The organism is Kushneria avicenniae, assembly GCF_900112585.1.
Classification (GTDB): Bacteria; Pseudomonadota; Gammaproteobacteria; order Pseudomonadales; family Halomonadaceae; genus Kushneria; species Kushneria avicenniae.
In genome coordinates this window covers 1-57,671 of the sequence record NZ_FOLY01000006.1, presented here as the reverse complement: position 1 = coordinate 57,671, position 57,671 = coordinate 1, and the positions used below count along the sequence as shown (strand labels likewise).

Sequence of the window (57,671 nt, the reverse complement as noted above, 5' to 3'; positions counted from 1 at the left end):
TGGATTGCATCACTGTCTGCCGGAGCGCGGTGGGGCTGTGGTACAATCGGCACCAACCAATTGGATCATTCGTGCGCGATCACGTGCGCGTCGTGATTGCATGACGGGTGTTCGCGCCTGAATGCCCATGGCCCCGGCGGCCGGAGTATTCAGGCAGCGGGGCTTCTTGAACAGGACCAGGATTTGACGACCCATGGGTGAGATCGCCAGAGAGATTCTGCCAGTCAATATCGAGGACGAGCTGAAGCAGTCGTACCTTGATTACGCGATGAGCGTCATCATCGGTCGAGCGCTTCCCGACGTCAGGGACGGACTGAAGCCGGTACATCGTCGCGTGCTGTATGCCATGCATGAACTGCGCAACGACTGGAACAAGTCCTATCTGAAATCGGCACGTGTCGTGGGTGATGTCATCGGTAAGTATCACCCGCACGGCGATAGCGCCGTATATGACACCATCGTGCGCATGGCCCAGGACTTCTCCATGCGCTACATGCTGGTGGATGGGCAGGGCAACTTCGGCTCGATCGATGGCGACAGCGCTGCTGCCATGCGTTACACCGAAGTGCGCATGGCGCGCCTGTCGCATGAGCTGCTCTCGGATCTGGAAAAGGATACGGTCGACTGGGTCGATAACTACGACGGCACCGAGCGTATTCCCGAGGTGCTGCCAACGCGCGTTCCCAATCTGCTGGTCAATGGTGCCTCCGGTATTGCGGTCGGCATGGCGACCAACGTGCCGCCGCATAACATGGGCGAGGTCATCGATGGCTGCCTGGCGCTGATCGAGGATCATACACTCAGCGTTGATGAACTGATGGAATACATTCCCGGTCCGGATTTCCCGACTGCCGGGATCATCAACGGTCGCGCCGGCATTCTGGATGCCTACCGCACCGGTCGCGGACGTGTCTACATTCGTGCCCGCCATACCATCGAGCATGACGAGCGCACCGGTCGCGACCATATTGTCGTGACCGAGCTGCCGTATCAGGTCAACAAGGCGCGTCTGATCGAAAAGATTGCCGAGCTGGTCAAGGACAAGCGCATCGAGGGCATTGCGGAGCTGCGTGACGAGTCCGACAAGGATGGCCTGCGTGTGGTCATCGAGACCCGGCGCGGTGAATCCGGCGATGTGGTGGTCAACAATCTCTTCTCCCAGACCCAGCTTGAAACCGTTTTCGGCATCAACGTGGTGGCGCTGGAAAGCGGTCAGCCCAGGACGCTCAATCTCAAGCAACTGCTGGAAGCCTTCATTCGCCATCGCCGCGAAGTGGTCACCCGCCGTACCCTGTTTGAGCTGAAAAAGGCGAAAGAGCGCGGCCATATTCTTGAAGGCCTGACGGTCGCCATCTCCAATATTGATGAGGTGATCGAGCTGATCAAGGCCTCGCCCAATGCGGCCGAGGCGAAGGAGAAGCTGATTGCGCGTGACTGGACCCCGGGTCAGGTCATCGATATGCTGGACCGCGCCGGCGCGACGTCCTGCAAACCTGACGATCTCGAGGAGCACTGTGGGCTTTCGGAAGACCGCGGCCGCTATCAGCTTTCCGCTGCCCAGGCGCAGGCCATTCTGGAGCTGCGCCTGCATCGCCTGACCGGGCTCGAAACCGAAAAGCTGCTGGATGAGTACAAGGGGATTCTTGAGACCATCGCCGAGCTGAATCGCATTCTGGCTTCGGCCGATCGCCTCATGGAAGTGATCCGCGAGGAGCTGGAGGCCGTTCGCGATCAGTATCGCGATGAACGCCGCACCGAGATACAGAACAGCCGTCGTGATCTGACGATGGAGGATCTGATCGCCGCCGAGGACATGGTGGTCACCATCTCCCGCAGTGGCTACGCCAAGACCCAGCCGCTGTCCGATTATCAGGCCCAGAAGCGTGGCGGGCGTGGCAAGTCGGCGACCAGCATGAAGGATGAGGATGTCATCGAGCATCTGCTGGTAGCCTCGACGCATGACACCGTGTTGCTCTTCTCCGATCGCGGCAAGGTCTACTGGCTCAAGGTCTATGAAATACCACAGGCCTCGCGCGGTTCGCGCGGCCGCCCGCTGGTCAATCTGCTGTCGCTGGATGAGAGCGAGTGGATCACGGCGATTCTGCCGGTCAAGGAGTACCGCGACGACAGCTATATCTTCTTTGCCACTGCCAACGGCACGGTCAAGCGCACCACGCTCGATCAGTTCTCGCGTCCGCGCAGCGCCGGTCTGATCGCGCTCGATCTTGACGAGGGCGACCGCCTGGTGGGCGCCGCCATCACGTCCGGCAGCGATCACGCCATTCTACTCTCTTCCAACGGCAAGGCGATTCGCTTTGACGAGAACGACGTGCGTGCCATGGGACGAACGGCCCGCGGGGTACGGGGCATGCGCCTGCAGGGCGATGCCCGGGTCATCAGCCTGATTATCCCCAGCACGACCACCATCGACGACAGTGCCGACGACGAGAGCGAAGTCGAGTCCACCCCGATCAGCGAAGGGCAGTGCTATATCCTGACGGCTTCGATCAACGGCTATGGCAAGCGTACCCGGCTCGAGGAGTTTCCGCTGCGCGGGCGTGGCGGTCAGGGCGTCATTGCCATGCAGACTACGGCGCGTAACGGAGCACTGGTTGCGGCCATTCAGGTCGGTGAAAACGACGAGATGATGATGATTTCCGATCGCGGCACGCTGGTGCGTACCCGGGTCGGTGAGGTGTCCATCAGCTCTCGTAATACACAGGGCGTGACGCTCATTCGTACTGTCAAGGGCGAAAGCCTGGTATCGACGGTGCGCCTTGACGAGCTGGAGCAGGAGGATGACGTGCTCGTCGAGGATGAGGCGGCACTGGGCGCAGAGGCTGCGCCGTCTCCTGATGTTACCGACGCCGATTCGGATCGCGAAGACTAGACCCTTCGGCGCCTTTCAGGGAAAGGCGCCGTTATTTTTCATGCCCGTCGAGACTGACATGACCCGACATTTCAATTTCTGTTCCGGCCCCGCCACGCTGCCCACCGCCGTGCTTGAGCGCGCGCGCGACGAGATGCTCGACTTCGAGGGGCGTGGCCTTTCCGTCATGGAGATGAGCCATCGCAGTGAGGCCTTCATCGCTGTTGCCGAACGCGCCGAGGCCAATCTGCGTGAGCTGATGCAGGTGCCCGACAACTACAGCGTGCTGTTCATGCAGGGTGGTGCCACCCAGCAGTTTGGCTGTGTGCCGTTCAATCTGCTGGGGCAGGGGGGGCGTGGCAACTATCTGGATACCGGCATCTGGTCGCAGAAGGCGCTGAAGGAGGGCCGGCATCTGGGCGAGGCACACCTGGCAGCCTCCTCCGAGGGTAATGGTTATACCGCCGTGCCTAAACAGGAGGCGCTGTCACTTTCCGGTGATGCGGCCTATCTGCACTACTGCGATAACGAAACCATCGGCGGGCTGCAGATGGACTATGTGCCACAGGTCGATGCGCCGCTGGTCTGCGACATGTCTTCCTCGATCCTGTCGCGTTCGGTGGATGTTTCGAAATTCGGGGTGATCTATGCCGGTGCGCAGAAAAACATCGGCCCCGCCGGTATCGTGATCGTCATTGTGCGCAATGATCTACTGGACCGCGCCCGCCGCGAAACGCCCTCCATGCTGAGCTGGAAGGCCTTTGCCGATAACGGCTCGATGCTCAACACGCCAGCGACCTATGCCTGGTATCTTTCGGGGCTGGTCTTTGAATGGCTCAAGGAACAGGGCGGCGTCGAGGCGATCGAGAAGATCAACCGAAGAAAGGCGCAGAAGCTTTATAACGCCATTGATGCCAGCGACTTTTACGCCAACCCGATCGTGTCGGCCAATCGCTCGCTGACCAACGTGCCCTTCGTGCTTCATGACGAGTCGCTCAACAAGGCGTTTCTTGCCGAGTCCGAAGCCGAGGGACTTTTGACCCTCAAGGGGCACCGCAGTGTGGGCGGAATGCGCGCCAGCATCTACAACGCCATGCCGGAAGAGGGCATCGATCGGCTGGTAACCTTCATGCAGGATTTCGAGCGTCGTTACGGATAGAGCCCATGACGGATTACCCTTCATCTCATGACACAAGCCTTCAGGACGTGGATCTTGGCGCCCTGCGTGATCGCATCGATTCGCTGGATCAACAGATTCTCGACCTGATCAGCGAGCGGGCGGCCTGTGCCCAGCAGGTTGCCCACGTCAAGCTGGCCGAGGACCCGCACGCACTGTTTTATCGACCCGAGCGCGAAGCGCAGGTGCTCAAGCGCATCATGGCCCTCAACCAGGGGCCACTGCCCGGCGAGGAGATGGCACGCCTTTTCCGCGAGATCATGTCGGCGTGTCTGGCGCTGGAAAAGCCGGTGCGCGCGGCCTATCTCGGTCCGGAGGGCACCTTTACCCAGCAGGCGGCGCTCAAGCACTTTGGCGACAGCGCCGTCTGCAAGCCGCTGCCGGCCATCGATGAGGTCTTCCGCGAGGTCGAGGCGGGGGCAGCCAACTATGGGGTAGTGCCGGTCGAGAATTCAACCGAAGGGGTGGTCAATCACACGCTGGACTCCTTCATGGATACGTCTCTGCGAATCTGTGGCGAGGTGGTACTGCGTATCCATCACCACCTGCTGGTAGGCAGCAACACACGCCGGGACAAGGTATCGCGCATCTATTCCCATTCGCAGTCGCTGGCTCAGTGTCGCAAGTGGCTGGATGCCCACTATCCGCACGCCGAGCGGGTGGCCGTCTCTTCCAACGCCGAAGCGGCGAAGCGCGTCAAGAGCGAGTGGCACACTGCCGCCATTGCCGGAGATATGGCCGCACGACTCTACGATCTCGAGCGCCTCGAGGAAAAGATCGAGGACATGCCGGACAACTCGACGCGCTTTTTGATCATCGGCAATCACGATGTGCCGTCCAGCGGTGAGGACAAGACCTCGCTGGTCGCCTCCATGCGTAATCAGCCGGGGGCCCTGCACGATCTGCTCGAGCCCTTTCATCGTCATCACGTCGACATGACGCGTCTCGAGAGCCGGCCGTCACGCCATGGCCTCTGGAACTACGTTTTCTTTATCGATTTCAAGGGGCATCAGGACGAGCCGCGGGTACAGGCCGCCCTTAAGGAGGTGCGTCAGCGGGCTGCCGATGTGCGGGTGCTGGGGTCCTATCCGGTGGGTGTGCTTTGAGCGAGCAGGGCATTTCGAAGCGGCAGGCCGTCCTGCCGGAAGAGTCCGGCATTCTGGTCATCGGTCTGGGTCTGATCGGTGGCTCACTGCTGGCGGCCCTGCGGGAAGCCGGCTACAAAGGGCGCTGCTATGGTGTCGACCTCAACCCCAATGAGGTTGCGCTGGGGCGGCGCATGGGGCTGATCGATGACGGTGGTGCAGATCCGGCGGCCTTTCTGTCACGGGTGTCGCTGATCGTTCTGGCGATACCGGTCATGGCCATTGCGCCGGTCATGGCACAGTTGAGTCGGCTGCGTCGTCATGGACAAATCGTGACCGATGTGGGCAGTACCAAATCGGCCATTCGCGATCAGATTCGAGCAGGGATCGGGCAGGTGCCGAGCTGGCTGGTACTGGGACATCCTATCGCCGGGGCTGAAAAAAGCGGGGTCGAGGCTGCCAACCCGATGCTTTACCAGCACCATCGTGTGATTCTCACTCCCGAAGCCGATACCGACCCCGGCGCGCTGCGCCGGATCGAGCACCTGTGGCGTGTCTGTGGCGCCCACGTCGAGCAGTTGACGGTCGAGCGTCACGATGAGGTGCTGGCACGCACCAGTCACCTGCCGCACCTGCTGGCCTTTTCGCTGGTCGATACGCTGGCGCGTCAGGATGACCGGCTCGATATCTTTCGCTACGCTGCCGGCGGCTTTCGTGATTTTACCCGCATCGCAGGCAGCGACCCGGTCATGTGGCGAGACATCTATCTGGCCAACAGGGAAGCCGTTCTCGAGGCGCTGGCCGAATTTGAAACCGGCGTCAGTGAGCTTCGTACTGCCGTGGCCGGTAGCGACGGGGACGCCATGCTCGGCATCTTCTCCCGCGCCAGCCATGCGCGACACTATTTTGACAGATTACTCAGCCAGAAGAGCTATCAGGCCATGGAAACCAGAAACGTTGTGTATCGTGCCGGCGCCGGCGGTCAGGTCAGGGGCAACATTCGAGTGCCCGGCGACAAGTCGATGTCGCATCGCTCCATCATGCTGGGCGCCCTGGCCGAGGGTGTTACCACCGTGGAAGGGTTTCTCGAGGGTGAAGACAGTCTGGCCACGCTGCAGGCCTTTCGTGAAATGGGTGTGGCGATCGAGGGGCCGCAGGCCGGGCGTGTGGTCATCCACGGCGTTGGCCTGCACGGACTGAAACAGCCGAAGGGAGCGCTGTATCTGGGCAATTCGGGCACCAGCATGCGGTTGTTTGCCGGACTCATGGCCGGCCAGACCTTTGATGTCACACTGACCGGCGATGAATCGCTCAACCGTCGGCCGATGGGGCGCGTAGCAGATCCGCTGCGCCTGATGGGCGCCGTGATCGACACCGGTGAAGGCGGGCGCCCGCCACTGACCATTCGCGGCGAGCAGCGACTTGCCGGTATCGATTACGACCTTCCCATGGCCAGCGCACAGGTCAAGTCGTGTCTGCTGCTGGCGGGCATGTATGCCACCGGCGATACCCGTGTGCGCGAGCCGGCGCCGACCCGGGACCATACCGAGCGTATGCTGACGGCGTTTGGGTACCCGGTGGCCCGTCACAATGACGTGGCGCATATTGCCGGCGGCGGCAGTCTGCGCGGTGGATTTATCGACGTGCCGGCAGACATCTCTTCGGCAGCCTTTTTCCTGGTGGCAGCCTCCATTACGCCCGGTGCGGATCTCACGCTGGAGCACGTCGGCATCAACCCGACCCGTGTCGGGGTCATCAATATCCTGCGCGAGATGGGCGCCAGTATCGAGCTGCTCAACGAACGTGAAGTCAGCGGCGAGCCGGTGGCCGACCTGCGCGTGCGTCATGCCGAGCTGCACGGTATTGATATTCCGGTGGATCAGGTGCCGCTGGCCATCGATGAATTCCCGGTGCTCTTTATCGCGGCCGCCAATGCACGTGGCACCACACGTCTTCGGGATGCCATGGAGCTTCGCGTCAAGGAGTCCGATCGCATCAAGGCGATGGCGGATGGTCTGGACGTGCTCGGCGTGGTCAATACCGTTGTGGAAGATGGTATCGATATCGTGGGAGGCCGCTATCAGGGTGGTGAGGTGGAAAGCCTTGGGGATCACCGCATTGCCATGGCCTTCGCCGTGGCCGCCCTGCGCGCGGAAGGGGACATCACCATTCGTGATTGCGCCAACGTCGCTACCTCCTTTCCCAATTTCCCTGCATTGGCTCACGAGGTCGGTATGCAGGTCGAGGCCGTTGCGGAGGGCGCATGAGTCAGCAGACAGGTAGTGCGGTCGTTGCCATCGATGGCCCGGGCGGCGCCGGCAAGGGCACCATCAGCCGGCTCATTGCTGAAAGGCTTGACTGGCATCTGCTCGACTCCGGCGCCCTGTATCGTCTGACGGCGCTGGCGGCCGAGCGTCGTGGCATTGACATGACAGACGCCGCCGCACTTGAAACCATTGCCCGCGAGCTGGATGTCGTGTTTGTCAGCGAAGGCGAGCACACTTGCATCATGCTGGAAGGCGAGGATGTCAGTAGTGACATCCGCAACGAGCATGTCGGCGGGCTGGCCTCGCAGGTCGCGGCCCTTCAGGTCGTGCGCGAAGCGCTGCTGGCGCGTCAGCGTGATTTTGCAACCTCTCCCGGACTGGTAGCCGACGGCCGCGACATGGGGACGGTGGTCTTTCCCGAAGCGCCGCTCAAGATCTTTCTGACGGCCAGCGCCGAGGAGCGCGCGCGTCGACGTTTTGATCAGTTGCGCCAGGCTGGACAACATGCTAGCCTTTCGAGCCTTTTAAAGGAGATAGAGGCTCGGGACGCGCGTGATACGCAGCGTGCGGTGGCGCCATTGAGGCCCGCCGAGGATGCGATCACGATCGACACGACCGAGCTTTCGATCCCGGATGTCGTGGCACGCATTGAAGCGCTTCTCTCCCTGCGTGGTTTGATAGTCCCGCAATGAGCGCCTGAATTTCCGGAGGCCCCGGCCAGACGTCATGGGGTGGCAGCGGTCAACATCTGTAAACCCTGCCACGTCTAACCAGCGTTAACGTCCCCGGGGAGTTTGTCATTGGCCCGCGCTTGCTGGTGGCGTGGAGAATGCGGCCGTCTTGGTCGCTTTTCGTTGATCACTATAGGAATACCATGAGCGAAAGCTTTGCAGAACTGTTTGAACAGTCGCTTCAGGACATCAACATGGAACCCGGTGCCATTGTCATGGCGACCGTGGTGGACATTGAAGGTGACTGGATCACTGTTAACGCCGGGCTGAAGTCCGAAGGGCAGATCCCTGCGGCACAGTTTCGTAGCGATAACGGTGAACTGACCATCGGTGTCGGCGATGAAGTCAAGGTTGCGCTGGAAGCCGTTGAAGATGGCTTTGGCGAGACGCGTCTGTCTCGTGAAAAGGCCAAGCGTGCCGAAGCCTGGAAGGAACTGGAAGCAGCCTTCGAGGAAAACGAAGTCGTCAAGGGCGTGATCAACGGAAAGGTCAAGGGCGGTTTCACCGTCGATGTCAATTCCATCCGTGCCTTCCTCCCGGGCTCGCTGGTCGATGTCCGTCCGGTTCGCGACACCGCGCACCTGGAGAACAAGGAACTCGACTTCAAGGTCATCAAGCTCGATCCGAAGCGCAACAACGTTGTCGTTTCCCGTCGTGCCGTGCTTGAAGCCGAAAACAGCGCCGAGCGTGAAGCACTGCTCGCCACGCTGCAGGAAGGTCAGCAGATCAATGGTATCGTCAAGAACCTGACCGACTACGGCGCCTTCGTCGACCTCGGCGGTGTTGACGGTCTGCTCCATATCACCGACATGGCCTGGAAGCGCATCAAGCATCCGAGCGAAATCGTGGCCGTCGGTGACGAAATCAATGTCAAGGTGCTGAAGTTCGACCGCGAGCGCAACCGCGTATCGCTGGGTCTGAAGCAGCTGGGCGAAGATCCGTGGGTCAACATCAAGAACCGTTATCCGGAAGGCACCAAGGTCAACGCACGCGTGACCAATCTGACCGACTACGGCTGCTTTGCCGAGCTGGAAGAGGGTGTTGAAGGTCTGGTTCACGTCTCCGAAATGGACTGGACCAACAAGAACATCCATCCCTCCAAGGTGGTTCAGGTCGGTGACGATGTTCAGGTCATGGTGCTCGACATTGACGAAGAGCGTCGTCGTATCTCGCTGGGCATCAAGCAGTGCACCTCCAATCCGTGGGAAGACTTCAGCTCGCGCTTTGCCAAGGGTGATCGTGTCTCGGGTACCATCAAGTCGATCACCGACTTTGGTATCTTCATCGGTCTGGAAGGCAGCATTGACGGTCTGGTACACCTCTCCGATATCTCCTGGAACGAGACCGGTGAAGAAGCTGTTCGCCGCTATCGCAAGGGTGAAGAGGCAGAAGCCGTCATCCTGTCGATCGATCCGGAGCGTGAACGCATCTCGCTGGGTATCAAGCAGCTGGAAAGCGATCCGATGTCCGAGTACCTGGCGGTCAATGACAAGGGTGCACTGGTTTCCGGCCGTGTCACTGAAGTCGATGCCCGTGAAGCCTACGTGGAGCTGGCAACCGACGTCATCGCAGTGCTCAAGGCCTCCGAGATCAGCGCTGACCGCGTTGAAGACGCCCGTACCGTCATCAACGAAGGCGACAGCGTTGAAGCACGCATCGTCGGCGTTGATCGCAAGAACCGCGTCATCAACCTGTCGATCCGCGCCAAGGATCAGGACGAGACGCGTCAGAACATGCGCAACATGCGTGAGCAGGAGACCGAAACTGCCGGTCCGACCACTATCGGTGACCTGATCAAGCAGCAGATGAATCAGGACTGATAGCACGCTCCCGGCCATCGCTGGATGGCCGTTGATGTGTGTTCAGTTATATCAATGATGCTGTCGCCAGCAAGTAATGATTCGCTGGTGACATCATCAAAATTACGGATTTAATCGCCCCTGATGACTCAGGGAGACGGAGGTAGCATGCAGGTCGTCAGCTCACTCAAGTCAGCCAAGACTCGCCACAAGGATTGCCAGGTCGTCAAGCGCCGTGGTCGCGTTTACGTTATCTGCAAATCCAACCCGCGCTTCAAGGCCGTTCAGGGCCGCCCGAAGCCCAAGCGTTAATGTTTCAGGCATGATCGAATACCTGCGGGTATCGATACAGAGGGACGCCAATCACGGATTGGCGTCCTTTTTTTATGCCATGTGCCCAGAACCGCGATCAACGAAGGGGCCCATCCGCTGGATGAGCCTATTGTTTATCATAACCCTGTCTATCATGAGCTTTTGAAAATCGTTATCAGCGCTGGTCGCTGCGGTTCTCGATGGTCTTGCGATAATTGTCGATGAAAGGTTTTTCCGCCTTGTCGATGCGGTCCATGTCGGCCACTACACGGTGCCAGTACGGGTACTGCGGTGCCGGGCGAGTCGCTTCCTCGATACGATCGATATCTTCCTGATCAAGCGTCATCTCGGCGGCAGCCAGATCATCCCTGAGATGCGCCTCATTGCGGGCACCAATGATCAGTGAAGTCACGCCGGGGCGGTCCTTGAGCCAGGCCAGGCAGGTACGGGGAATCGAGGCGTCGTGCTTTTCGCCAATCTCGGCCAGAAGTTCGATGATGTCATAGGCGCGCGCCATGTCATGGATATAGGGCTCCGGCCAGCCATTGCCCTGACGAGTGCCTTCCGGTGCCTTTTGGCCGCGACGCACCTTGCCGTTGAAGATACCTTCTCCCAGTGGCCCCCAGATCAGCGTGCCCACGTTCTGATCGATGGCCAGCGGCATCAGCTCATACTCGGCTTCGCGTGCCTCGGGCGTGTAATAGATCTGCTGGCTGATCGGCTGGGCCAGATTGTGCAGCTCGGCCTTGCCGATGGTTTTCATCATCTGCCAGCCGGTGAAATTGGACGTGCCGTAGTATCGAATCTTGCCGCTTTGTACCAGGTGATCGAGGGCGTACAGCATCTCCTCGACAGGTGTAACGCCGTCCCAGTTATGCATCTGATACAGGTCGATATGATCGGTTCCCAGGCGTTTGAGGCTCGCCTCGCAGGCATTGATCAGATGATAGCGCGAGAATCCACTGTGGTTGGGATTGTTGTTTATCGGGCTGCGTGCCTTGGAGGCGAGAATGATGTCGTTGCGCTTGTCTCCCAGTGCGCGGCCGACCAGCTCCTCGGCTTCGCCCATGGAGTAGAGATCGGCAGTATCGATCAGGTTGACGCCGGCATCAAAGGCTATATCGAACTGGCGTCGTGCACCTTCGACGTCGACACTGGCAGCCTTTTCGAACCCGCCGCCGCCCCCGAAGGGGACGGTGCCCAGTACCATTTCAGAGACCAGCAGGCCGGAGTTGCCGAGCGGGCGATATTTCATGTTGGAAGCCTCCCTGTTGTCCGAACAAGACCATCGGATAATTGACCTGGTCACAAGTCTGGCAGAACAGATGGGAGCCACAAGTGGAAATCAGTGATTTAACAGACTGGGCAAAACAGGGGTGGCGGGCAGGTATCGAACGATCATGATGGAGGCAGGAATAAAGGATAAACGTCGGTGGTCTGGCCACCGACGTTTGCAAATCAAGGCTCATGATGGCATTCAGTGATCGCTGCGTCGCTCGCGCAGCTCTTCCAGCACGAGCGCAAAAAAGCTTCGGATCTCCTGAAATTTGGGGCGTGCCTCATGAATCAGCGTATCCATCGATTCAAGCTCGCGCTTTTGTGACTCGCGCGAGGCAAGCTCGGTCTTGATGGCCTCGATCAGCTCGGCTGAATCATTGAGCATGGCCTCGAGTTCCGCAGTGGAGGTGGTTTCGATGCGATATTCGATACTCATGGCACTATCCCGTTACCGCGGTAATGGCAATGAGCGCTGCAGGCAGCGCAATGAAAGCCCCCACCACCCAGGCGGCGGCCATTGTCTTTCGTTCGGCGGCCAGACTTGCCAGTCGCTCTGCGCCCTTTATGGGCAGCGTGCGTAAAAAGGGCAGACCGCCAATGATGAGCATGGCAAAAAGATTGAAGAAAAGATGTACCAGCGCGATTTCCAGCGCCAGAGTGGCATTTGAGCCGCTGATGGCGGTAGCGGCCAGCAGCGCCGTAAAGGTGGTACCTATGTTGCTGCCAATCGTGAAGGGGTAGATCTGTTTGAGGCTGAAGGTTCCCGAGCCTGCAAGCGGCACCATCAGGCTGGTGGTAGTGGAAGAGGACTGCACCAGCGTGGTAATGAGTGCACCGGAAGTCACACCGGTCACAGGGCCACGACCAATGGCACTGTTCATGATGCGCTTGGCTCGACCCACCATCAGATTTTTCAAAAGCTTGCCGATGTAGCGAATGCTCATTAAAATGGCCGTCACACCCACCGCGATCATGACGAGGCCGCCCAGAATGTCCGGCAGCCCCGAGACGACCCGCTCGATCGAACCGGTGATCGGATCAGTAGCAAACCCTATCAGGTTGGCGTTGTCGATGGACAGGTTGGCATCGCCATAGAAAATTATCGCCACCTGCTCGGCCAGATGTTCAAGCGGACTGAACAGGATCTCAAACGGCAACAGGATAGAAACGGCCAGGAAATTGAAAAAGTCGTGGACGGTGGCCGCGGCAAAAGCACGACGAAATTCATCCTTGTCGCGTACGTGGCCGAGGCTGACCAGGGTGTTGGTCATGGTGGTACCGATATTGGCGCCCATGACCATGGGAACCGCAATCGCTACCGGCAGGCCGCCGGCGACCATGGCGACGATAATGGAAGTTACCGTCGACGAGGACTGGATCAGCGAGGTGGCGACAATGCCCACCATCAGCCCGACAAAGGGGTTGGTAGCAAAATTGAAAATCTGCTCGGCGTGATCTCCGGTGGCCGTACCAAAGCCATCACCGATGACCGATACTGCGCAGACAAGGCAATAAATCAATAAAAAGAGCGTCAGCCACTGCCTGACCCGCCCGCTCCGCGATTGGCTTTCTTCTCGGTAGTCGGCGGACTGATCCACCGTTTTGCCCGTTGCTTCGGCCATTGTCCTGTCCTCGTTAGGCAGTCAGGCATGCTCACTGTGCGCCCTTGTCCTGTTCAGGATGAGGGCGCACTGATGACAAAGATGTGACGAGGCGCGTTCTGGGACGAAACTGTTGCCTGAAGCGAGAGAGGGCACCAGGCGAATGTAATGGGGGTGACGCCATTGAAGGATCGCCAGCATTGGCAGGCATGGTGCTGGCGATCGTCAGGCAGGAAAGAAGACCTTTAAAGGTCCTCTTCGGTCACATCGTCGGCGGCGAGTCGAAGTCCACCTGCCGGTAGCGGATGGCTATCCAGCCGGAGGCCGTCCTGGGTCAGATTGAGACGACCCTGCAGGAACCAGCGTACTGTCATCGGATAAATCACGTGCTCACGCGTCAGCACACGCTCTGCCAGCGTCGCTTCGTCATCATCCGGGTTCACATGGACCGCTGCCTGGACCACGACAGGACCGCCGTCCAGCTCATCGGAGACAAAGTGAACGCTGGCACCGTGTTCCGATACGCCGTCGGCCAGCGCGCGCGCATGGGTGTTCAGGCCGCGATAGGCCGGCAGCAGGGAAGGGTGAATATTGAGCATGCGGCCGTGATAGCGACGGACAAATCCGGGCGTCAGAATGCGCATGAATCCGGCCAGCACGATCAGATCCGGTGCATGACGGTCGATGACCTTGACCAGTGCGGCATCGAAGGCCTCGCGGGAGTCGTACTCGTGATGTGGCAGCACCACTGCCGGAATGCCCGCTTCACGCGCGCGGACCAGACCATAGGCATCGCCGCGGTTGGAGATAACGGCTGCAATTTCGCCACCCAGTTCATCATGGGCCTCGGCATCGATCAGCGCCTGCAGGTTGCTGCCGCTGCCGGAGATCAGGACCACCAGCCGCTGACGATCGGGCTGTTCGAACTGCTGGTCCTGCTCAGTGGTGTCGGTATCGGACATGAGATTTCCTGTCTGGTTACTGACGTGCGTTTTCAAGCACAACGCCCGGCTGCGTCTCGTCAGAGCGTGTGACATGCCCCAACCGATAAACGGTTTCACCCGTGCTTTCCAGAAAGGTCTCGGCCTGTTCGGCCTGCGCCGCAGGGACGACCACAACCATGCCGATGCCACAGTTGAGCACTCGGTGCATCTCGGTCTCGTCGATGTTGCCTTCGTGCTGCAGCCAGTCAAAGACTGCCGGGCGTGGCCAGGCCTGAGCATCGATGTGAACGCTGGTATTGTCCGGAAGTACGCGGGGAATGTTTTCGAGCAGCCCGCCACCGGTAATATGAGAAAGCGCATGCACGGTGATGTCGCTGTCGTGCAACATGGCCAGAAGCGACTTGACGTAGATGCGCGTCGGTGCCATCAATGCATCGCGCAGTGCCTGACCGTCATCCAGCCGGGTATCGGGTGCTGCACCGCTGCGTTCGAGCACACGTCGGATCAGAGAATAGCCATTGGAGTGGGGGCCGCTGGAGGCCAGGCCCAGCACTACGTCGCCTTCACCAACCTTCGTGCCATCCAGAATTTTTGACTTTTCCACGATGCCGACACAAAAGCCGGCCAGGTCGTAATCATCACCTTCATACATGCCCGGCATTTCTGCCGTTTCGCCGCCGACCAGAGCACACCCTGCCTGACGACATCCCTCACCGATGCCAGTGACCACATCGGCGGCCATCTCGACATTCAGCTTGCCGGTGGCGTAGTAATCGAGAAAGAACAGGGGTTCAGCACCGGCAACGACCAGATCGTTGACACACATGGCCACCAGATCGATACCAATGGTGTCATGGCGGCCCAGCTCCATTGCCAGCTTCAGTTTGGTACCGACGCCATCGGTGCCCGATACCAGTACCGGTTCGCGATAGCCGCTGGGCAGTTCGCAGAGCGCACCGAAACCGCCGAGCCCGCCCATCACTTCCGGGCGCATGGTGCTTTTGGCGACATGCTTGATACGCTCGACCAGCGCATTACCAGCGTCGATATCAACACCGGCATCCTTGTAGGAAAGGGGGTCACGAGACGAAGGCTCGGTCATGTTGGGGTCCTGTCACTGAAAATGAGACGGGGTTCCGGCCGGGGCCAGAGCGAGAATCAAGAAGGCCGGCATTGTACCATCGGCCATGGTCGATCGCATCGCAACGCCTGCGCATAATACAGGCGTGTTGACAGGCTGCCCCGAGTCGGCGGGTTCATGATAATGTGGCACCTGTTCCCCTTGTTTTGAGCATGGACGCCGTAATGAGTCCGGATACCCTACAGCTTCCGCTAGGTGTTGGTGCGCGTGATGACGTCACGTTTGCCAGCTTCTGGCCCGGTGCCAATGCCGGTCTTGTCTCCCACCTGCACCATCAGCTCGATGACGGCGGCGAGCAGTTCATCTACCTCTGGGGCGCTTCGGGAAGCGGTCGTACCCATCTGCTGCAGGCCGCCTGCCTGGAAGCGAGCAATCGAGGCGCCAGAGCGCTGTATCTGCCGCTGGACGATCTGGGCCACTTTCCGCCACACATGCTCGAAGACCTTGAAGCGCTGGATCTGATCGCCATCGATGATCTCGAGCGCGTCATCGGCCGCAAGCGCTGGGAGGAGGCCCTCTTTCACTGCTTCAATCGCCTCAGGGATGCCAACTGCCGGCTGATCATTGCCGCAGAAGCTTCTCCCCGGGCACTACCGGTGGTGCTGCCGGATCTGGCCTCACGACTCGGGTGGGGAATGACCTTTCATCTGCAGCCGCTGAACGATCAGGATCGACTGGAAGTCTTGCGACTGCGGGCCCATCAGCGTGGCATGCAGCTGCCTGACGAAGTTGCCCGTTATCTGCTGCATCGCGGCCCGCGCCGACTGGGCGACATGCTGGCACTACTGACGCGGCTTGATAGTGCCTCGCTGTCGGCGCAGCGCCGGTTGACCATTCCATTCGTCAAGCAGGCGCTTGACTGGTAAGTGATGACGTTCGAAATAACAGGAAACCTGGCAGTTCTGACAAGAGCACCTATACTCTTGTGTAACACTTCTGGTTTCCTGTTCACCGCCCACTTCCCCGGGCGGTTTTTTATTGCCTGAAAGATGGTCTGTTAGTCACAAACACGTGGCGGATTCCCTAAATCCGGGCACAAAAAAACCGGCCTCAATGGGCCGGTTTTTCATGGCAACGAGTGTTGGATACTGATCAACGACGCGTGATCAGTGCACCCAGTACAAAGCCGACGGTTGCAGCTACGGCCAGTGCCCCTACCGGCTGCCTGACCGTGAATTCGCGAGCACTGTCGACGACTTCACCATACTGCGACTGTACCTGACCAGCAGCACTACGCAGCTTGCCTTCGACACGATGTTCATTGTCATCGGTAAAATCACCATAGGCTTCCTGCGCCTTGCCTACTGCGTTTTTGGTGTCGCCTTCAATCTGATTCTTGAACATGGTGTCCTGACTCCGATGGGTGGATAAACCGACTACTTTCTTAAATCTATCTCATGTTTGACGTTACGCTAGGATTATCTGTGTTCTGGCACAACAAAATTGTCACATGAAGAAAGCATGACAGCGCCATCGGTACAGTGGCATTGCCAGATGGCGAACAGCGCTCAGGGGGCCAGCAAATAGCCGCTGCGGCGGCTTTCATGACTGGTGCCGGAACCCTGAAAGTAGATTCCTCGCTCTCGCCACCGATTCAGAGACGCTGATATCATGGATACATGAACAGTATTTCCGCCTGCACCATGGTCGACGATCTTCCGCGTTTGGGCGTTGCGGATTCGCTCAACGACCCGCGCTATTACCTGGTCAACTTCGAGAATGTCGTGACCTGGGTCGGCGAGCGTTATGACGATCTGCTCGATGACGATGAGCGCGACTTCATCACTCGCTTTCAGTCGCTGCCCGTGCCTTCGAAGGCGCTGCTGGTGCGCATGGTGATGCGAAAGGGTGAGCATTTTCGAGTTGATCGCCTTGCCTATGACGAAATCGGTGAGCCCCGGGCAGCGCTGTCCCCATTGATCGAGCTTGGGCTGGTGGATGACGCCCCCCGTCTGACACTGGATCAGCTTTTCGATCTTTTCACCCGCGACGAGCTGGTGAGCATGCTGGGGAATCATCTGGTACGGCCCCGCGATCGCAAGGCGTTGCTGAAGGAAGCCCTGCGGCCGGTCTTTGAAACGCCATTAACGTTTGATGAGTGGCAGACAGCGGCCGGCCGGCTCATGGTGTCCGAGGTGGTGCGCCTGACCATCATGGCTGTATGTGAACGCCTTCGGCTGATGTTTTTCGGCAATCTACGCCAGCAGTTTTCTGAATTTGTGCTGGCGGATCAGGGCATCTATCACTTTGAGGTGGTCCCCTTTACGAAGGATTCCCGGGCATTTCAGTCCCGGGTAGATATCGAGCGCTACTGGCAGATTCATGAGTGTCGCGAGCGTTTTGAGGCGGGCCATGATCTGGATGAGGTGCTGGCAGCGCTGCCGCCACGGATTGATAACAGCCTCTGGCTGGAAGCGCGCCGGGGGCGTGTGCTCCATGCCATCGCCCGTGACTGTGAGCGTCAGGGCGAACTGTCGCGCGCCGCCGAACTTTACGCCGGCAGTCGCCACGCCGAGGCCCGTATTCGCCATATCCGGGTGCTGGAGCGGCTGGGCGAGCATGGCCGAGCGCTGGCCCTGTGTCTTGAGGCCCGTGAGACGCCGACCAGTGAGGCCGAGCGCCAACAGGCAGGGCGTATTCAGCCGCGGCTGCATCGTGCCCTGGGAATGGCAAAACCTTCAGATGCGTTGGAAGCGCCCGTCAACCGGTATGACCTGGTTCTGCCGCGCAGTCCCTCGGTAGAGCGCGCCGTTCGCGAGTTTCTGGAGACGCCGGAGGCACCGGTCTTTTACGTCGAGAATACGCTGATCAATGCACTTTTTGGTCTGCTGTGCTGGGAGGCCATCTTTGCACCGCTGCCCGGCGCCTTCTTTCATCCCTTCCAGAGTGGTCCGGCCGACCTGATGCGTCCGGAGTTTTACTCGCAGCGAGCGTCGTATTTCGAACGCTGTCTGGCGCGACTGGAGGAAGGCAGTTGGCGTGACGTTATCCTGCAGCACTATCGGGACAAACAGGGCATACAGTCACCTTTCGTGCACTGGGGCGCACTCAGTGAAGCGCTGCTGACGCTGGCGCTGGAGTGTCTGCCGCCGGCGCATCTGCGCGGCTGGTTCGAGCGACTTCTGACCGACATCCGTGCCAATCGTGCCGGTATGCCGGATCTCATCCGTTTCTATCCGAACGCGCCCGAAGGCTCGACACGCTATGAAATGATCGAGGTGAAAGGGCCGGGAGACCGGTTGCAGGATAACCAGCGACGCTGGATCGCCTTTTGCGCTCGTCATGACATGCCGGTCACGGTGTGTCATGTGCGCTGGCATGACCCTGAGTCCGGGCCGTGACGACAGAGGCCATGATCGCGCCAACTGGTGATACCGAGACACCGCGCTATCGCGTGGCGGTGCGCGCACTATGCGAGTTCACTGCGCGATCAGGTGATCTGGATCTGCGTTTCACGCCTGCGCCCACGGCGCAGCAGGGCATCGCCGGCCATCAGGTCGTCGCTGCGCGTCGAGGGGAGCACTACGAGCATGAAGTCGCGCTCGAGGGGCGCTACGGTGCGCTGATTGTACGCGGCCGGGCCGATGGTTATGACCCGACCCTCGGGCGGCTGGAAGAGATCAAGACCCACCGTGGTGATGTCGACGCCATGCCGGCCAATCAGCGCGCGCTGCACTGGGCGCAGGCGAAGGTCTACGCTGCACTGCTGTGCCGCGAGCGCGGGCTTGAGCGCGTGGAGGTGGCGCTGGTCTATTTTGACATCGAGCAACAGCGCGAAACCGTGCTGGCGGAAACAATGGATCGCCCCGCGCTGGACGTCTTTTTTACCGAGCAGTGCGAGCGCTTCATCGATTGGGCCGAGCAGGAAATGACGCATGTCGCGACCCGCTCGCAGCGGCTTGAACAGCTGTCCTTTCCGCATGCCGATTTTCGACCCGGTCAGCGCTCGCTGGCCGAAAGTGTCTACAAGGCCATCAGTACCCGGCGCGATCTGATGCTGCAGGCGCCGACCGGTATTGGCAAGACGCTTGGCACACTGTTTCCTGCGCTCAAGGCAATGCCGGCTCAGCAGCTTGATCGGGTGTTCTTTCTGACCGCTCGTACTACCGGGCGTCGGTTGGCGCTCGAGGCGCTGACCACCCTGGGGCTGGCGGATTCCGGCAAGGAAAACGACTCGGGCGTTCGCACGCTGGAGCTGATCGCGCGTGAGCGTGCCTGCGAGCATCCGGAGCTGGCCTGCCATGGCGACAGTTGCCCGCTGGCCAGCGGCTTCTATGATCGGCTGTTTGATGCCCGTCAGGCCGCGGTGCAGCAGGGCTTTCTGGATCACGACAGTCTGCGCCGTGTCGCGCGGGCCCATCGCGTCTGCCCCTATTATCTGGGGCAGGAGATGGCGCACTGGTGCGACGTCGTGATCGGCGATGTCAATTACTGGTTCGATACCAGCGCCATGCTGTATGCCCTGGCGCAGCAGCATCAGTGGCGAGTGAGTCTTTTGATCGATGAGGCGCACAATCTCGTCGAGCGCGGGCGGGGCATGTATGGCGCCGAGTTTGATCAGGGCCGTTTTGCAGCGGCCCGGCGTGATGCCCCCGCTGCGCTCAAGCGTCCGATGGATCGAGTCTGGCGCCAGTGGAAGGCACTGCTGCGTGAGCACGACGGCGACTACGTGTGTCTTGAAGCGCCGCCGCGCAAGCTTTTCAATGCGCTGTCGCAGTTTGTCACTGCACTCGGGGACTGGATGGTCGACTCGCCTGTCGCCCTTGAAAGTGCGCTGCTTGAGGCGTGGTTTGATGCCATGCAGATCGCGCGCATTGCCGAGCTTGCCGCCGAGATCGATGACAGCCACTACCTGTTTGATATCGAACGCCGCGGGCGCAATGCGACCCTGTCTCTGCGCAATGTGGTGCCGGCGCCGCTGCTGGCGCCGCGTTTCAGGGCGGCTCATGCCGCCATTGTGTTTTCCGCCACGCTCTCGCCCGGGCACTACTACCGTGATCAGCTCGGGCTTGGATCAGCAACGCCTTGGCTCGAGATGACCTCGCCCTTTACGGCCTGCCAGCTCGAGGTGCATCTGGATGATCATGTGTCGACGCGCTATCGCGATCGCGGTGCTTCCCTGTCTCCTGTTGCCAAGCTGATGGCGGATCAGTTTCGCCAGCGCCCCGGTAACTATCTGGCCTTTTTCAGCAGCTTTGATTATCTCGAGCAGGTCAGCAACGCGCTGGCCGGGCACGCGCCAGATGTCCCGCAGTGGTCGCAGGCGCGTCGCATGTCAGAGTCGGAACGGGACGCCTTTCTGGCGCGTTTCACGCAGGGGGGAAAGGGCATCGGCTTTGCGGTGCTGGGCGGGATCTTTGGAGAGGGCATCGATCTGCCCGGCGAGCGATTGATCGGTGCCTTTATCGCAACGCTTGGGCTGTCGCAGTTCAATCCGGTCAACGAGCAGATGAAGGCGCGTATGGAGACCCTGTTCGGCGATGGCTATCGCTACGCCTATCTATACCCGGGGGTCACTCGGGTGGTGCAGGCCGCCGGTCGTGTCATCCGCTCGCCGGAGGATCGCGGCGTTGTCCATCTCATTGATGATCGCTTCCGGCGTCGTGATATTCAGGCGCTGCTGCCGGGCTGGTGGGCGCTGCCACCGCGTGGTTGAGCAGTGGGCATGCACGAGCGGTGGCGTCATCGGATGGTAGTGCGTCATTGAAAAGGGGCACGCAAGGGCCCACTTGAGAACACACTGTTTTGTCGATCGGACATCTGGTCCGTGCGCCCGACGGAGAGGGTACGGGCTCTGTCGGGTCGACTGCGCTACGCTCAACAGCATGGCTTCATGAGGAGATGCATCGCGGGCCGCTCGGCCAGCGATGTGTCCGGCACACCGGGATACTGACATGACACGGTTAAATCATTACAGCAAGGCGGATCACGCCATCGACTGGCAGCTCGATAGCGTCGTACATGCGCTCCGGGACGCCCGCGAACAGTGGCGTGCCGATCATGGTCGCACCAACGAATCCGGCGGGCGCAGCCTGCCGTCGCGTGAAATCATCAACGAGGTGGTCGAGACCGTAATCGGGGCAGTGTTCCCCATGCGTCTGGGGCCTTCCAATCTGCGTCATCACAGCGAAGACTACTTTATCGGCTACACGCTGGATGCCGCGCTCAATGCGCTGCTCGATCAGGTGGTCCTCGAGCTGGATCACACCGCCATGCGTCGCGGCGAAGCGCCGCAGGATCACTCCGGGCAGGCCATTGCCATCGTGCGTGATTTCGGCGCCATGCTGCCGACCATTCGCCAGTGGCTGGATATCGACATCATGGCGGCCTATCGCGGTGACCCGGCCGCGCGCAGCGTGGATGAAGTGCTTCTGTGCTACCCGGGCATCACTGCCATTATCTATCACCGGCTGGCTCATCAGCTCTATTCCACCGGCGCGCCGCTTCTGGCCCGAATGGTCTCCGAGGCGGCCCATTCGGCCACGGGCATCGATATCCATCCCGGTGCCAGCATCGGTTCGGGCTTTTTCATCGATCATGGTACCGGCGTGGTCATCGGCGAGACCGCCATCATCGGCGATCGGGTGCGGATCTATCAGGCGGTCACGCTGGGAGCCAAGCGCTTCCCGGCCGATGACAGCGGTCAACTCGAGAAGGGGCATGCGCGCCACCCGATCGTTGAAAATGATGTGGTCATCTATGCCGGGGCGACCATTCTGGGACGCATCACCATCGGCCACGATTCGATCATCGGCGGCAACGTATGGCTGACCCGCAGCGTTGAGCCACACAGCAATGTCTCTCAGGCCAGCCTGCAGAAATCACCCTGCCAGGCCGGAATCGAAGTCTGACGGGGATATTCTTTCAGGCTCAGGGAGGCAGCATGAAACGTTTTGAAGACAGGGTAGTGATGATTACCGGCGCTGGTTCCGGTATCGGTGAGGCCGCAGCGCGTCGTTTTGCAGCTGAAGGTGCGAAGGTGGTTCTGATCGGACGCACGCAGGAGAAGCTGGCGCGAGTGGCAGAAAGCATCGATGGCGAGACACTGGTGCGGGTCGCGGATGTTTCCGATGGTGATGCCATGAACCGGCTGGTCGAAGAGGTGATTGATCACTATGGGCAGCTGGACGTGCTGGTCAACAATGCGGGTGTGGCTCAGTTTGGCAGGGTTCACGAGGCGGATGTCGATGACTGGAAGAAGGTCATGAGCATCAATGTTGATGGTGTCTTTTATGCCAGTCGCGCGGCGCTACCGGAACTCCTGAAAACGAAGGGTTCTATCGTCAATGTGTCTTCCGTGTCGGGGCTGGGAGGCAACTGGGGAATGAGCATGTACAACGCCTCCAAGGGGGCCGTCTCCAACCTGACGCGTGCCATGGCGCTCGATTATGGTGAGGCGGGCGTGCGAGTCAATGCGGTATGCCCCGGGCTGACCCGTAGTGAATTGACGACCGGTGTCATGGAGAATGAAACCTTGATGAAGGGCTTTGCCGATCGCACGCCGCAGGGGCGAGCAGCCGAGTCCGAAGAAGTGGGCGATGTCATTGTTTTTCTGGCAAGTCACGATGCGCGGTTCGTCAACGGTGTCAATCTCCCGGTGGATGGCGGCCTCATGGCATCCAACGGGCAACCCCGAATGGGCTGATCGCGCAGTGATCATGGGTGGCGACACTGATTGTCCTCGGCCAGTCGCAGGCGCTTCTTCATGACAGCTGATCTTTTGTATCATGAAGCCTGCCGGGGGCCTTGGCTTTGAAGCCTTGAGCCCCCATATCGGTAATTACCACGGCAGCAGGGCGCAGCGCTGTTGGCACACAGGGTGACCGGTTTTCTCGTCACCGTAAGAACACTTTCTGGAAATGAAGTGAGGATTGGATATGGATATCATCAGGATCATTTTTGCCATCTTGCTGCCACCGGTAGGCGTTTTCCTTCAGGTCGGCCTTGGTTTGCAGTTCTGGGTCAACATCCTGCTGACACTGCTGGGCTACATTCCCGGCATCATTCATGCCGTCTGGATCATCGCACGTCGTTAAGGCCCGCCGCCTTTAAAGGATGTGGATCGTTAAAAGGGGAAGGCCATCAAGGTCTTCCCCTTTTTAGATAGTAACGACTGGTTAGATGGTAACAGCTGGATGGTAGCGCTAACATCGCACAACAGATTACCTCTCGGAGTCAATATGTATGTCCTACATACATGGTTCAATGACACATCGTATAGTGGTGAGATAGATATGATGTATGACAAATTATTGCCAGCCATGCCGTTCCCAACAAATCAAACATCTTCCAGTCGGCAGGCGGCAAACCTCGGGTGAGTCGCTCAATTCTCATTTGACATGGCTACTTTATGCCCAGCGTACCGGGAACAGCGCTGTTCGGCGAAACGCCTGGATTTCTCACCGCAAGGGGAGCATGTCATGTCGATCAGATCTTTCCTGAAACCTGTTTTTTGTCTTCAGGCCGCTGCTGTGGTTGGTGTAATGGCCGGCATGACGCTGCCTGCGCATGCCGATAACTGGCGTGGCTGGAACGTGCACCCGCCGGGTTACCCCAACAGCGAAGCGCTCGACAGCTTCGTCAAGGAAGTGACCGAGAAAACGGATGGGCGCATCAATGCCAAGATTTATCACAATGGCGTACTTGGCGATCAGCCGGATGCCATCGAGCAGACCCGTAGTGGGGCACTGAACTTCGCCAACTTCAACATGGGCCCGATGGGTCCGATCGTGCCTGAAACCGATGTGCTCTCGCTGCCGTTTCTGTTCAAGGACGTTGACGCCATGCACAAGGTCATGGATGGCGAGATCGGCAAGCGTTTCGCTGATGCACTGGAAAAGAAAAACCTGATCGCCCTGTCCTGGTTCGATTCGGGGGCACGCAGTGTCTATAACACCAAGCGTCCCATTCATGAGCCCGAAGATATGCAGGGGCTCAAGGTTCGCGTCATGAACAACGAACTCTACGTGGACATGATCAATGCACTCGGCGGCAACGCCACGCCCATGGCCTACGGCGAGGTCTATCAGTCGCTCAAGACCGGCGTGCTTGACGGCGCCGAGAACAACTTCCCCTCCTATGAATCCAGCGGTCACGATGAAATCGCCAAGTATTACTCCGAAACCCAGCACCTGATCCTGCCCGAGTGCCTGTGTATTGCCAAGCGAAGCTGGGACAAGCTGTCCGAACAGGATCAGGGGATTGTACGTCAGGCCGCGCTCGATGCCGCCACTCTGCAGCGAAAGCTCTGGGCAGAAGGCTCTGAAAAAAGTCGCAAGGACGTCATCGCTGCCGGTGCCGAAATCAACGAAGTGGACAAGCCGGCCTTCCAGGCAAAAATGGAGCCGATCTACGCCGCCTTCATCAAGGAACATCCCGATCTTGAGCCGCTGCTCAACGATATTCGCAACGCTCAGTAAAACCATCACCGCGAAAGGCCTGCCCTGCTGTCTGTAGCAGAGCGGGCCCGGGAGTGTACACACCATGGATAGTTCTACCGATCAGATCCGCGACATCCCCGAAGATCATCCTCAATCAGGCATTGCAGGGCGCATTCTCGATGGGCTGGCCCATCTGTGCATCATGGTGTCAGGGGCGCTTCTGGTCTTTCTGATCGCTTCGTTTGGCTGGCTGGTTTTTGGCCGTTACGTGCTCAACGATACGCCCACCTGGGTCGAGCAGTCCTCGCTGCTGATCGTGGTCTATATCACCTGTCTGGGGGCCGCCGCTGGCGTGCGCCACAACACGCATCTGAGTATCGACATGGTGCGCGAGGCCATGCCGGCCATTCCAAGAGTGGTCATGTGTCATCTCGCCGATCTTTTTGTGCTCGTCTTCGGGGCGTTCATGACCTGGCAGGGGAGCATTCTGGTGCTGGACAACACCAGCCGGGCGATTCCCATGATCGGACTGACGGAGAGCTGGCGGGCAGCGCCGCTGGCCATATGCGGCGTTCTGATGGTGCTGTTCGCCGCTGCCAATATCGCCGAACGTCTTACCCATACAACACTTACCCATACCACAAGGGTGTAATCACATGGGCCTGATGATTCTTTTCGGAGTGTTCTTTGTCGGCCTGGTGATCGGGGCGCCGGTGGCCTTCGCCGTCGGTCTGGCCGCAGTGGTGACCTTTCTTTATGAAGGGCTGCCGCTGTTTGTCGGCTTTCAACGCATTCTCTCGGGGATCTCGGTATTTTCACTGCTGGCAATCCCATTTTTTATCTTCGCCGGGGAGTTGATGCTTCACGGCGGTATTTCCGATCGGCTGGTGCGGCTGGCCTCGGCGGCCGTGGGGCGCGTGCGCGGAGGTCTGGGGCTGGTCAACGTCAGCTCCTCGATGCTTTTTGGTGGCATTTCCGGTTCGGCAGTGGCCGATACTTCTGCGCTGGGTTCGATTCTGGTACCGGTGATGAAGGAGAAGGGCTATGACGCCGATTACGCCGTCAACGTGACGGTGACCTCCTCGATTGCCGGAGTGGTCATTCCCCCCAGCCACAACATGATTCTCTACGCCGTCGCGGCCGGAGGCGGTATCTCGGTGACGCAGCTCTTTATGGCCGGTGTTGTCCCGGGCATTCTGATGTGCGTGGCTCTGGCCGTGGCGGCCTATGTGGTCGCGGTCAAGCGCGGCTATCCGGCCGAAACCTTCCCGGGCTGGCGCGCGCTGTTCATCAGTCTGGTCGCTGCCATCCCCGGGCTCATGACGGCCATTATCATCGTTGGCGGTGTACTCTCGGGCATTCTGACCGTCACCGAGTCCGGGGCTTTTGGCGCCATTTATGCCATCGTGATCACGGGGCTGGTCTATCGCGAACTGCGCTGGGACAACTTCAAAAAGGCGGTCTATCAGTCGGTACGCACCACCTCACTGGTCATGATTCTGGTGGGCTGCGCCTCAGCGTTCTCTTATCTGCTGGCGCTTTATAGCGTGCCCGAGCTTCTGACCGATCTGCTGCTGGATATTTCGGACAATCCCATCGTGATCCTTTTAATGCTTAACGTGCTGCTGCTGGCACTGGGCATGATCATGGACATGGCAGCACTGATTCTGATCTGTACGCCAATCTTTTTGCCGATCGCGACACAGTTCGGCATGGACCCCATCCAGTTTGGCGTGGTCATGATGATCAACCTGGGCATCGGCCTTTGTACGCCACCGGTCGGAGGGTGTCTGTTCGTGGGCAGCGTGATCGGCAAGATCAAGATGGAACAGGCCGTTCGTACCATCTGGCCGTTTTATCTGGCGCTGTTCGTCGTACTGATGCTGGTGACCTATGTGCCGTTGATCTCGATGTGGCTGCCCGGATTGATCGAATAACGCAGCCTTGTATATACACGCTCAAAGGAGAATACCGTGCTGAATCGTCTTCTGGTCACCGGCGCAGGTGGCGGGCTGGGCAGGGCCCTGCGGCCGTATCTGTCACGTCTGGCGCGTCATGTACGCCTGTCCGACATTGTCGAGCTGGAAAAGGGCGGCGATCACGAGGAAATCGTGCGCTGCGAGCTCTCCGATGCCGATGCCGTCAGTGAGCTGGTACGCGACTGCGATGGCATTGTGCACCTGGGCGGCATTTCGGTGGAAAGCCCTTGGCAGAGTATCCTGCAGGCCAACATCGTCGGTACCTACAACCTCTATGAAGCGGCGCGACACCACGGCCGCCCGCGGATTGTATTTGCCAGCTCCAACCACACCATCGGCTACTATCCGCGCACGACCCATATCGATACCGAGTCCCCGCGCCGGCCTGATTCGCTCTACGGCGTCTCCAAGTGCTTTGGCGAGGATCTCGCCAGTCTCTACTACCACAAGTTCAATATCGAAACCCTGAACGTGCGAATCGGCTCCTGCTTTCCCAAACCGGCCGACACTCGAATGCTGGCGACCTGGATGAGCGTCGAGGATTTCGTGGCGCTGCTGGAGCGGGCGTTTGTGGCGCCGAAGCTGGGCTGCACGGTGATCTATGGGGTTTCCAACAACAGCGAGTGCTGGTGGGACAATCGCAAATCCTCTTTTCTGGGCTGGGTACCAAAGGACAGCTCGGAACCCTGGCGGGCTGAAACCGAGGCCGTCGCCGGAGAGATCGATCCGGATGACCCGGCGGTCGTCTATCAGGGCGGCAAGTTTGCCGGCGCCGGTCATCCTGACGACTGAGATCGTGGTGTTTGCCAGGCGCGGGTGCGCTGGTGTCGCGATCGGCCCGCTTGAGAGAGCGGGCTTTTTTATTGAGGTTAAATCATCAAGGGACTGCCATGGCACCTCGTAGCGAAACACCTACCATTGTGTCGATGTGGGTCATTCCCGTGGCCGGACGCGACAGCATGCTGCTCAACGTGGGCGGCGCACATTCTCCGTTCTTTACCCGCAATATCCTGATTCTTGAAGACAGTGCCGGGCGGGTCGGCGTCGGGGAGGCGCCCGGCGGCGAGACCATCCAGCGCTCGCTTGAGCAGGCGCGCCAGGTGGTAGAAGGCCAGTCGCTGGGCCGGCTGCGCTCGATGGTGTCAAAGCTGTCGGCGAGCGGTCAGCGCGCCGATTTCAACGATTCCGGCAGGGGCGCCTGGACGTTCGAGCTGCGCGTCAATGCGGTCGCCGCCCTTGAAGCCGCACTGCTGGATCTGATGGGACAGCATCTGGGCGTGCCGGTGGCCGAGCTGCTGGGCGAGGGCAAGCGCCGCGACAGCGTCGAGGTGCTGGGCTATCTCTTTTTCGTCGGCGACGGCGAGCAGACGCCGCTGGACTATCGCCGATCAACGCCCGAGCAGTCGCACGAGTGGTATCAACAGCGTGACAGGGCGGCGATGACGCCGGCGCGTGTCGTGGAACTGGCACAGGCTGCCCAGGACCGTTACGGCTTTCATGACTTCAAGCTCAAGGGCGGCGTGCTGCCCGGCGAGCAGGAAATCGAGGCGGTTACGGCGCTGTCAAAGGCCTTTCCCGAGGCACGTACCACCCTCGACCCCAACGGTGCCTGGTCCCTGCAGGAAGCGATCAGCCTGTGCAGGGACCTGCGCGGCGTGCTGGCCTATGCTGAAGACCCCTGCGGCGCCGAAGAAGGGTTCTCGGGTCGCGAGATTCTCGCCGAGTTTCGCCACGCTACCGGCCTTCCGGTCGCGACCAACATGGTGGCCACCAACTGGCGTGAAATGGCCCACGCCCTGATGCTGCGCAGCGTGGACATTCCACTGGCTGACCCGCACTTCTGGACGCTCTCCGGCGCCGTGCGTGTCTCGCAGCTGTGCGCCGATCACGGCATGACCTGGGGATCGCACTCCAACAATCACTTCGATATTTCGCTGGCCATGTTTGCCCAGGTCGGCGCGGCGGCTGTCGGTTCGATGACGGCGCTGGATACCCACTGGATCTGGCAGGAAGGCGATGCCCGTTTGACCCGCGAGTCTCCCGAAATCATTGACGGTCATGTCGCGGTCACCGATGCGCCGGGTCTGGGCATCGAGCTCGACATGGATGCCATCGACAGGGCGCATGCACTCTACAAATCCCTGCCGGCCGGGGGGCGCAACGATGCCATGGCCATGCAGTATCTGATCGATGGCTGGGCATTCGACCCCAAACGCCCGGCCCTGGTGCGTTGATCCGGGAGAACGCCGCCGATGAGGGCGGCGCGCAACACAGGGTTATTGAGCGTTGTTCTCGGCCACCTTGCGTGAGGCAGGAATCATGACGTCGGCCATGTCGCTTACATAGGTATCGAGCTCATCGCCAAACAGCGGTTTGACCTCGACACCGGTGCTTTCGGCAAAACGCTTGAACTCCGGCGCCTCAATGGCCTTTTTGACTGCCTCGACCCACGCCGTTTCCACTTCATCACTGACGCCGGCAGGCGTGGCGATGCCGCGCCACTGGCTGACCGCCAGATCATACCCCTGTTCCTTCATGGTCTTGACGTCCGGCAGCAGTTCACTGCGCTCGCTGCCGGTAGACAGCACTGCCTGCAGGCGATCCCCGCGGATCTGGGACAGCACTTCGGAAGGGTTGACCACCACGGCGTCGACATGACCGCCCATCAGTGCAGAGATGGCCGGCGAGCCACCGTCAAAGGGCACGACCTGAACCGGAATCCCCAGCTGGCTGCCCAGCGTGGAGGCGACCACGTAGGTCGAAGACCCGACGCCCGAGGTGCCGACCTGCAGCGGTTTGCCGCTTTTCTTAAGATCCGCCACCAGCGCTTCGGCGTCCTGCCACTGATCGTTTTTATTGCTGACCAGCAGATAGGGCTCTTCGGTGATACGTGCCAGATAGTCAAAATCCTGATACTTGAAACCGACGTTGCCCAGACCTTCCAGCGTGAAGTTCTGATTGTTGGCCAGCGTCAGCGTGTAGCCATCAGGTTTGGCGGTCGCCGTGCGGGTCAGTGCCAGGGCACCACCGCCGGCACCCATGTTGCGTACCACGATAGTGCGACCCAGTGATGATTCGAGTCCGGGCTGAATGGCCCGCATCAGGGTATCGGCGGCGCCACCGGGAGAGGAGGGCACAATCATGTCGAGGTTTTTGGACGGATAGTCGGCCGCAAGAGCGGTTGCCGGCATTGCAGCGGCCATGACGAGTGCGGATAAAGTCTTGTTCATGTTTGGCAACTCCCTGCAGGACTAAAGACATGACGACCGCAAGGCAGTATCACGTTCACCCACGGCTGCCTTCGGACAACGAAGGTCATCTTACGCAGGTTCTGTTAGCGCTATCATTTCGACCATCGTTGCACAAAAAGCCCCGCGACAGAAAAGACAGGGCGGGGTGGCGCCCGAGATGCACGCCATGGGATTACCTGCAGCGGCAGCCTCGCTGTAACATGGCATGCTCGATGTTTTGAGGTTCTGCCGGAGACAAGCATGGGACGTTCCCCTGATTCCCGCCCTGACAGGTCTGATGAGTCCGGTCGCGACAGGCCGCGCGCCACCGGCGCCGTGCGTTTGAGTGACGTGGCCGCCGCCGCAGGTGTGGCGTCCATGACCGTCTCGCGGGCGCTCAACCAGCCCGAGCTGGTCAGTGAGCGCACCCGCGAGCGCGTCCAGCGCGCCGTGATCGAAACCGGCTATGTGCCCAACCGCGTCGCCGGGGCGCTGGCTTCAAGCCGCAGCAGGATGGTCGCCGTGCTGGTGCCGACCGTGGCGCACTCGCTGTTTGCCGACGTGGTGCAGTCGATTACCGATGCGCTGTCTGTCAACGGCTATCAGGTGCTGCTGGGGCTGACCGGCTATCAAACACAGGACGAGGCCACGGTCGTGGAGACCGTGCTGAGCCGGCGACCGGATGCAGTGGTTGTGGCCGGTACCCGCCACTCGCAGGCCACGCGAGCACGTCTCAAGGCAGCAAGAGTTCCGGTGGTCGAAATCTGGGACATGAGCGATGACCCGCTGGACATGCTGATCGGGTTTTCTCATCACGCGGTGGGAAGAGCGGTCGCCGATTATCTGCTGGGGTGCGGCTATCGACGCTTCGGGCAGGCCATGGCCGATGACCCGCGCTCGCATGAGCGCGCTGAAGGCTTCAATGATCGGATCATGGAGGCGCAGCAGGCTCGTCCACATGACGGTATCGACGTCATCACGCGCTGGGCAGAAATACCGGCAACGCTTGTCGGCGGGCGCACGGCCGCGGCCGCTGTGCTGCTTGACATGCCTGACTGCGAGGCGATCGTGTGCAGTTCGGATACGCTGGCCATGGGGGTAATTGCCGAGGCGCAGAGTCGTGCGATGGTCGTTCCACAAACGCTGGCGGTGATGGGGTTCGGGGACATGAGTTTTGCCGCCGCGACCTGGCCGGCGTTGAGTACGGTCAGGATTGACGGCGCCGAGATCGGGCGCTTGACGGCGACGCATCTTTTGAACCGTTTTGACGGCGGTGAACCCGATTCCGACAGCGATATTATCGATATCGGCTTTGAGATCGTGCCACGTCAGACCACGCTTTCCGGCGCGTCATGACGGGCAGGGTAGTGTGTTGAACGGATCGAGGTCGTGCGCGCATTAGACCTTGGTCCCGATTGACATGTAAAAGCGTCTGTCGCGCAATGATAGCGCTAACATCATTTTGACCGCCGCCCTGTTCATGTCGGTCCATGCGCCTCTGGAGCCTCTCATGTCTGATGCCATTGCCTCGATTACCTTCTCCCACGTGCTGCTGCCGCTGGCCACGCCCATCAGCGATGCCAAGGTGCTGACCGGCCGGCAAAAACCGATGACCGAAGTCTCCTTCCTGTTTGCCGAGATCACCACGCGGGACGGACACACCGGTATCGGGTTCAGCTATTCCAAACGCGCCGGCGGCTACGCCCAGTACGCCCATGCCTGCGAGATTGCCCCGGCCATCATCGGTGAAGACCCCAGTGATATCGACAAGCTGTGGCAAAAGCTGGTCTGGGCCGGGGCATCGGTCGGGCGGGGCGGTGTTTCGACCCAGGCAATTGCTGCCGTCGACATTGGTCTATGGGATCTGAAGGCCAAACGCGCCGGTCTGCCACTGGCCAAGCTGATCGGGGCGCATCGCGACTCGGTACAGTGCTACAACACTTCCGGTGGCTTTTTGCATACCCCGATCGATGAGGTGCTCAAAAATGCCACGCACTCGCTGGAAAGCGGCATTGCCGGCATCAAGATCAAGGTCGGCCAGCCCGACATGCGTATCGATCTGGAGCGGGTCGCCGCGGTGCGCGCTCACATCGGTGATCAGGTGCCCCTGATGGTGGATGCCAACCAGCAGTGGGATCGCGCCAGCGCCCTGCGCTTTGGCCGTGCGATGGAAAAATACGAGCTGGTCTGGATCGAGGAGCCGCTGGATGCTCACGATGCCGAAGGTCATGCCGCACTGGCCGCTCAACTCGATACCCCGATCGCGACCGGTGAGATGCTTTCAAGCGTTGCCGAGCACATGAAGCTCATCGAGCACCGCAGTGCCGACATTATTCAGCCCGATGCACCGCGCATCGGCGGTATTACCCAGTTCCTGAAGCTGGCCACCATGGCCTCGCAGGCCGGACTGCAGCTGGCGCCGCACTTCGCCATGGAAATTCACCTGCATCTGGCAGCGGCTTATCCCACCGAGCCGTGGGTCGAGCATTTCGATTGGTTGGCACCGCTGTTCAACGAATCGCTTGAAACCCGCGATGGTCGGATGATCGTCCCGGACCGCCCGGGCCTTGGTATCACCCTGACCGAGCAGGCGCGAAAGTGGACCATTGCCCATCAGACCTTTAACGCCTGATCGACGACTCGAGGGGCAGCCTATGCCCTTCGTATAATGGCTTTAAAAGTATGATGTATGACAAATTAGATCCAGCGCTCCACCGCGCGGCGGGGCAGGCCAATCCAGAGGACCCATTATGACGTTTTCACGAGCTGACGTTACGCGTGCCGCAGGCGATGGCCTGCTTTCCTTCCCGGTCACGGATTTTGACAGCGATGGCAGGTTTGATGCTGAAAGCTATCGCAAGCGCATTGCCTGGCTGCTGGAGTATGAAATCTCCACGCTGTTTGTCGCCGGGGGGACAGGCGAGTTTTTCAATCTGGGCCTTGAAGAGTTCAGTGACATCGTTCGTGTGGCGGTGGAAGAGACCGCAGGTCGTGTCCCTGTCATCGCCAGTGCCGGTCAGAGCATGACCATGGCAAAGGCACACGCCGCCGCGGCCGAAGCCGCCGGTGCTGATGGCATCCTGCTGATGCCGCCTTACCTGACCGAGTGCTCGCAGGAAGGCATCGTCGAATACGCCGCCGAAATCTGTAATTCCACCAGCATCAATGTCATCTACTACAACCGTGCCAACGGTGCGCTGGAAGCCCCGGCCGTCAAGGCGCTGGCCGATCGCTGCCCCAATCTGATCGGTCTCAAGGATGGTCGCGGTGATATTCAGTCACTCAACACCATCATCAAGACCGTTGGCGATCGCCTGATCTACATCGGTGGGGTACCAACAGCCGAAATCTTCGCCGAAGCCTATCTCTCCATCGGTGTGAACACCTACTCCTCAGCGGTATTCAACTTCGTTCCCGAGATGGCGGTGCATTTCTACAAGTCGCTGCGTGCCGGCGATCACGAGACCGTGGCTCGCCTGACCAATGACTTTTTCATTCCGTTTATTGCCATGCGTGACAAGTGCCGTGGCTATGCGGTCAGCCTGGTGAAGGCCGGCGCCGCGCAGGTGGGCCATCCGGCGGGTAACGTCCGCGCCCCGCTGACCATGCCCAGCGTTGAAGAGGTCGAGCAGCTCAAGGTGCTTATCGAGCGCGTTCGCTGATTGTTCATGATGCACTGCCCATGAAGACCGGCGTCTTAGTGGGCGATCAAGGAGATCGATGACATGAAAAAGCTACTGAGTGTATTCGGGGCTGCCACGATGCTGGCCAGCAGCATGACCATGGCGGCTGATTATCCCTCCAAAAACATCGAGTTCATCGTGCCCTGGTCGGCCGGCGGTGGCGCTGACAACGTGGTGCGTGCATTGCAGCCATCGCTTGAAAAGGCACTGGGGACCACGATCGTGGTGCGTAACCTCTCCGGCGGTGGTGGTGCGGTCGGCTTTTCGCGGGCGATCGCCTCAAAGCCTGACGGTTATACCGTTACCATTCCAACCAATGCCACCTTTACGCTGGAAGGTCTGGGCAACGTCGCCTTTACCAGGGACGATTTTGACTATATCGCGCGCGTGCTGGTCGAGCCCTATGTGATGGCCGTGCGTAAAAACGATGCCTGGCAGGATCTGGACAGCCTGAGCAGCGACCTCAAGTCCAGCGGCAAGCCGCTGCGTATCGGTGCCTCCGGTGTGGGGTCTTCCACCCATATCGTGTCGTTGATGCTGGGCGAAGCACTGGGCCTCGATATCGAGGTTATTCCATTCGACAGCGGTTCTGCCGCCGTCTCCGCGGCGATGGGGGGGCACATCGACGGCGTGGTGCTCAATCCCTCGGAGGTTATCTCGGCCATCAATGGTGATCGTCTGACGCCGATCGTGACCACCGGCGAGGAGCGCAGCAGCGCACTGCCGGATACGCCGACCATGGAAGAGTCCGGTTACGACTTCGAGCTTTCCCAGTGGCGTGGCATTGCGGCACCCAAGGGGCTTGATCCGGCCATCGAGGCGAAGTGGGTCGAGGCGGTCAAGCAGGCGGTCGAGGATCCGCAGTTCCAGAAGGCGGCCCGGAGCATGGGCTCGGATATCAGCCCGCTGTATGGCGAGGAGCTTGATCAATTCGTTGAAAAAACCTCCAAACCCTTGATCGAAGAAGCCCGAGCCATTCGTCAGTAAGGAACCAGGAGGCTCCATGGTCAAAACACGCAGCGACGCGCTTTTTCATCTGGTGCTGCTGGCGCTGGCAGGCTGGTTCCTTCAGCAGGCCTGGCATCTGCCGGCCAATGCCGCGGGGGGGAGTCTCTCCCCCGCTTTCTTCCCTCGGGCCATATCGCTGTCCATCGTCATACTGCTGCTGGTATCGATGGTGCGCGGTCTGATCGCAGGCACGCTGCTCTCGCGTGACACTTCTGACAGCGAGAATGCAACGCCGGTCTGGGTACCGGTACTGGCCTGGTGTGCCATTGCCCTGTTGCTGGTGCTTTATGCCCTGTTTCTGGAACCGCTTGGATATGTCGTCTCCACGGCGCTGTTTCTCTTTTTATGCGTGGCCATTGTCAGCGTGCTGTCACATCAGCGCGGTGACGCCATCAAGCCGGTTCGCGTACTGATGCTGGCCCTGTTTTCTGCGGCCGTATCCGTTGCCATCTTTTTAATCTTCTCGGTGGGGTTCGAAATCGTGTTGCCCACCATCGGCGTGATGGGGGTATGACATGGGAGATTATGTAGAAGCGCTTGGCCTGGTCTTTCAGTGGCACGTGCTGCTGGTCATCGGCGGCGGGACGCTGCTGGGCCTGATCATGGGGGCACTGCCGGGTCTGACGGCGGCGATGGCCATTGCGCTGCTGCTGCCGCTGACCTTTGGCATGCCGCCGGTCATGGGCATGGGCATGCTGCTGGGCACCCTGTGCGGCGCCATCGCTGGTGGGTCGGTGTCGGCAACGCTTTTGAACATTCCCGGTACGCCATCCTCGGTGGCCACGACGCTGGATGCCTTTCCCATGGCACGCCGTGGCGAGGCGGGCAGAGCGCTTGGCATCTGTATCGTGTCCTCTTTTATCGGCGGCGTGTTCAGTGCCATTGTTCTGAGCCTGCTGGCACCGCCCATCGCCGATTTCGCGCTGCGCTTTGGTCCTGCCGAATATTTCGCGCTGAGCGTCTTCGGGCTGGTCATCATCGCTTCGGTCTCCAGCAAGTCGCTGCTCAAGGGCCTGGTCGCCGGCCTGATCGGTCTGCTGATTGCCACGGTCGGTACCGACCCGGTCGCCGGCGTACAGCGCTACACCTTCAATAACCTGTCACTGCTGACCGGCGTCAATCTGCTGCCGGCGTTGATCGGGCTGTTTGCCGTTTCCCAGGTGCTCAAGGACGTGGTCGATTATTTCGGCGGCGGCCCGGTCGAGCACAGTAAAAGCAAAATGGATCACGCTCGGCCACGCTGGGTGGAAACCCTGCGCTATTGGAGGGTGCTGGCCTCGAGCTCGGTAATCGGCACGATCGTGGGGGCCATTCCGGGGGCAGGCGGCAGTATCGGATCGTTTCTGTCCTATGACCAGGCCAAGAAGATGTCGAAGACGCCGGAGAAATTCGGCACCGGTCATCCCGAAGGGATTGTGGCGTCTGAATCTTCCAACAACGCCCTGGTCGGCGGCGCGCTGATTCCGATGCTGACACTGGGCATTCCAGGTGAAGCGGCGACCGCGGTGTTGATGGGCGGTCTGATGATTCAGGGCATCAGCCCGGGGCCGACGCTTTTTACCGACAACGGCTCGATCATCTACGGCATCTTCATTGCCTTCTTTGTCGCCAACATCTTCATGCTACTGATTCAGTGGTTCGGCATTCAGCTGTTCGTCAAGGTACTGCAGGTACCGCGCAAGCTGCTGATGGCATTGATTCTGATGTTCTGTTTCATCGGTGTGTATGCCGTGGATGCCGACATCTTCAACGTCTATCTGATGCTGGGCTTCGGAGTGCTGGGCTATTTCCTCAATCGCTATGACTTCGGGACGGCGCCGGTCATCCTGGGGCTGATTCTGGGGCCGATTGCCGAATCCAACATTCGCCGGGCGCTGCTGCTTTCCAGCGGAGACTGGAGCGTGCTGGTCACGCGTCCGATCAGCCTGACCTTTTTGCTGGTATCCGCGGCCTTTTTGTTTTTCACCCTGTGGCAGAACCGTCGCCAGACGACGCCCCATTCATAGGAGAAGCCCTGTATGTCACTGCCTACCATTACACGCATGACCATTGTGCCGGTCGCGGGTCATGACAGCTTCCTGCTGAATCTCAGCGGCGGTCATGCGCCCTGGTTTGTGCGCTGCGTGCTGATTCTGGAAGACAATGCCGGTAACCGCGGCGTAGGCGAAATTCCCTCAAGCGAGGGGATCCTGAAGGGGCTCGAAAAGTGCCGTTCGCTGGTGGAAGGCACCCGACTCAATGCCTGGAAGGGCACGCTCAACAACGCCCGGCAGCTACTGGCCCGCGGTGGACCGGAAGAGCGCGGTCGCCAGACCTTTGACCTGCGTGTGGCGGTGCATGTGCTGACCGCCATCGAATCGGCGCTGCTGGACCTTTACGGTCAGGCCGTCGAAATGCCGGTCGCCGATCTGCTGGGTCGCATGGGGCGCCAGCGTGATGAGGTCGAGGCGCTCGGGTATCTGTTTTTGCTGGGCGATCCCAAAAAGACCGATCTTCCCTATCCGATTGCCGAGAATCCGCGCGATGACTGGGAGCGACTACGCTGTCAGGAGGCGCTGACGCCGGAAGCTGTCGCCGAGCTGGCTCGTGCCGCGCACGAACGCTACGGCTTTCGCGACTTCAAGCTGAAAGGCGGCGTGCTGGCGGGCGAGCAGGAAGCCGACTGTATCCGCGCCATGCACGAGATTTTCCCCGAGGCGCGTCTGACGCTGGACCCCAACGGGGCCTGGTCGCTGGAAGAGGCCATTCGGGTACTGGAGCCGATTCGTCACATTCTAAGCTATGCCGAGGACCCCTGCGGTCAGGAAGGCAGCTGGTCGGGTCGCGAAACCATGACGGAGTTCAAGCGCCGCACCGGTCTTCGCACGGCCACCAACATGATCGCGACCGACTTCAAGCAGCTGCAGTACGCGGCCATCATGAACTCGGTCGATATTCCGCTGGCGGACTGTCATTTCTGGACCATGCAGGGCGCGGTCATGGTTGGCGAGCTCTGTGACGAGTGGGGCATGACCTGGGGCTCACACTCCAACAACCACTTCGATATCTCGCTGGCCATGATGACGCACGTGGCAGCGGCCTGCCCGGGCGAGATCACGGCGATCGATACCCACTGGATCTGGCAGGACGGTCAGCGCCTGACCGAGCAGCCCTTTGAAATTCGTGACGGCAAGCTGAACGTGCCGACCACTCCCGGGCTCGGCGTGACGCTGGACCAGGGCAAGCTGGATGAGGCACACGCGCTTTATCGCTCGCTCGACGTTCGCGCCCGCAACGATGCCACCGCCATGCAGTATCTGATCGACGGCTGGACCTTCGATCCCAAGCGCCCCGCGCTGGTGCGCTGAACCTGGCAAGACGCAATGCAACCATCAGGAGACAAAGATGCAACTGACAGGCGAACTTCTTATCGGACAGCACGCCATCAAGGGCACGCGCGATCCGGTTCAGGCCATCAATCCCGCTACGGGCGAGAAGCTGGAGCCGGTTTATAACGGCGGGAGCAGCAACGAGGTCGAGCAGGCCTGCGCACTGGCCTGGCAGGCCTTTGATCAGTACCGCGAGACATCGCTTGAAGACCGCGCTGTCTTTCTGGAGACCGTCGCTGAAGAGATCGAAGCCATTGGCGATGCGCTGGTCGAGCGCGCCGTCGCTGAAACCGGTCTGGCCGAAGGGCGCATTCAGGGCGAGCGTGGGCGTACCTGCGGTCAGCTGAGGCTTTTTGCGCGCGTCGTGCGTGACGGTGGGTGGCTGGACGTCCGCGTTGACCCCGCCATGCCGGATCGTCAGCCGATGCCGCGTGGTGATCTGCGCCAGCGCCATATCGGGCTGGGCCCGGTCGTGGTGTTCGGCGCCAGCAACTTCCCGCTGGCCTTCTCGGTCGCCGGTGGTGATACGGCCTCTGCACTGGCGGCCGGCTGTCCGGTCATCGTCAAGGCGCATGGTGCCCACCCGGGAACTTCCGAGCTGGTCGGTCGTGCCATCCAAAAGGCTGTGTCGCGCTGTGGACTGCCGGAAGGCGTCTTCTCCCTGCTCTACGGCTCGGGTCGTGATGTGGGTACGGCGCTGGTCAGCGACAAGCGCATCAAGGCGGCCGGCTTTACCGGTTCACGCAACGGCGGCATGGCGCTCTGGAAAGTAGCGCAGTCGCGTGACGAGCCGATTCCCTTCTACGCCGAGATGAGCAGCATCAATCCGGTCTTCCCGCTGCCGGAAGCGCTCAGGGCGCGTGGTCGCGACATGGGCAAGGCCTTTGTAGGTTCCCTGAACATGGGCGCCGGTCAATTCTGCACCAACCCGGGTCTGGTCATCGCCATCAAGGGCGAGGCGCTCGAGACCTTCAAGCAGGCTGCTATTGATGCGCTGGCCGATGCCAACGCCCAGACCATGCTCACGCCCGGCATCAGCGACGCCTACCGCGAAGGTGTCGAGCGTCTTTCCGGCCACAACGGCGTGACCGAGCTGGGCCGCGGGCCGGTCGGCGAGGGCATGAACGCCTGCCAGGCCGGGCTGTACACCGCCTCGGCGCAGACTTTTCTGGCCGATACCGCGCTGCAGGATGAAGTCTTCGGCGCGACCTCGCTGATCGTCGAATGCGTTGACAGCGACGAACTGGCCGCGGTCGCCGAGCATCTGGAAGGGCAGCTGACCGCCACCCTGCAGATGGACGACGCTGATCTGGAAAGCGCTCGCGCCCTGGTGCCGATCCTTGAGCGCAAGGCGGGCCGTATCCTGGTCAATGGCTGGCCGACCGGTGTCGAAGTCTGTGACGCCATGGTCCATGGTGGCCCGTTCCCGGCCACGTCTGACGGCCGCACCACCTCGGTGGGTACGGCGGCCATCAAGCGCTTCCTGCGCCCGGTCTGCTATCAGAGCCTGCCGGATGCCCTGCTTCCGGAAGCGCTGCGTGAGGCCAACCCGTACCAGCTCAACCGTCTGGTAGATGGCAAACGCGAAGACTGATCATGCAGGCGTATAAGTGTCTGGATTGAATCGAGGGGGTCTGCCGAGTGGCAGGCCCCTTTATATGCAGGGTGACAATCCATGACGGTATAAGAAGGGAGAGGGCAGCTCCTGGTAAAGGAAGTCATGTTTTTTGTACGATATATGATCTCAGTGCCAAACGCGCAACGCCTGTTGGCGCCCTGTCAGGGGACAATGCCGACATATGTCGGCATGCTTTTGCCTGAACAGTTTTTGGAACGCCTGAACAGTTTTTGGAACGCCTGAACAGTTTTTGGAACAGTCTGGAAACCCTTTCAGGGGTTACCGGCACGCGTCACGACAGGTATCAAACGTCAAAATGAAGATGCTCAAACTCGAACGCATTACCCAGCAGGGCAGTCTGTCGGCACAGATTGCCCGGCAGCTGGAAACCTCGATTGCCAACGGGCATATTGCGGTCGGTGACAAGCTGCCCACCGAGAGCGAGCTGTGCGACATGTTTGGCGTCAGCCGCACGGCGGTGCGCGAAGCCATTGCCCATCTGCGCTCATCGGGGCTGATCGAAACCCGGCGTGGGATCGGCACGCGCGTCATCCAGACGCCCCGGTCGGAACCGTCGCCGGCCCGGCGCATCAGCGCCAACACCGTGGAGGACATTCTTCATGTGCTGGAACTGCGCCTGACCTTGGAACCGCGTGCCGCGGCGCTTGCCGCCGAGCGCCATGACGATGATGATGCCCGCCGACTTGAAAGCGCTCACGGCGCCTTTCAGGAGGCCATGAAGCAGGGCCGGCAGGCGCGTCACGAGGACTACCAGTTTCATCGTGCGCTCATCGAGGCCACGCATAATCCCTTCTTTCTCTCCTTTTACGAACCGCTCAGCCAGGAGGCCATCCCGCGCGCCAGGCTGCTAAGCAACGAGCTGAACGTCGAGGCGGCACGGCGCTATCTCGAGATGGTGGCCGGCGAGCACCAGGCCATTCTGGACGCCGTGCTGGCGCGCGATCCTGAGCGCGCTGAGGACGCTGTCAGACGGCATTTCGCCCGTGCCAGACAGACCTATTGCGCGTATCGCGAAAAGGAGTGACGCCGGTACCCTGTCAGCGGTGTCAGGCTCTGGTCTGGCCCAGATGCTGCATCGAGGCGACCAGATCATTGAAGCGCTCGCCCTGAAGCAGCACGTGATCCTTGAGTTCGCGCTGGGCGGTGTCGGCATCGCCGGTCGTCAGCGCCGTCACGATGCGTTCATGTTCACACCAGGAGCTTTCCAGCCGGTGACGGGCGTGCAGCTGCAGGCGCCGATAGGGCTTTAGCATGGCGTGCAGGCGTCTGGCTTCCTGCGCCAGAAAGGTATTCTGGCTGGCCTCATAGATCAGGCGATGAAACTCGCCGTTTTTGTAGTAATAGCCGTTCACATCCTCTTCAAGCATGCACTGACGACAGTCGGCCTGCGCCCCCTGCAGCGCCGTCAGGGTCTTATCGGTGATGCGTCGTGCGGCCAGACGACCGCACATGCCCTCAAGCTCGGCCATCACTTCAAAGCGTTCCACCAGTTCGGTGACGCCCAGTCGCGCCACGAAGGTGCCGCGTTTGGGGGCGACCTTCACCATGCCGGAAGCCGCCAGCTGGGTCAGAGCCTCCCGGATGGGGGTACGTGAGCACTGGTACTGACGCGCCAGCGCTTCGGGGTCGAGGCGATCGCCCGGCGCATAATGGCCTTCCACGATGGCGTCTTCCAGCAGATCACGAAGTCGCTGCGCCTGCGGAATACGCCCTCCTGGACTTTCATTCAATAGACTTTCTCCCATGTTGACACCCTCGGTCGGTGCGCGGATGTTGTATACCAGCTGTTATATATAACAGGGCGATGACATGTATATGAAATGTATCTTTCCTGTTGATGACAAGCAAAATTCGTCTTCGGGTGTCGGGATGCCCGTTCAAGTGACCGGTGAGGGCTGCCATGAACGTCAACATGAATTTCCTGCAGGAGCTGCTGTCGAGCATCGAACGCCGCACCCGCGAACGATTTCGCAGCACCGGCGGTGACAGCAATGACAAAAAGGCGAGCCTGGCGCAGCTGGCCTCGAGCTGCGAAACGCTCATGCAGCGCGGTGGGGAAGCGTCCCAGATCCTGATCGCCCAGCAGGCGCTGTTGCGCTATCAAAGCCTTGATGATGCCGACAGGCTGGCCTTTTTCGAGATGCTTGCCGAACACTATGCCGCCGACAGTGACAGCATTCACAAGGCCTACCGGGACTGGAGCGAGCAGGAAGACAACGCCACGCTCCAGAAGCTCTTTGCCGCCTGCGAGCCGCGCCGCCAGCATCTGCTGCGCCGGCTCAACCTGTGCCCGGGTGGTACCTATGAGCTGGTCACCATGCGCGCTGATCTGCTGCGCTTTTTAAAGACCCGTCCAGAGCTGGCGCCGCTGGATGACGACTTCGCCCACCTGTTTGCCTCCTGGTTCAATCGCGGCTTTTTGATGCTTGAAAACATCAACTGGAACACGCCGGCGGCGGTGCTGGAGAAGATCATTCGCTATGAGGCGGTTCATGCCATTCAGGACTGGTCGGACCTGCGCCGGCGACTCGACCCCGGTGATCGACGTTGCTACGCCTTCTTTCACCCGGCGACCGGTGATGAACCGCTGATCTTTGTGGAAGTGGCACTGTGCAAGGGCATTCCCGACAACATCCAGACCATTCTGGCCGGCGGTGAGGAGGTCGCGCCGGGCGAGGCCGACACGGCCGCGTTTTACAGCATCAGTAACTGTCAGAGCGGTCTCAAGGGCATCTCGTTCGGCAACTTCCTGATCAAGCAGGTGGTCCAGGAGCTCAAGAAGGATCTGCCGGGGCTGGTCAACTTCGTCACGCTCTCGCCGGTCCCGGGGTTTGCCCGCTGGCTCGAGACGCAGCGTGAGGAGGGCGAGCTTTCCGAGGATGATGAGGTCTGTACCGCGCTGGACCGCGGCAGCTGGTCGCTGGATCAGGCCGAGCGTCAGAAGCTGGCACCGGAGCTGCGCGGGCTGGCCGCGCACTATCTGCTTGAAGCGCGCAACGCGCGAGGGCAGCCGCTGGACCCGGTGGCCCGTTTTCACCTGGGCAACGGCGCCAGCCTGCATCGGATCAACTGGCCGGGGGATACCTCCGAGAAGGGGTGTCAGCAGGCGCACGGCCTGATGGTCAACTACCTCTACGAGCTGGATCGTATCGAGCAGAACCATGAAGCCTTCAGCCGTGAGGGCACGGTGGTCTGTGCCAGCGATATTCGCCGTCAGGCCAGAAACGGTCGCAAGCGCCTGGCATCGCGGGACAACGCCTGACGCGGGCAGGGGTGATCGGCCCCCCGGGGCTGCAAAAGCACAAGGATTCACGGGCAGGAGTTTTCATGAACCACAACCTTTATCTGCAGTTTTATCCCCATTTCGAACGCCATCCTGACAAGGTGCTGATCGACACGCCCGAGGGCGAGCAATATCGCTACGCCGACGTGCTGATGCAGTCACGACGTTTTGCCGGCGTATTGCTGTCGCTGGGCGTCACGCCGGGTGATCGCGTGGTGGTCCAGGTCGACAAGAGTGCGCAGGCGCTGATGCTCTATCTGGCGGCGCTGCAGGTGGGCGCGGCATGGCTGCCGCTCAACACCGCCTATACCGAGGCCGAGATCGAATACTTTCTGACGGATGCCGAGCCGCGGCTTTATATTTGCCGGCCCGATGATCTCGCAAAAGCCCGGGGGCTGGCCAGCCGCTGCGGTGTGGCGCACGTCGAGAGTCTGGGCGTGCACGGTGACGGCAGCCTGATGCAAAAGGCCGCAGACGCCGCCGAGGAGACCGGGATTGCCGAAGTGGACCGCGACGACCTGGCCTCGATTCTGTACACCTCCGGCACCACCGGGCGCTCCAAGGGCGCCATGCTGACCCATGGCAACCTGGCCGCCAACAGCCAGGCACTGGTCGAGACCTGGCAGTTCAGCGAGCGTGATCACCTGCTGCATGCGCTGCCGATCTTCCATACCCACGGCCTTTTCGTGGCCTGCAACGTCACGCTCACGGTGGGTGGGTCGATGACGCTGCTGCCAAAACTGGATATCGAGCAGCTGCTGGATCTGATGCCGCGCGCCACGGTGCTGATGGGTGTGCCGACCTTTTATACCCGCCTTCTGGCCAGCCCCCGGCTGGATCGCGAACGCACGGCCAGCATGCGGCTTTTCATCTCCGGCTCGGCGCCGCTGCTGGCCGAAACCCATCGCGAGTTCTCCGAGCGCACCGGTCACGCCATTCTGGAACGTTACGGCATGACCGAAACCAACATGAACACTTCCAACCCCTATGACGGTGAGCGTCGGCCCGGTACGGTCGGCATGGCGCTGCCCGGCAGTGAGGTGCGCATTACCGACCGTGACAGCGGCCAGCTGCTGGCGGACGGTGAAACGGGGCTGGTCGAGGTGCGTGGGCCCAACGTGTTCAAGGGCTACTGGCGCATGCCGGAAAAGACCCGCGAAGAGTTCCGCGATGACGGTTTCTTTATCACGGGTGATCTGGGGCTGATCGATGACAAGGGCTATCTCAGCATTGTCGGGCGTGACAAGGATCTGGTGATCTCCGGGGGCTACAACGTCTACCCGAAGGAGATCGAACAGTGGATCGACGAGTTGCCGGAGGTGCTCGAGTCGGCGGTCATCGGTGTATCGCATCCGGATCTGGGCGAAGGCGTCACGGCGGCGGTGGTTCTGCGTGACAACGCTCGCCTCGAGGAGGTGCAGGTGCTGGCCGCCCTCAAGGACAAGCTGGCCCGCTACAAGCAGCCCGGGCGGGTGTTTTTCATCGACGCGCTGCCGCGCAACGTGATGGGCAAGGTGCAAAAGAACGTGCTGCGCGAGCGCTACGCCGACACCTACAAGGAGGCACCCGCTCATCACTGAGCCCGCCCGGTGGCACCAAGCGCATGGTAGGCCACCAGAAGGCAACTGACAGGCAACTGACAGGCAACAAGAACAACGACGATCCATGACGTCATTGTCGGCCGCAGCCATCGCGGTACTTCCACGATGGGCGGTCCGAACCGACAACCACAAGGAGATGAATCATGGTGATTTATGGCGTGGCACTGCTGGCCGGCTGCATGCTGGTCGGCCTGATCATTGGCGATGTGCTGGGGCAGCTGCTCGGCATTGATGCCAATCTTGGCGGCGTGGGGATCGCCATGCTGCTTTTGATTTTCGTGACCGGCTATCTCAAGACGCATGATCACCTGCCGGAAAGTACCGAAAGCGGCATCAACTTCTGGAACGCGATGTATATCCCGATCGTGGTGGCCATGGCCGCCAGTCAGAACGTGGCGGCGGCGTTCAGTGGTGGCATGGTCGCCATTCTGGCCGGCGCGCTGGCCGTGGCCCTGGGGCTTGCCATGGTGCCGCTTCTGACCGGCAAGCGCGTCGAGGACGCCGCGCCGCTGGATACCCGCCCGGCACCACCGGTCCAGGGCCGTGCACAACACTGATCCTGTTCTGCCATCCTACCGCTGAGGGCCGTCACCGGGCATTGCGCGACGGCTCACGGAGAGCTTCATGAACGATTCCATCATGTCACTGCTGGACAAGTATCATCTGATTGCGGCCTTTGCCGTCATCGGCCTGACCATGTTCGTTTCGCACTGGATGAGTAAACACCTGACCGCCAATCGACTGCACGGCTCGGCGATCGCCATTCTGATCGGGCTGGCGCTGGCCTATTTCGGCGGCATTTACACCGGTGGCGACCACGGGCTGGCGGATGTGTCGCTGTTTACGGGGCTGGGGCTGATGGGCGGCGGGATGCTGCGTGATCTGGCGATCATCGCCACCGCCTATGGGGTCCGCTTCACCGAAATCAAAAAGGCCGGAATGCGCGGGCTGGTGGCGCTCTTTGCCGGTGTACTGGTCTCCTTTCTGGCCGGCGCCGTGGTCGCCGTGGGCTTTGGCTATACCAGCGCCGTGGACATCACCACCATCGCCGCCGGTGCGGTGACCTACATCGTGGGGCCGGTGACCGGGGCCACGCTGGGCGCCAGCTCCGAGGTCGTGGCGCTTTCCATTGCCGCGGGACTGGTGAAATCGATTCTGACCATGATTGCCACACCCATGGTGGCGCGCATGATCGGGCTGGATAACCCGCGTTCGGCGATGATCTTTGGTGGGCTGATCGGCACCACCAGCGGCGTGGCGGCAGGTCTTGCCGCGACCGATGCGCGACTGGTGCCCTATGGAGCGATGACCGCCACCTTCTATACCGGGCTGGGCATCCTGCTGGCGCCCACGGTGCTGTTTCTGGGCGTGCGCCTGTTTTTCTAGGTGTTTGGTCCCGGGAAGTAGTGGTCTGGGTTCTGATGGAACCTGCCTAATTCACCCTGCTATATTTCCAGAATAAATCCGATGGATGTCCTGCCCTTCAGTGAGCGTAACGGCCGGGCACCGTTATAGGCCCAAAGATAATCCTTCAGATGCGTAGCCAGCTCTTCCAGCGTGGCGTAATGAAAGCTGCGGGTCGTGGCGTCCTTCAGGGTTCGGTTCATCCGTTTGACCTGACCATTGGTTATTGTTCCATGGGTGGAAGGGGCGGGTCAGGCGGTGCTCGATGCCGTGTTCACGGCAGATCACATCAAAGCGGTGCGGCTTGCAGGTCTCTGTGCCGCGGCGTTTGGCGAGCTGCGCACCGTTATCGGTCAGCACCATATGCACTTGGTAAGGCACCTGTTGCACGACGTCTTCCAGAAACGCGGTAGACTGATCGCGATTGGCCTTCTGATAAAGCCGGGCATGGACAAATTTCGAGGTGCGATCGACCGCCACGAATAGATATGCCCGCCCTTCGCCGGTGTGAACGTCACAGATATCGAGATGCAGATAGCCGATCGGAGTTGCCCTGAAGGTTTGTCCCTTTGCTTTTGGTCCGGTTTCACGTGGCAACCGGCTAATGTCATGGCGCTGATAGAGACGATGGCAGTAGTGTCTCAGCGCATCGCTATCGTAGCTCTTGTCCGGCACGATATAGCGGCTACGTTTGCGGGGACGGTCCGAACGACCCGGCAATCCCTGAGCAGAGAACCCAGAAAATACAATTGAGCATCTGCCGGTCATCCCGGCGCAGGCGCCCCATGGTCTGCGGGGGAGAAACGATGTCTTCGATCATGTGCCAACGCTAATCGGAAAGCTCGTAGCGGCCTGCCATGCCAGTCTCCTGTTCGGTGAACAGGGGCAGCGTAGCAGCCATGACTTTTCAGACAGAACATAAAGGACGTTTGGTTCGCAGCAGATGTCATCGCCGCCGAACCGAAAGGTCGGCGGCGATGGCGTTTCACGCACGCTCTGGCTCTTGCGTATGACCACAAGGGTGAAACGCCACTCTTCCAGCGCGTCATTCTGCCAGCGATAGGTTACTCCACCGGCAGCCCGTCACTCCTCCAGAAAATAGTCGCTGTCCAGTCGCTTGATCTCGAAGCGGTCGACGGTGGAGACGCCAACGTTGTGATCGATCATCAGCCGCGCCAGCTGCGGCCCGTCGATCAGGATGATGCGGGTTTCAAGGCCGGTCACGTACTCCTGCGCTTCGCGGGTGAAATGCGAGGTCGTGATGAATACGCCCTTGCGCGCCCGCTTGCCGGAAAGCGCCCCGGAAAACTTCTGAATGTCCGGTCGACCGACCGGATTCACCCAGCGCTTGGCCTGCAGATAAATGGTCTCAAGGCCCAGCGGGTCCTCGTTGATGATGCCATCGATACCGCCATCGCCACTCTGGCCGACGTTCTGACCGGCCGATTCGCCGCAGCCATAGCCCATGGTCATCAACACGTCGATCACCAGCTGCTCAAAGCGCGCCGGGTGGATCTGCTGCATCCGCTCGATCAGGTCGAACTCCAGATCGGCGCGAATGGCGCGCCATGACACTTCCATGCTCTCCAGCGGGGTCAGGCAGTCCGGCACGTCCTCGACGCTTGCGGCATCTTCCGGGCCCCCTGGGCGGGGCGCGTGGCTGCCGGTACGGCGGCGAAACTCGCGAAACGATTCAAAGCCCATCAGATAGGCCATGTCGATATGGCGTACTTCCCGCAGGGTGATGACGCCCTGCGGCGTGATCGCGACCAGTCCGCGACCGCAGGATTCGAGCAGGCCCGCCTTGCGCAGATAGCTGGCCGCCCAGGTCACGCGGTTATTAAAAAGATACTGCTGACCACTGGGGCTGAGCTGATGGCGCTCCTGCGGGGTCAGCTCGAAGGCATCGGCCAGCGGCGCGTAGCTGTCGCGCAGGCGCAGCGCCTCCACCCCGGCGGCAAGCTGCAAAAGGGGATACATCAGGGCGTGAAAATCGGGAATCGGCATACGGTGACGCGCACGGCTCCGGTAAAGGATCATCCGACCGGGCAATGCCCCGGCCGGTGATCGTATTGTCCTACACCTCCACCTGACTGCCCAGCTCCACGACACGGTTGGGCGGCAGATGGAAAAACTGCATGTTGCTGTGAGCGCTTTTGAGCATGAAGGAGAACAGCCGCTCGCGCCAGCGCGCCATGCCCACGTGCGGCGAGCTGACCAGCGTCTCCCGGCTCAGAAACCAGGTGGTTTTCATCGGCTCGAAGGGGAAGGGCGTGGCCGTGCTTTCCCGGGACCGGCTGAAGGCGCACAGCGCCTGCGGCACATCGTTGGTTTCCATGTAGCCAAAGTGGATGATGGCACGATAAAAGCCGTCCTCGAACGTTTCCATCTGCACACGCGCTTCACCGGCAAGCCAGGGGCGGTCATCGTTTTCGACCGTGACGATAATGATGCGCTCGTGCAGCACCTGATTGTGCATCAGATTATGCAGCAGCGCCCGCGGCAGTACTTCGCGCCGGCCGGAGAGAAACACCGCCGTACCGCTGACCCGGTGCGGCGGTTGACGGCGCAGGCTGTTGATCAGCCCTTCCAGCGGCAGGTCAGTGCCCACGCGTTTTTCCAGCAGCGCCCGGCCGCGCCACCAGGTGCTCATCAGGGTAAAGAGCACGATGCCGGCCAGCACCGGGAAGGCGCCGCCGTGAAAGAGCTTGGCGATATTGGCGCTGAAATAGAGCGCATCGACCAGCACAAAACCGGTCAGCAGTGGCAGGGCGGCCCACAGCGGCCAGCGCCACAGCTTGATCATGACCACCGACAGCAAAAGCGAGGTGATCAGCATGGTGCCGGTGACCGCAATGCCATACGCCGCCGCCAGACTGGTCGAGCTTTCAAAGCCCAGTACCAGCGCCACCACCCCGGCCATCAGGAGCCAGTTGACCGTGGGAATGTAGATCTGACCGCGCTCGGCGCTTGAGGTATGAAAGACACGCATGCGCGGAATGAAGCCGAACTGGATAGCCTGATAGGTCATCGAGTAGGCACCGGTGATCACCGCCTGAGACGCGATGATGGTCGCCACGGTGGCCAGAATCACCATCGGCCACAGCGCCCAGTCCGGGGCCAGCAGGTAAAACGGATTGCTGATCGCCTCCGGCCTCTGGAGCAGCAGCGCCCCCTGGCCGAAGTAGTTCAGCACCAGCGCCGGCAGCACGATCCAGAGCCAGGCGCGGGCGATGGGGCGGCGGCCGAAGTGGCCCATGTCGGCGTAGAGTGCCTCGGCACCGGTAATCGCCAGCACCACCGAGGAGAAGATGATGATGCCGATCCCCGGATTAGTGCGAAACAGCTCGAGGGCATGCAGCGGATTGACCGCGGCCAGTACCTGCGGCGCCTGACTGATGCCGTAAACGCCAAGCGCGGCCAGCGAGGCGAACCACAGCAGCGTGATCGGGCCGAACAGTTTGCCGACTGTCGCCGTGCCGCGCTGCTGGATCACAAACAGCGCAATCAGAATGCCCAGTGCCACCGGCACCACCCAGTGGGCGATGGGCGGATAGGCGACCTCGATCCCCTCGACGGCGGACAGCACCGAGATGGCTGGCGTGATCATGCTGTCGCCGTATAAAAGCGCCGCCCCCGCCAGCCCCAGCATCACCAGCGTCAACTGCAGATGGCGATGCGTCACACCGCGCCGCGCCAGCGCCGTCAGGGCCATGATGCCGCCTTCGCCCTGATTGTCGGCGCGCAGCACCACCAGCACGTACTTGAGCGTGACCACCCACACCAGCGACCAGAAGATCAGCGACAGGATGCCCAGCACGCCGCTGTCGTCAGGGCGCAGGCCGTAGCCTCCGGTGAAGACCTCCTTGAGGGTATACAGCGGACTGGTGCCGATATCGCCATACACCACGCCGACGGCGGCGATGGTCAGCGTCGTCATCGACGCATTGTGTGGCGATCCTGCAGCGTGGCCGGTTGTGGCGGTGGTCATTGACGATATCCATGTCGCGCCGTAGCGCGTGTTGGCGGGAAAAGGGCCCGAGCACCGACAGGATTATCGGCTCGGCTATCGGCATATTGAGATCGGCCGGCGCCTGCCACAACGCCGCCGGTGCGGTTTTTACGAAACTTTTACGCCGGGTGTATTGGGCGCTTGCGCGCCGGCGTGCACACTCAAGAGGTGGGCTTTCCGGGCGAGGGCGAGCGTGATGGATCAGGCGCAGGGGCGGGGTGATGTACACATGCTGGTGGCGGTGCCGGGTCGGATGGAAGCCGCGTCACTGATACGAACGGCGGCACAGATGGCGCGTCGGCGTGGGGATCGCTGGCGGGCGGTACATGTGGAGACCGCTCGTCGGCCCACACCACCGGCAGTACTGGAGAGCCTGTCGCACCAGGTGGCCCATCTGGGCGGTGAGTGGTGCCTGTTGAGTGGTGAGCGCGTTATCGATGAGCTGGCCGATCATGCCAGGCGCAGCCATGCCGACACGCTGGTCATCGGGCGCGCCGCACCGTCGTTCCGGTTATGGCCTCGAGCGGATATCGGCCATCGCCTGATGAGCGCGCTGGAGACGCTCGACATCGTGGTGGTCGCCGGCAGGCCCGCGCCTCGCCGCGGGCGGTGGCCGCACTGGCCCCGGCTGACCCGGCGTGAAGGATACTGGCCATTGGCCAGTGTGGGGCTGGCGCTGGTCGTGGCCTGGCTGGTGGCGCAGAAGATGGATCTGGCCAACCTCTCGCTGATCTTTCTGGGCGCGGTGCTGGTCACGGCGCTGGCCGCCGGCGCCCGGGCGGCCATGCTGGCCGCCGCTCTCTCCGCGCTGGCCTATAACTTCTTCTTTACCAGCCCGCGCTTTAGCCTCGAGATGATCGAGCACGGTGAGCTCTCCACGGTCGGGCTGTTTCTTCTGGTGGCCCTGATCGGCGGTCAACTGGGCGGGGCGCTGAGACGACGCATGATGGCGCTGCGTGAAAGCCGCCATCAGATTCGACAGTTGCTCATCACTGCCCGGGCGCTGTCGGCCGCACCGGATCGTGCCGGTATTCGCGACATTATTGTCAGCACCGTCTCGCGTGACCGCTCGTTGCCGTGTGCCTTTCTGGAATGTAAAGGAGCCGATGTCATCCCGACCCTCAGCGCCGCGCACCCGGGCGAGCTCGTGCTGGAAGGACTGGTCATGGAAGCGGCCACCTGGAGTTATCACCATGGCGAACCCAGCGGGGCAGGGAGCGCCATGTTCAGCGACCTGCGCTGGCGCATGGTGCCGCTGACCGATGCCTCCGGCGTTCTGGGCGTGATCGCCATGGCCATCGATGAGCGTCGCGAAGGGCGTGCGCGGGAGGAACCCGTGCTGCTCGACACGCTTTTTCGCCTCTTTGCCGCAGCGCTGACCCGGGTGACGCTGGTCGAGGCGCTGAACGATGCCCGGCTGGCCGAAGGCAACGAACGCCTGCGGGCTGCTCTGTTGTCCTCAGTATCGCACGACCTGCGCACGCCGCTGGCCTCGATCATTGGCTCTGCCAGTAGCCTGCGTGATCTCGATGACAGTCTGAACCGCGAGGATCGCCAGGAGCTTCTGGAGGCGGTGCTGGGTGAAAGCGAACGCCTTGATCGCTACATTCAGAACCTGCTGGACATGACACGGCTGGGGCATGGGTTGTCGATCAAGCGTGACTGGGTGGCCGCCGGTGATCTGTTCGAAGGCGCGCTGACGCGGCTGGGCCGGGCGCTGAATCGGGTTCATGTCGTGCGCTCGTGGGACGATGATCTGCCGCTTTTGCATGTGCATGCCGCCCTGATCGAGCAGGCACTGGTCAATATTCTCGAAAACGCCATTCGCCTCTCGCCGGAGCACGGGCAGATTACCCTGGCCGGCCACACCGACGGTGATCAGGTGTGTCTGTGCGTTCACGATGAAGGGCCGGGCGTCCCCGAGGCGCTGCGCGAGCGTATCTTCGAGCGCTTCTTTACCGGTGAACAGGCGGATTCCGGCCCGCATGGCAGCGGGCTGGGCCTCACGATCTGTCGCAGCATGGTGCGCGCACACGGCGGCGACGTGCATGTCGAGGCAGGCCCCAACGGGCAGGGCGCGACCTTTGTGATCCGCCTGGCACGCACCGAGACGCCCGAGGCGTTTGACCATGACGACTGACACGACCCATATCCTGATCATCGACGATGAGCGCGAGATTCGTCGCTTTCTGCGCATCAGTCTGCACTCTCAGGGGTTCGAGATCAGCGAGGCAGCCAGCGGCCGTGAAGGCATTGAAATGGCGCAGAGTGTCCTGCCCGATCTGATCCTGCTGGATCTCGGCCTGCCCGACATGGACGGACAGGAAGTGCTCAAGTCATTGCACTGGCAGTGCCGGGCGCCGGTGATCGTGGTGTCCGTGCGCGAAGGTGAAGAGGAGAAGGTCGCTGCCCTTGATGCTGGCGCTGCGGATTACGTGACCAAGCCCTTTGGCATTCGCGAGCTGCTGGCGCGTATCCGCGTGGCGCTTCGTGCCCACGCCGGGGCAGAAACGTCACTGACACCGATACGGGCCGGCGACATCGATATCGATCTGGTGCAGCGCCGGGTCAGTCGGGGTGGCGAAACGCTGCATCTGACCCCGCGGGAATACGCCTTTCTGGCCCGGCTGGCGCAAACGCCCGGACAGATCGTGACGGGCCGGCAGCTTTTGATCGAACTGTGGGGGCCGGTGTTTGAACACAACACGCACTACCTGCGCATCCTGGTCAGCCGGCTGCGCCAGAAACTCGGCGATGACCCGCGCACGCCCTCGCTGATCCAGACCGAAGCCGGCATCGGCTACCGACTGATGGTGGAAAGCGATACAGCGCCTTGAAAAGACAATGAAAATGGCCCCTGTTCATGCCGGCCCTGTCCCGTTAGAATAAGGCCCGTTGATGCGCAACGCATCACTGCCCGCGTGGCTCAATTGGATAGAGCAACGGCCTTCGAAGCCGTGGGTTGCAGGTTCGAGTCCTGCCGCGGGCGCCACTGACCCTTCCCAGGTATTCCTTTCCAGTCCTTTAAGCCCCTGAAAATGCTGTAAAAATAGCGCTTTCAAGGCTTCGCTATTACTGCTTTTTTTATTCAATTCAGCACCTGAAAGACATATATTCCGAACCAAGATCGGCCATCGGTATTTTTGGGTGCCGGGGCCATGCTGGCCAAAACAATACAGGCTCATGAGTGAGACTGATTAGAAGCCTACTGGTAAACGCTTTTAATAATGCGTTAACGTCACCACCCTTATTAACCCTTCCCGACACCAGGATAAAAGACATGTTGAAAGGTATTGTGATCTGCTTTGGCTTTCTGATCGCACAACTTGCCCTGCTGCACTATGTAGACCATCGCCAGACCAATAGCCGAACACAGGTCGAATACACGCAGACCAATACCCCCCAGGCGAACCTTCGCAACCGGGAGGGGCAGTTGACCCGGCGCGAAGATGAGAACAGCGACGACAATGCCGTTTGATGATGACTGCTGATTTTGAAAAGCCCCACCACGTGTGGGGCTTTTTTGTGGCCATGTGCAGCGATAAGAGCTCTGCCACATAGTGACCAGATACGGCTGGATTCAGGCATGTTCATTTCATTCTGGCGAGCGAAAGGGGGTCGTGATGAATGCTCCTTTTGTCTCATCCTCTCTTTACACAACTTTACTTAATCAGTGCGCTCGAATATTGTGCTGAAAAGACCTCAAGAGCTTGCAGTGCACCGCAGGAGACACCTGTTTTGAGGCCGCGGCCGGCGCGGTGGTCATATAACCGCTTTTTTACTGCACATCACTCTGCGACGGCGGTGTGAAATGCAAGAAAACGCATAATTTTTTTGGGGTCCAAAACCGCTGCGCGTCCCAGCACTGGGGCGGTCCGGCGGCCTCTGCAAGGGTGCAATAAAACCGACCCATTTAGCGCGCAGGCGGGGCGGGGAGTCGACAGCGCGTCGGGAGGTGAGAATTGGAAGAGAGATTGATGGTCGGGGTGCTAAGTGGATCGGCCCTATAAAAGGGTAGAGAAGTCTAGGGCTCATCGTAACTGAGGTGTTAAGCCATCAGTAGGGGCATGAGAAGGCATGCAAGCTGGCCAGTTACGACCCAGAGCGGACGTGGCGAGATTGGCAATGCGATCCAAGGTACGGGATTGACCACATTCTTGCCGAACGGACCACAATACAAAAAGGAGAAAGTCATGGGAGTTGTAGAAGAGATACTAGATCATCAACTAACTCAGGGTGTCTTCGATAATGCAACTTTTGATGGGGCGGGAGGAATTGCGAAACGTGCGATATCGCATGGCTTTACTTCATTATCACCAAAACAAAAAGCGATACTTGAGCCATACCTGTCAGTAACGTGCTCGGGTGTAACTGACCCAGGAGGGCATCACAACAACTGTTCTGTGAGGCTAGAAGGTGAGGCATTACTAGATGCTTATCGTCGATCTGATGATCAAGAAAACTTGACCTGTCAAAGTTGCGACAGCGAAGAGGGATATTACCGGCATCAGTGGGTAAAAATACAGAAAGAATAAAGATCAAATGACATCGTTTATTGAGAGCCCTCGCGGCCGAATGTAATCTAAAGCTTACTGGTGACCAAGCCGACATACTAGAAATGCGAGAGGTCAGAGACTAATAGCAAACAACCATCTAAACCTTAGCTGCCAAGAATGATTGTTGAATCGGTAGGCCCTATCGACAGAACTCATAAAAGGAGATAGCAATGGCTGTCAAGCATATACCAACTGGAGTAGTCCAAAAAGGTAACAAAGGGAGTAAGACTGGCTGTGGTTTCAATACCCGAGAAAACTCAGCCCATTGGATTCAATCCCATGAGCGAATCACTTATGATAAAAATGGGCGCAAGAATTAGACAATAATATAGTTCATCGATCAAGGGTATACAGAACACCATTTCTGTTCTGTGGGTTTTTTGCAGAACTTATTTAATGGCAGCTTGCGACCCAAAGCGGCCCTGCTGGCAAAGGCAGTATGCTCGTTTATTGGTTTTATATAGCCACGTCAAAGAAAACACACCGAAAAATCAATGGATTGGTGTGGCGGCATAAGAATGTTGAACGCGCGCGCTCGTTCAAGTCAATAAACGAGCCGGCTGTCTAATACCTGTTAACTGGCAACCCTGGTGGCAATCAGGCACAGGATAAAGCATGGACTTTGAAAAAATGGATGCGGCACTGGCTGCAGCTGAAGAATACACGAAAACAGATGAGTTTAAGCATGTTGTAAAAACGATGCTGATGACAAAGCTTGAAATAGAGCGTTTTATGCCTGCAAATGCAGATGATCCACGTTATGTAATAGTTAGTGGGCATTTGTTGATAGAAAAGTTATTTGAAGAGTTTGTTCGTTCCAATCTAAAGCGTCCGGAAATGATAGATGGTAAAGAGATAAACTATCGACAGTTGGTTGCTTTTGCTCAAGCCATGCAAGCCGAAGACGTAGTAATGCCATGGATGTATAAAGCAATGAAAATCTTAGCTTTGTTAAGAGACTTATATGCACATAACTTAACTCCTGATAATGGTGAGAAACAAATCAATAAATTCATCACCTTGGTAAATCAAAACCGGACCTGTGAGAAGGTGGCTATAGAAGGCGAATATGAAGAATTGGCCTCTGCAATAGTCAACCTATGCTTATTGCTTTCTGGCTTACTAAAGCGATCTTAAAGGTTCGTTGAAAGCCAGTTAAACGGCGTTAACTTGAGTCGGCTACAGTGACGAGAGATAAACCAGAATAAAGGCTATATGAACTACATCTTCCTCGATACATGTGTCTTGCTGGATGTTTCCACGAAGAGGAGTGATCTCCCCCTCGTATCTGCACTAGAGGAACTGGTGGGCTCAAGCAGTGTGAAATTGGTTTTAGCCGATCTGGTTATTGAAGAGTATGAGCGAAATAAAGAGAGTGTGGCGAAGAAAACTGCTCAACGATTGTCTCAAGAGTTCAAGCAGGTCAAAGCTGTGGTAAATGAGTTTGCTGGTGAAAAGCAAGCCGAGACCATGGAAGTTCTAAATGATATCAATGCAAGATTGCCGCTTTTGACTGAAGCGAACTACGCAACGATCCATAGAGTTGAAAGGTTAATTGAATCTGCAAAGATCATACCAGTTAGTGACCGTGCTAAAATCGCCGCCGTTCAACGTGGGCTCGAAAAAAGAGCTCCGTTTCATATCAGCAAAAACTCTGTCGCGGATGCTGTCATCATTGAGCAGTTTTTTGAATTTATGAGCAGCCTCAACAGTAATCATGATACCTGCATTTTTGTTACCCATAATCACAGCGACTTTTCCTCGAAAGATCATCGAAAGCCACATGCAGATTTTGACGAGATATTCTCAATCTCGAACTCTTTATACTTCAACAATCTAGCTTCAGCTATCGATCAGATTGCTCCAGACTCGCTCGCTGAATTCGAGTTTGAGCACGATTTTACAGAAGAAACTCGGGGTTTGAGAGAAATGTTGGACGCTATGGATGAGTTGGTTGATAAAGTCTGGTACAACCGCCACCAAAATCGTATGTGGGGTATCGAACATGGTGAAATTGAAGTCATACCAGAAGGAACCGAGCGCTATGGATCAGATGTGATTCATGAGCATATCCTCGAGGGTGCTATCAAGTCAGCCGAACGCGTGGAAGGAAAATATGAAGACACAGGTCCATGGAGTGACTTTGAGTGGGGGATGATCAATGGCAAGTTATCGGCACTACGTTGGGTGTTAGGTGACGAATGGGATATGTTAGACACCTAAAGGTAACAAAGCATTACAACGGACAAGCCGTTGAATGCGGCGTTAGGCTGAAATAAGTGACTCTAAGGTTTATGCATGTCGAACTATTCAGAATCAGATAAAACTGGTGATATTGGAGTTGATCTTGTTTCATTAAAGGTAAAGCGAGAACTTTCTTGGATCTTCCGTGAGCAACCAAAGAATGATCTTGGTATAGACGGTCATATTGAAATAGTAAACGAAAACAGAGAAGGTACTGGTCGCCTAATTGCAGTACAAATTAAAACAGGGAAGTCATATTTGAAATATGAAAAAGAAGATGGCTATGTTTTTTATGGTGAAAACAAGCACCTTAAATACTGGCTGCTTCATTCGCTACCTGTAATAATTATTATATGTGACGAACAAAGTGATGTTTGCTGCTGGGTGGAAGTTACTCGCACGAATGTAGAAGACACAAGGTGCGGATGGAAAATTTTGGTACCAAAAAACCAAACCATTAACCATGAGAGTAAAAGTAGGCTTGTTTCTATTGCGGGAATGCCACAGCATTCAGATATCGTAGAGCTAGCACTTTTCAAGTTTCTGAGCGAAAAGTATCACAAGTATTCAGAGTATGGACGTCTTGATATATGCCCACTAATGTATGAGCCACGAGACTTCATGTATTTTACATGTATGGGGGAGCTTGAGAAGACATTTGAATATGTATACGTTGCACACCACTATGATATTTATGAAGAGTTTTCAATATCGCATTTAGATAAGTTTATTTCATGGAGAGATCTCAATATTTCTTCTTGTGGTCATTCACAAGACAAGCCTAGATTATTCGTTTTTGTTATTTCTGAAAGCAAAGAAAAACTAGCGCTATCTGAAGAGGTTGTTTGCCGAATGAACTCTTGTGAAGGTATTGATGTTTTTAGACTCTTGTATACATATTCAGATATGCTTTCACCTACTGATGGGAAGTTTTATACATTAACTGAGCTAGGTGAAACCAATGAAGAAATTTACATGTACTAGGTGTATGGTCCCGGAGTGTAGTGGTTTATGGTATGACTCACTAACGGAGGAGGATCCATGGCTCAGATACTTCACCAACGCGCCACGACCACGCAC

At 59.4% G+C, this 57,671-nt stretch carries 48 protein-coding genes, 1 tRNA gene and 1 pseudogene; 39 read left to right on the top strand and 11 right to left on the bottom strand.

The window, feature by feature from the left end:
- The first annotated feature begins 193 nt into the window (after positions 1-193).
- The 7 genes from gyrA to ykgO all read left to right on the top strand — a co-directional run bounded on the left by gyrA (position 194) and on the right by ykgO (position 10,240).
- Positions 194-2,890 (top strand): DNA gyrase subunit A, encoded by a 2,697-nt coding sequence (gene gyrA, locus BM079_RS13770; protein WP_090135212.1) that lies wholly within the window; start codon positions 194-196, stop codon positions 2,888-2,890.
- A 58-nt stretch (positions 2,891-2,948) separates the two neighbouring features.
- A complete protein-coding gene (gene serC, locus BM079_RS13765) occupies positions 2,949-4,028 on the top strand; it encodes a 3-phosphoserine/phosphohydroxythreonine transaminase (protein ID WP_090135515.1) in 1,080 nt (359 codons plus the stop codon).
- Between the two features lie 5 nt (positions 4,029-4,033).
- Positions 4,034-5,152 carry a prephenate dehydratase gene (gene pheA, locus BM079_RS13760; protein WP_090135209.1) on the top strand — a complete coding sequence of 373 codons (1,119 nt, stop codon included), beginning with the start codon at positions 4,034-4,036 and terminating at the stop codon, positions 5,150-5,152.
- Positions 5,149-7,398 (top strand): bifunctional prephenate dehydrogenase/3-phosphoshikimate 1-carboxyvinyltransferase, encoded by a 2,250-nt coding sequence (locus BM079_RS13755; RefSeq protein ID WP_245743078.1) that lies wholly within the window; start codon positions 5,149-5,151, stop codon positions 7,396-7,398. Before pheA ends, BM079_RS13755 begins: the two co-directional genes overlap by 4 nt.
- Positions 7,395-8,090, top strand: a complete 696-nt coding sequence (gene cmk / locus BM079_RS13750; protein ID WP_090135207.1) for a (d)CMP kinase — start codon at positions 7,395-7,397, stop codon at positions 8,088-8,090. The genes BM079_RS13755 and cmk overlap by 4 nt, the downstream gene beginning before the upstream one ends.
- Positions 8,091-8,272: 182 nt before the next feature.
- Positions 8,273-9,949, top strand: a complete 1,677-nt coding sequence (gene rpsA, locus BM079_RS13745) for a 30S ribosomal protein S1 (RefSeq protein ID WP_090135205.1) — start codon at positions 8,273-8,275, stop codon at positions 9,947-9,949.
- Between the two features lie 147 nt (positions 9,950-10,096).
- A complete protein-coding gene (ykgO, locus tag BM079_RS13740) occupies positions 10,097-10,240 on the top strand; it encodes a type B 50S ribosomal protein L36 (RefSeq protein WP_086901426.1) in 144 nt (47 codons plus the stop codon).
- Between the two features lie 175 nt (positions 10,241-10,415).
- On the opposite strand, the gene BM079_RS13735 is transcribed toward ykgO, so the two are convergent.
- The 5 genes from BM079_RS13735 to purM form a co-directional block, all read right to left on the bottom strand.
- On the bottom strand, positions 10,416-11,495 hold the full coding sequence (locus tag BM079_RS13735) for an aldo/keto reductase (RefSeq protein ID WP_090135163.1): 1,080 nt from the start codon (positions 11,493-11,495) through the stop codon (positions 10,416-10,418).
- Positions 11,496-11,717: 222 nt separating this feature from the next.
- Positions 11,718-11,954: a hypothetical protein gene (locus BM079_RS13730; RefSeq protein ID WP_090135161.1), complete on the bottom strand. Its 237-nt coding sequence runs from the start codon at positions 11,952-11,954 to the stop codon at positions 11,718-11,720.
- A gap of 4 nt (positions 11,955-11,958) precedes the next feature.
- Positions 11,959-13,140, bottom strand: coding sequence for a sodium:phosphate symporter (locus BM079_RS13725; RefSeq protein ID WP_090135159.1), 1,182 nt, complete (start codon positions 13,138-13,140; stop codon positions 11,959-11,961).
- Between the two features lie 224 nt (positions 13,141-13,364).
- Entirely contained in the window at positions 13,365-14,081 is a 717-nt protein-coding gene (purN, locus tag BM079_RS13720; RefSeq protein WP_090135157.1) for a phosphoribosylglycinamide formyltransferase, read from the bottom strand.
- Between the two features lie 16 nt (positions 14,082-14,097).
- A complete protein-coding gene (gene purM / locus BM079_RS13715) occupies positions 14,098-15,165 on the bottom strand; it encodes a phosphoribosylformylglycinamidine cyclo-ligase (protein WP_090135155.1) in 1,068 nt (355 codons plus the stop codon).
- A gap of 203 nt (positions 15,166-15,368) precedes the next feature.
- Here purM and hda point away from each other — a divergent pair, with 203 nt between their 5' ends.
- Positions 15,369-16,070: a DnaA regulatory inactivator Hda gene (hda, locus tag BM079_RS13710; protein WP_090135152.1), complete on the top strand. Its 702-nt coding sequence runs from the start codon at positions 15,369-15,371 to the stop codon at positions 16,068-16,070.
- A 226-nt stretch (positions 16,071-16,296) separates the two neighbouring features.
- On the opposite strand, the gene BM079_RS13705 is transcribed toward hda, so the two are convergent.
- The gene (locus tag BM079_RS13705) at positions 16,297-16,548 is read right to left on the bottom strand and encodes a CsbD family protein (protein WP_090135149.1); all 252 of its coding nucleotides are present in this window, start codon (positions 16,546-16,548) and stop codon (positions 16,297-16,299) included.
- Positions 16,549-16,823: 275 nt separating this feature from the next.
- Between BM079_RS13705 and BM079_RS13700 the strand changes: the two genes are divergently transcribed.
- From BM079_RS13700 to BM079_RS13655, 10 genes are all read left to right on the top strand, one after another.
- Positions 16,824-18,545: a VRR-NUC domain-containing protein gene (locus BM079_RS13700; protein ID WP_245743076.1), complete on the top strand. Its 1,722-nt coding sequence runs from the start codon at positions 16,824-16,826 to the stop codon at positions 18,543-18,545.
- 11 nt (positions 18,546-18,556) lie between these two features.
- Positions 18,557-20,860: an ATP-dependent DNA helicase gene (locus BM079_RS13695; RefSeq protein ID WP_090135511.1), complete on the top strand. Its 2,304-nt coding sequence runs from the start codon at positions 18,557-18,559 to the stop codon at positions 20,858-20,860.
- Positions 20,861-21,098: 238 nt separating this feature from the next.
- Positions 21,099-22,055, top strand: coding sequence for a serine O-acetyltransferase EpsC (gene epsC, locus BM079_RS13690; protein WP_090135143.1), 957 nt, complete (start codon positions 21,099-21,101; stop codon positions 22,053-22,055).
- 32 nt (positions 22,056-22,087) lie between these two features.
- Positions 22,088-22,849 carry an SDR family NAD(P)-dependent oxidoreductase gene (locus BM079_RS13685; protein ID WP_090135141.1) on the top strand — a complete coding sequence of 254 codons (762 nt, stop codon included), beginning with the start codon at positions 22,088-22,090 and terminating at the stop codon, positions 22,847-22,849.
- Positions 22,850-23,081: 232 nt separating this feature from the next.
- Positions 23,082-23,240, top strand: coding sequence for a YqaE/Pmp3 family membrane protein (locus BM079_RS13680; RefSeq protein WP_090135509.1), 159 nt, complete (start codon positions 23,082-23,084; stop codon positions 23,238-23,240).
- A 384-nt stretch (positions 23,241-23,624) separates the two neighbouring features.
- Positions 23,625-24,623, top strand: a complete 999-nt coding sequence (locus BM079_RS13675) for a TRAP transporter substrate-binding protein (protein ID WP_090135139.1) — start codon at positions 23,625-23,627, stop codon at positions 24,621-24,623.
- A gap of 64 nt (positions 24,624-24,687) precedes the next feature.
- A complete protein-coding gene (locus BM079_RS13670; RefSeq protein ID WP_090135138.1) occupies positions 24,688-25,236 on the top strand; it encodes a TRAP transporter small permease in 549 nt (182 codons plus the stop codon).
- A 4-nt stretch (positions 25,237-25,240) separates the two neighbouring features.
- Complete coding sequence (locus tag BM079_RS13665; RefSeq protein ID WP_090135135.1) at positions 25,241-26,521, top strand: TRAP transporter large permease; 1,281 nt, start codon at positions 25,241-25,243, stop codon at positions 26,519-26,521.
- A gap of 36 nt (positions 26,522-26,557) precedes the next feature.
- On the top strand, positions 26,558-27,355 hold the full coding sequence (locus BM079_RS13660) for an NAD-dependent epimerase/dehydratase family protein (protein ID WP_090135132.1): 798 nt from the start codon (positions 26,558-26,560) through the stop codon (positions 27,353-27,355).
- Positions 27,356-27,453: 98 nt separating this feature from the next.
- Complete coding sequence (locus BM079_RS13655; RefSeq protein WP_090135129.1) at positions 27,454-28,797, top strand: enolase C-terminal domain-like protein; 1,344 nt, start codon at positions 27,454-27,456, stop codon at positions 28,795-28,797.
- A gap of 42 nt (positions 28,798-28,839) precedes the next feature.
- Here BM079_RS13655 and BM079_RS13650 read toward each other — a convergent pair whose 3' ends face one another.
- Positions 28,840-29,793, bottom strand: coding sequence for a tripartite tricarboxylate transporter substrate binding protein (locus BM079_RS13650; protein WP_090135126.1), 954 nt, complete (start codon positions 29,791-29,793; stop codon positions 28,840-28,842).
- Between the two features lie 261 nt (positions 29,794-30,054).
- Between BM079_RS13650 and BM079_RS13645 the strand changes: the two genes are divergently transcribed.
- The 9 genes from BM079_RS13645 to BM079_RS13605 all read left to right on the top strand — a co-directional run bounded on the left by BM079_RS13645 (position 30,055) and on the right by BM079_RS13605 (position 40,515).
- A complete protein-coding gene (locus BM079_RS13645; RefSeq protein WP_090135124.1) occupies positions 30,055-31,149 on the top strand; it encodes a LacI family DNA-binding transcriptional regulator in 1,095 nt (364 codons plus the stop codon).
- Between the two features lie 154 nt (positions 31,150-31,303).
- Complete coding sequence (locus BM079_RS13640) at positions 31,304-32,425, top strand: L-talarate/galactarate dehydratase (protein WP_090135122.1); 1,122 nt, start codon at positions 31,304-31,306, stop codon at positions 32,423-32,425.
- A gap of 118 nt (positions 32,426-32,543) precedes the next feature.
- Positions 32,544-33,455 carry a 5-dehydro-4-deoxyglucarate dehydratase gene (kdgD, locus tag BM079_RS13635; protein WP_090135120.1) on the top strand — a complete coding sequence of 304 codons (912 nt, stop codon included), beginning with the start codon at positions 32,544-32,546 and terminating at the stop codon, positions 33,453-33,455.
- 63 nt (positions 33,456-33,518) lie between these two features.
- A complete protein-coding gene (locus BM079_RS13630) occupies positions 33,519-34,463 on the top strand; it encodes a tripartite tricarboxylate transporter substrate binding protein (RefSeq protein ID WP_090135118.1) in 945 nt (314 codons plus the stop codon).
- A 16-nt stretch (positions 34,464-34,479) separates the two neighbouring features.
- Entirely contained in the window at positions 34,480-34,998 is a 519-nt protein-coding gene (locus tag BM079_RS13625; protein WP_090135116.1) for a tripartite tricarboxylate transporter TctB family protein, read from the top strand.
- 1 nt (position 34,999) lies between these two features.
- On the top strand, positions 35,000-36,490 hold the full coding sequence (locus BM079_RS13620) for a tripartite tricarboxylate transporter permease (RefSeq protein WP_090135114.1): 1,491 nt from the start codon (positions 35,000-35,002) through the stop codon (positions 36,488-36,490).
- A 12-nt stretch (positions 36,491-36,502) separates the two neighbouring features.
- Positions 36,503-37,831, top strand: a complete 1,329-nt coding sequence (locus tag BM079_RS13615) for an enolase C-terminal domain-like protein (RefSeq protein ID WP_175489711.1) — start codon at positions 36,503-36,505, stop codon at positions 37,829-37,831.
- Positions 37,832-37,868: 37 nt separating this feature from the next.
- Complete coding sequence (locus BM079_RS13610; protein WP_090135112.1) at positions 37,869-39,446, top strand: aldehyde dehydrogenase (NADP(+)); 1,578 nt, start codon at positions 37,869-37,871, stop codon at positions 39,444-39,446.
- 340 nt (positions 39,447-39,786) lie between these two features.
- Complete coding sequence (locus BM079_RS13605) at positions 39,787-40,515, top strand: FadR/GntR family transcriptional regulator (protein ID WP_090135109.1); 729 nt, start codon at positions 39,787-39,789, stop codon at positions 40,513-40,515.
- A gap of 22 nt (positions 40,516-40,537) precedes the next feature.
- Here BM079_RS13605 and BM079_RS13600 read toward each other — a convergent pair whose 3' ends face one another.
- Positions 40,538-41,236: a GntR family transcriptional regulator gene (locus tag BM079_RS13600; protein ID WP_090135107.1), complete on the bottom strand. Its 699-nt coding sequence runs from the start codon at positions 41,234-41,236 to the stop codon at positions 40,538-40,540.
- Positions 41,237-41,391: 155 nt separating this feature from the next.
- On the opposite strand from BM079_RS13600, the gene BM079_RS13595 reads away from it, so the two are divergent.
- The 4 genes from BM079_RS13595 to madM all read left to right on the top strand — a co-directional run bounded on the left by BM079_RS13595 (position 41,392) and on the right by madM (position 45,761).
- Entirely contained in the window at positions 41,392-42,753 is a 1,362-nt protein-coding gene (locus BM079_RS13595; protein ID WP_245743067.1) for a malonyl-CoA decarboxylase, read from the top strand.
- A gap of 65 nt (positions 42,754-42,818) precedes the next feature.
- Positions 42,819-44,354, top strand: coding sequence for a malonate--CoA ligase (locus BM079_RS13590; protein ID WP_090135102.1), 1,536 nt, complete (start codon positions 42,819-42,821; stop codon positions 44,352-44,354).
- A gap of 164 nt (positions 44,355-44,518) precedes the next feature.
- Positions 44,519-44,932, top strand: coding sequence for a malonate transporter subunit MadL (madL, locus tag BM079_RS13585; RefSeq protein ID WP_090135100.1), 414 nt, complete (start codon positions 44,519-44,521; stop codon positions 44,930-44,932).
- Positions 44,933-44,999: 67 nt separating this feature from the next.
- Positions 45,000-45,761, top strand: a complete 762-nt coding sequence (gene madM / locus BM079_RS13580) for a malonate transporter subunit MadM (protein ID WP_090135096.1) — start codon at positions 45,000-45,002, stop codon at positions 45,759-45,761.
- Positions 45,762-45,856: 95 nt separating this feature from the next.
- On the opposite strand, the pseudogene BM079_RS13570 reads toward madM, so the two are convergent.
- The 3 genes and pseudogenes from BM079_RS13570 to BM079_RS13555 all read right to left on the bottom strand — a co-directional run.
- Positions 45,857-46,547: pseudogene (locus BM079_RS13570) on the bottom strand (DDE-type integrase/transposase/recombinase); the annotation flags it as partial.
- Positions 46,548-46,862: 315 nt separating this feature from the next.
- On the bottom strand, positions 46,863-47,786 hold the full coding sequence (locus BM079_RS13560; protein WP_090135089.1) for a restriction endonuclease: 924 nt from the start codon (positions 47,784-47,786) through the stop codon (positions 46,863-46,865).
- Positions 47,787-47,856: 70 nt separating this feature from the next.
- Positions 47,857-49,770 carry a potassium transporter Kup gene (locus BM079_RS13555; protein ID WP_090135087.1) on the bottom strand — a complete coding sequence of 638 codons (1,914 nt, stop codon included), beginning with the start codon at positions 49,768-49,770 and terminating at the stop codon, positions 47,857-47,859.
- A 217-nt stretch (positions 49,771-49,987) separates the two neighbouring features.
- On the opposite strand from BM079_RS13555, the gene BM079_RS13550 reads away from it, so the two are divergent.
- From BM079_RS13550 to BM079_RS13510, 8 genes are all read left to right on the top strand, one after another.
- The gene (locus BM079_RS13550; protein WP_090135085.1) at positions 49,988-51,931 is read left to right on the top strand and encodes an ATP-binding protein; all 1,944 of its coding nucleotides are present in this window, start codon (positions 49,988-49,990) and stop codon (positions 51,929-51,931) included.
- Complete coding sequence (locus BM079_RS13545) at positions 51,921-52,628, top strand: response regulator (RefSeq protein WP_090135083.1); 708 nt, start codon at positions 51,921-51,923, stop codon at positions 52,626-52,628. Before BM079_RS13550 ends, BM079_RS13545 begins: the two co-directional genes overlap by 11 nt.
- Before the next feature lie 78 nt (positions 52,629-52,706).
- Positions 52,707-52,783, top strand: a tRNA-Arg gene (locus BM079_RS13540).
- Positions 52,784-53,071: 288 nt separating this feature from the next.
- Positions 53,072-53,269, top strand: coding sequence for a hypothetical protein (locus tag BM079_RS13535; protein ID WP_090135081.1), 198 nt, complete (start codon positions 53,072-53,074; stop codon positions 53,267-53,269).
- A gap of 715 nt (positions 53,270-53,984) precedes the next feature.
- Positions 53,985-54,326 carry a hypothetical protein gene (locus tag BM079_RS13530; protein ID WP_090135079.1) on the top strand — a complete coding sequence of 114 codons (342 nt, stop codon included), beginning with the start codon at positions 53,985-53,987 and terminating at the stop codon, positions 54,324-54,326.
- 636 nt (positions 54,327-54,962) lie between these two features.
- Positions 54,963-55,484: a hypothetical protein gene (locus tag BM079_RS13520; protein ID WP_090135075.1), complete on the top strand. Its 522-nt coding sequence runs from the start codon at positions 54,963-54,965 to the stop codon at positions 55,482-55,484.
- 78 nt (positions 55,485-55,562) lie between these two features.
- Positions 55,563-56,570 carry a PIN domain-containing protein gene (locus BM079_RS13515; RefSeq protein ID WP_090135071.1) on the top strand — a complete coding sequence of 336 codons (1,008 nt, stop codon included), beginning with the start codon at positions 55,563-55,565 and terminating at the stop codon, positions 56,568-56,570.
- Positions 56,571-56,645: 75 nt separating this feature from the next.
- Positions 56,646-57,575, top strand: a complete 930-nt coding sequence (locus BM079_RS13510; protein WP_090135069.1) for a DUF4365 domain-containing protein — start codon at positions 56,646-56,648, stop codon at positions 57,573-57,575.
- Positions 57,576-57,671 lie beyond the last annotated feature (96 nt).

What these genes read in the sequence shown, in the direction of transcription:
- BM079_RS13700 (WP_245743076.1), top strand. Translation starts at nt 16,824, where the DNA reads ATGAACAGTATTTCCGCCTGCACCATGGTCGACGATCTTCCGCGTTTG.
- BM079_RS13650 (WP_090135126.1), bottom strand. Translation starts at nt 29,793, where the DNA reads ATGAACAAGACTTTATCCGCACTCGTCATGGCCGCTGCAATGCCGGCA.
- BM079_RS13645 (WP_090135124.1), top strand. Translation starts at nt 30,055, where the DNA reads ATGGGACGTTCCCCTGATTCCCGCCCTGACAGGTCTGATGAGTCCGGT.
- BM079_RS13675 (WP_090135139.1), top strand. Translation starts at nt 23,625, where the DNA reads ATGTCGATCAGATCTTTCCTGAAACCTGTTTTTTGTCTTCAGGCCGCT.
- BM079_RS13555 (WP_090135087.1), bottom strand. Translation starts at nt 49,770, where the DNA reads ATGACCACCGCCACAACCGGCCACGCTGCAGGATCGCCACACAATGCG.
- BM079_RS13735 (WP_090135163.1), bottom strand. Translation starts at nt 11,495, where the DNA reads ATGAAATATCGCCCGCTCGGCAACTCCGGCCTGCTGGTCTCTGAAATG.
- ykgO (WP_086901426.1), top strand. Translation starts at nt 10,097, where the DNA reads ATGCAGGTCGTCAGCTCACTCAAGTCAGCCAAGACTCGCCACAAGGAT.
- BM079_RS13670 (WP_090135138.1), top strand. Translation starts at nt 24,688, where the DNA reads ATGGATAGTTCTACCGATCAGATCCGCGACATCCCCGAAGATCATCCT.
- BM079_RS13590 (WP_090135102.1), top strand. Translation starts at nt 42,819, where the DNA reads ATGAACCACAACCTTTATCTGCAGTTTTATCCCCATTTCGAACGCCAT.
- BM079_RS13705 (WP_090135149.1), bottom strand. Translation starts at nt 16,548, where the DNA reads ATGTTCAAGAATCAGATTGAAGGCGACACCAAAAACGCAGTAGGCAAG.
- madL (WP_090135100.1), top strand. Translation starts at nt 44,519, where the DNA reads ATGGTGATTTATGGCGTGGCACTGCTGGCCGGCTGCATGCTGGTCGGC.
- BM079_RS13725 (WP_090135159.1), bottom strand. Translation starts at nt 13,140, where the DNA reads ATGGCCGAAGCAACGGGCAAAACGGTGGATCAGTCCGCCGACTACCGA.
- BM079_RS13695 (WP_090135511.1), top strand. Translation starts at nt 18,557, where the DNA reads ATGATCGCGCCAACTGGTGATACCGAGACACCGCGCTATCGCGTGGCG.
- BM079_RS13610 (WP_090135112.1), top strand. Translation starts at nt 37,869, where the DNA reads ATGCAACTGACAGGCGAACTTCTTATCGGACAGCACGCCATCAAGGGC.
- purN (WP_090135157.1), bottom strand. Translation starts at nt 14,081, where the DNA reads ATGTCCGATACCGACACCACTGAGCAGGACCAGCAGTTCGAACAGCCC.
- gyrA (WP_090135212.1), top strand. Translation starts at nt 194, where the DNA reads ATGGGTGAGATCGCCAGAGAGATTCTGCCAGTCAATATCGAGGACGAG.
- BM079_RS13515 (WP_090135071.1), top strand. Translation starts at nt 55,563, where the DNA reads ATGAACTACATCTTCCTCGATACATGTGTCTTGCTGGATGTTTCCACG.
- BM079_RS13600 (WP_090135107.1), bottom strand. Translation starts at nt 41,236, where the DNA reads ATGGGAGAAAGTCTATTGAATGAAAGTCCAGGAGGGCGTATTCCGCAG.
- BM079_RS13640 (WP_090135122.1), top strand. Translation starts at nt 31,304, where the DNA reads ATGTCTGATGCCATTGCCTCGATTACCTTCTCCCACGTGCTGCTGCCG.
- kdgD (WP_090135120.1), top strand. Translation starts at nt 32,544, where the DNA reads ATGACGTTTTCACGAGCTGACGTTACGCGTGCCGCAGGCGATGGCCTG.
- BM079_RS13730 (WP_090135161.1), bottom strand. Translation starts at nt 11,954, where the DNA reads ATGAGTATCGAATATCGCATCGAAACCACCTCCACTGCGGAACTCGAG.
- madM (WP_090135096.1), top strand. Translation starts at nt 45,000, where the DNA reads ATGAACGATTCCATCATGTCACTGCTGGACAAGTATCATCTGATTGCG.
- BM079_RS13550 (WP_090135085.1), top strand. Translation starts at nt 49,988, where the DNA reads ATGGATCAGGCGCAGGGGCGGGGTGATGTACACATGCTGGTGGCGGTG.
- cmk (WP_090135207.1), top strand. Translation starts at nt 7,395, where the DNA reads ATGAGTCAGCAGACAGGTAGTGCGGTCGTTGCCATCGATGGCCCGGGC.
- BM079_RS13605 (WP_090135109.1), top strand. Translation starts at nt 39,787, where the DNA reads ATGAAGATGCTCAAACTCGAACGCATTACCCAGCAGGGCAGTCTGTCG.
- BM079_RS13655 (WP_090135129.1), top strand. Translation starts at nt 27,454, where the DNA reads ATGGCACCTCGTAGCGAAACACCTACCATTGTGTCGATGTGGGTCATT.
- epsC (WP_090135143.1), top strand. Translation starts at nt 21,099, where the DNA reads ATGACACGGTTAAATCATTACAGCAAGGCGGATCACGCCATCGACTGG.
- BM079_RS13530 (WP_090135079.1), top strand. Translation starts at nt 53,985, where the DNA reads ATGGGAGTTGTAGAAGAGATACTAGATCATCAACTAACTCAGGGTGTC.
- pheA (WP_090135209.1), top strand. Translation starts at nt 4,034, where the DNA reads ATGACGGATTACCCTTCATCTCATGACACAAGCCTTCAGGACGTGGAT.
- BM079_RS13535 (WP_090135081.1), top strand. Translation starts at nt 53,072, where the DNA reads ATGTTGAAAGGTATTGTGATCTGCTTTGGCTTTCTGATCGCACAACTT.
- BM079_RS13545 (WP_090135083.1), top strand. Translation starts at nt 51,921, where the DNA reads ATGACGACTGACACGACCCATATCCTGATCATCGACGATGAGCGCGAG.
- BM079_RS13680 (WP_090135509.1), top strand. Translation starts at nt 23,082, where the DNA reads ATGGATATCATCAGGATCATTTTTGCCATCTTGCTGCCACCGGTAGGC.
- BM079_RS13625 (WP_090135116.1), top strand. Translation starts at nt 34,480, where the DNA reads ATGGTCAAAACACGCAGCGACGCGCTTTTTCATCTGGTGCTGCTGGCG.
- BM079_RS13595 (WP_245743067.1), top strand. Translation starts at nt 41,392, where the DNA reads ATGAACGTCAACATGAATTTCCTGCAGGAGCTGCTGTCGAGCATCGAA.
- purM (WP_090135155.1), bottom strand. Translation starts at nt 15,165, where the DNA reads ATGACCGAGCCTTCGTCTCGTGACCCCCTTTCCTACAAGGATGCCGGT.
- rpsA (WP_090135205.1), top strand. Translation starts at nt 8,273, where the DNA reads ATGAGCGAAAGCTTTGCAGAACTGTTTGAACAGTCGCTTCAGGACATC.
- BM079_RS13685 (WP_090135141.1), top strand. Translation starts at nt 22,088, where the DNA reads ATGAAACGTTTTGAAGACAGGGTAGTGATGATTACCGGCGCTGGTTCC.
- BM079_RS13630 (WP_090135118.1), top strand. Translation starts at nt 33,519, where the DNA reads ATGAAAAAGCTACTGAGTGTATTCGGGGCTGCCACGATGCTGGCCAGC.
- BM079_RS13665 (WP_090135135.1), top strand. Translation starts at nt 25,241, where the DNA reads ATGGGCCTGATGATTCTTTTCGGAGTGTTCTTTGTCGGCCTGGTGATC.
- BM079_RS13615 (WP_175489711.1), top strand. Translation starts at nt 36,503, where the DNA reads ATGTCACTGCCTACCATTACACGCATGACCATTGTGCCGGTCGCGGGT.
- BM079_RS13560 (WP_090135089.1), bottom strand. Translation starts at nt 47,786, where the DNA reads ATGCCGATTCCCGATTTTCACGCCCTGATGTATCCCCTTTTGCAGCTT.
- hda (WP_090135152.1), top strand. Translation starts at nt 15,369, where the DNA reads ATGAGTCCGGATACCCTACAGCTTCCGCTAGGTGTTGGTGCGCGTGAT.
- serC (WP_090135515.1), top strand. Translation starts at nt 2,949, where the DNA reads ATGACCCGACATTTCAATTTCTGTTCCGGCCCCGCCACGCTGCCCACC.
- BM079_RS13510 (WP_090135069.1), top strand. Translation starts at nt 56,646, where the DNA reads ATGTCGAACTATTCAGAATCAGATAAAACTGGTGATATTGGAGTTGAT.
- BM079_RS13520 (WP_090135075.1), top strand. Translation starts at nt 54,963, where the DNA reads ATGGACTTTGAAAAAATGGATGCGGCACTGGCTGCAGCTGAAGAATAC.
- BM079_RS13620 (WP_090135114.1), top strand. Translation starts at nt 35,000, where the DNA reads ATGGGAGATTATGTAGAAGCGCTTGGCCTGGTCTTTCAGTGGCACGTG.